The 57,671-nt window shown below is 40.7% G+C and carries 53 protein-coding genes (2 of these 53 cut by a window edge); 41 read left to right on the top strand and 12 right to left on the bottom strand.

Annotated features, from left to right (window positions below; translation table 11 throughout):
• Nucleotides 1-313, top strand: the end of a protein-coding gene (locus IPM95_04735) for a hypothetical protein (GenBank protein ID MBK9328621.1). The gene continues 1,097 nt to the left of window position 1, outside the view; 313 of the gene's 1,410 nt are visible here — the last part of the coding sequence; its start codon lies beyond the left edge, outside the window; the stop codon is at nucleotides 311-313.
• A 37-nt stretch (nucleotides 314-350) separates the two neighbouring features.
• Here the strand turns inward: IPM95_04735 and IPM95_04730 are convergent, their stop codons facing one another.
• Nucleotides 351-1,571 carry a hypothetical protein gene (locus IPM95_04730; protein MBK9328620.1) on the bottom strand — a complete coding sequence of 407 codons (1,221 nt, stop codon included), beginning with the start codon at nucleotides 1,569-1,571 and terminating at the stop codon, nucleotides 351-353.
• 123 nt (nucleotides 1,572-1,694) lie between these two features.
• On the opposite strand from IPM95_04730, the gene IPM95_04725 reads away from it, so the two are divergent.
• The 6 genes from IPM95_04725 (at nucleotide 1,695) to cysQ (ending at nucleotide 9,174) form a co-directional block, all read left to right on the top strand.
• Nucleotides 1,695-3,002 (top strand): nucleotide sugar dehydrogenase, encoded by a 1,308-nt coding sequence (locus IPM95_04725; GenBank protein MBK9328619.1) that lies wholly within the window; start codon nucleotides 1,695-1,697, stop codon nucleotides 3,000-3,002.
• A gap of 4 nt (nucleotides 3,003-3,006) precedes the next feature.
• Entirely contained in the window at nucleotides 3,007-4,059 is a 1,053-nt protein-coding gene (rfbB, locus tag IPM95_04720) for a dTDP-glucose 4,6-dehydratase (protein MBK9328618.1), read from the top strand.
• Nucleotides 4,060-4,131: 72 nt separating this feature from the next.
• Nucleotides 4,132-6,720 (top strand): SLBB domain-containing protein, encoded by a 2,589-nt coding sequence (locus IPM95_04715; GenBank protein MBK9328617.1) that lies wholly within the window; start codon nucleotides 4,132-4,134, stop codon nucleotides 6,718-6,720.
• Between the two features lie 7 nt (nucleotides 6,721-6,727).
• A complete protein-coding gene (locus IPM95_04710) occupies nucleotides 6,728-7,831 on the top strand; it encodes a hypothetical protein (GenBank protein ID MBK9328616.1) in 1,104 nt (367 codons plus the stop codon).
• Between the two features lie 15 nt (nucleotides 7,832-7,846).
• The gene (gene rfbC / locus IPM95_04705; protein ID MBK9328615.1) at nucleotides 7,847-8,407 is read left to right on the top strand and encodes a dTDP-4-dehydrorhamnose 3,5-epimerase; all 561 of its coding nucleotides are present in this window, start codon (nucleotides 7,847-7,849) and stop codon (nucleotides 8,405-8,407) included.
• On the top strand, nucleotides 8,407-9,174 hold the full coding sequence (gene cysQ, locus IPM95_04700; GenBank protein ID MBK9328614.1) for a 3'(2'),5'-bisphosphate nucleotidase CysQ: 768 nt from the start codon (nucleotides 8,407-8,409) through the stop codon (nucleotides 9,172-9,174). Before rfbC ends, cysQ begins: the two co-directional genes overlap by 1 nt.
• Here the strand turns inward: cysQ and folD are convergent, their stop codons facing one another.
• Nucleotides 9,175-10,086 carry a bifunctional methylenetetrahydrofolate dehydrogenase/methenyltetrahydrofolate cyclohydrolase FolD gene (gene folD, locus IPM95_04695; GenBank protein ID MBK9328613.1) on the bottom strand — a complete coding sequence of 304 codons (912 nt, stop codon included), beginning with the start codon at nucleotides 10,084-10,086 and terminating at the stop codon, nucleotides 9,175-9,177.
• Between the two features lie 73 nt (nucleotides 10,087-10,159).
• Here folD and IPM95_04690 point away from each other — a divergent pair, with 73 nt between their 5' ends.
• A complete protein-coding gene (locus tag IPM95_04690) occupies nucleotides 10,160-10,798 on the top strand; it encodes an AAA family ATPase (GenBank protein MBK9328612.1) in 639 nt (212 codons plus the stop codon).
• Nucleotide 10,799: 1 nt separating this feature from the next.
• Here IPM95_04690 and IPM95_04685 read toward each other — a convergent pair whose 3' ends face one another.
• Both IPM95_04685 and ubiE read right to left on the bottom strand, forming a co-directional pair.
• Nucleotides 10,800-11,528, bottom strand: a complete 729-nt coding sequence (locus IPM95_04685) for a PorT family protein (GenBank protein MBK9328611.1) — start codon at nucleotides 11,526-11,528, stop codon at nucleotides 10,800-10,802.
• Entirely contained in the window at nucleotides 11,477-12,133 is a 657-nt protein-coding gene (ubiE, locus tag IPM95_04680; GenBank protein ID MBK9328610.1) for a bifunctional demethylmenaquinone methyltransferase/2-methoxy-6-polyprenyl-1,4-benzoquinol methylase UbiE, read from the bottom strand. The genes IPM95_04685 and ubiE overlap by 52 nt, the downstream gene beginning before the upstream one ends.
• A gap of 149 nt (nucleotides 12,134-12,282) precedes the next feature.
• On the opposite strand from ubiE, the gene IPM95_04675 reads away from it, so the two are divergent.
• The 10 genes from IPM95_04675 (at nucleotide 12,283) to IPM95_04630 (ending at nucleotide 24,345) form a co-directional block, all read left to right on the top strand.
• Nucleotides 12,283-12,870 (top strand): YihA family ribosome biogenesis GTP-binding protein, encoded by a 588-nt coding sequence (locus tag IPM95_04675; GenBank protein MBK9328609.1) that lies wholly within the window; start codon nucleotides 12,283-12,285, stop codon nucleotides 12,868-12,870.
• Nucleotides 12,871-13,006: 136 nt separating this feature from the next.
• Nucleotides 13,007-14,044: a hypothetical protein gene (locus tag IPM95_04670; protein MBK9328608.1), complete on the top strand. Its 1,038-nt coding sequence runs from the start codon at nucleotides 13,007-13,009 to the stop codon at nucleotides 14,042-14,044.
• Nucleotides 14,045-14,190: 146 nt separating this feature from the next.
• Nucleotides 14,191-14,439 (top strand): type B 50S ribosomal protein L31, encoded by a 249-nt coding sequence (locus tag IPM95_04665; GenBank protein MBK9328607.1) that lies wholly within the window; start codon nucleotides 14,191-14,193, stop codon nucleotides 14,437-14,439.
• Nucleotides 14,440-14,502: 63 nt separating this feature from the next.
• On the top strand, nucleotides 14,503-15,687 hold the full coding sequence (locus IPM95_04660) for a GlmU family protein (GenBank protein ID MBK9328606.1): 1,185 nt from the start codon (nucleotides 14,503-14,505) through the stop codon (nucleotides 15,685-15,687).
• Complete coding sequence (locus IPM95_04655; GenBank protein ID MBK9328605.1) at nucleotides 15,687-16,454, top strand: triose-phosphate isomerase; 768 nt, start codon at nucleotides 15,687-15,689, stop codon at nucleotides 16,452-16,454. The genes IPM95_04660 and IPM95_04655 overlap by 1 nt, the downstream gene beginning before the upstream one ends.
• A 4-nt stretch (nucleotides 16,455-16,458) precedes the next feature.
• Complete coding sequence (prmA, locus tag IPM95_04650) at nucleotides 16,459-17,286, top strand: 50S ribosomal protein L11 methyltransferase (protein ID MBK9328604.1); 828 nt, start codon at nucleotides 16,459-16,461, stop codon at nucleotides 17,284-17,286.
• A gap of 6 nt (nucleotides 17,287-17,292) precedes the next feature.
• Nucleotides 17,293-22,092, top strand: coding sequence for a hypothetical protein (locus tag IPM95_04645; GenBank protein MBK9328603.1), 4,800 nt, complete (start codon nucleotides 17,293-17,295; stop codon nucleotides 22,090-22,092).
• Between the two features lie 5 nt (nucleotides 22,093-22,097).
• Entirely contained in the window at nucleotides 22,098-22,898 is an 801-nt protein-coding gene (locus tag IPM95_04640; GenBank protein MBK9328602.1) for a M48 family metallopeptidase, read from the top strand.
• A gap of 131 nt (nucleotides 22,899-23,029) precedes the next feature.
• A complete protein-coding gene (locus IPM95_04635) occupies nucleotides 23,030-23,602 on the top strand; it encodes a hypothetical protein (protein MBK9328601.1) in 573 nt (190 codons plus the stop codon).
• Between the two features lie 74 nt (nucleotides 23,603-23,676).
• Nucleotides 23,677-24,345: a methyltransferase domain-containing protein gene (locus IPM95_04630; GenBank protein ID MBK9328600.1), complete on the top strand. Its 669-nt coding sequence runs from the start codon at nucleotides 23,677-23,679 to the stop codon at nucleotides 24,343-24,345.
• On the opposite strand, the gene IPM95_04625 is transcribed toward IPM95_04630, so the two are convergent.
• On the bottom strand, nucleotides 24,335-25,081 hold the full coding sequence (locus tag IPM95_04625; protein MBK9328599.1) for a phosphatase PAP2 family protein: 747 nt from the start codon (nucleotides 25,079-25,081) through the stop codon (nucleotides 24,335-24,337). The genes IPM95_04630 and IPM95_04625 overlap by 11 nt on opposite strands.
• 80 nt (nucleotides 25,082-25,161) lie before the next feature.
• On the opposite strand from IPM95_04625, the gene IPM95_04620 reads away from it, so the two are divergent.
• Complete coding sequence (locus IPM95_04620; GenBank protein ID MBK9328598.1) at nucleotides 25,162-26,061, top strand: VWA domain-containing protein; 900 nt, start codon at nucleotides 25,162-25,164, stop codon at nucleotides 26,059-26,061.
• 24 nt (nucleotides 26,062-26,085) lie between these two features.
• Here IPM95_04620 and rsmG read toward each other — a convergent pair whose 3' ends face one another.
• Together rsmG and IPM95_04610 are read right to left on the bottom strand one after the other, a co-directional pair.
• Nucleotides 26,086-26,679 (bottom strand): 16S rRNA (guanine(527)-N(7))-methyltransferase RsmG, encoded by a 594-nt coding sequence (gene rsmG / locus IPM95_04615; protein MBK9328597.1) that lies wholly within the window; start codon nucleotides 26,677-26,679, stop codon nucleotides 26,086-26,088.
• A gap of 56 nt (nucleotides 26,680-26,735) precedes the next feature.
• A complete protein-coding gene (locus IPM95_04610; GenBank protein ID MBK9328596.1) occupies nucleotides 26,736-27,920 on the bottom strand; it encodes a hypothetical protein in 1,185 nt (394 codons plus the stop codon).
• A 152-nt stretch (nucleotides 27,921-28,072) separates the two neighbouring features.
• Here IPM95_04610 and IPM95_04605 point away from each other — a divergent pair, with 152 nt between their 5' ends.
• From IPM95_04605 to IPM95_04520, 18 genes are all read left to right on the top strand, one after another.
• Nucleotides 28,073-29,323: a DUF445 family protein gene (locus IPM95_04605; protein MBK9328595.1), complete on the top strand. Its 1,251-nt coding sequence runs from the start codon at nucleotides 28,073-28,075 to the stop codon at nucleotides 29,321-29,323.
• Nucleotides 29,324-29,726: 403 nt separating this feature from the next.
• Nucleotides 29,727-30,650, top strand: coding sequence for a c-type cytochrome (locus IPM95_04600; GenBank protein ID MBK9328594.1), 924 nt, complete (start codon nucleotides 29,727-29,729; stop codon nucleotides 30,648-30,650).
• Between the two features lie 37 nt (nucleotides 30,651-30,687).
• Nucleotides 30,688-30,972: a hypothetical protein gene (locus IPM95_04595; GenBank protein ID MBK9328593.1), complete on the top strand. Its 285-nt coding sequence runs from the start codon at nucleotides 30,688-30,690 to the stop codon at nucleotides 30,970-30,972.
• Nucleotides 30,973-31,002: 30 nt separating this feature from the next.
• A complete protein-coding gene (locus tag IPM95_04590; protein ID MBK9328592.1) occupies nucleotides 31,003-34,101 on the top strand; it encodes a TAT-variant-translocated molybdopterin oxidoreductase in 3,099 nt (1,032 codons plus the stop codon).
• Between the two features lie 28 nt (nucleotides 34,102-34,129).
• Complete coding sequence (nrfD, locus tag IPM95_04585; GenBank protein ID MBK9328591.1) at nucleotides 34,130-35,569, top strand: polysulfide reductase NrfD; 1,440 nt, start codon at nucleotides 34,130-34,132, stop codon at nucleotides 35,567-35,569.
• Nucleotides 35,570-35,596: 27 nt separating this feature from the next.
• Nucleotides 35,597-36,127 carry a DUF3341 domain-containing protein gene (locus tag IPM95_04580; protein MBK9328590.1) on the top strand — a complete coding sequence of 177 codons (531 nt, stop codon included), beginning with the start codon at nucleotides 35,597-35,599 and terminating at the stop codon, nucleotides 36,125-36,127.
• A gap of 3 nt (nucleotides 36,128-36,130) precedes the next feature.
• Nucleotides 36,131-36,727: a cytochrome c gene (locus IPM95_04575; GenBank protein ID MBK9328589.1), complete on the top strand. Its 597-nt coding sequence runs from the start codon at nucleotides 36,131-36,133 to the stop codon at nucleotides 36,725-36,727.
• A gap of 21 nt (nucleotides 36,728-36,748) precedes the next feature.
• Nucleotides 36,749-38,053, top strand: coding sequence for a hypothetical protein (locus tag IPM95_04570; GenBank protein ID MBK9328588.1), 1,305 nt, complete (start codon nucleotides 36,749-36,751; stop codon nucleotides 38,051-38,053).
• A gap of 12 nt (nucleotides 38,054-38,065) precedes the next feature.
• On the top strand, nucleotides 38,066-39,100 hold the full coding sequence (locus IPM95_04565) for a cytochrome c oxidase subunit II (GenBank protein MBK9328587.1): 1,035 nt from the start codon (nucleotides 38,066-38,068) through the stop codon (nucleotides 39,098-39,100).
• 35 nt (nucleotides 39,101-39,135) lie between these two features.
• A complete protein-coding gene (locus tag IPM95_04560; protein ID MBK9328586.1) occupies nucleotides 39,136-40,962 on the top strand; it encodes a cbb3-type cytochrome c oxidase subunit I in 1,827 nt (608 codons plus the stop codon).
• 93 nt (nucleotides 40,963-41,055) lie between these two features.
• Nucleotides 41,056-41,892, top strand: coding sequence for a protoheme IX farnesyltransferase (cyoE, locus tag IPM95_04555; protein MBK9328585.1), 837 nt, complete (start codon nucleotides 41,056-41,058; stop codon nucleotides 41,890-41,892).
• A 2-nt stretch (nucleotides 41,893-41,894) separates the two neighbouring features.
• On the top strand, nucleotides 41,895-42,518 hold the full coding sequence (locus IPM95_04550; protein ID MBK9328584.1) for a hypothetical protein: 624 nt from the start codon (nucleotides 41,895-41,897) through the stop codon (nucleotides 42,516-42,518).
• Nucleotides 42,519-42,648: 130 nt separating this feature from the next.
• Nucleotides 42,649-43,278 carry a cytochrome c oxidase subunit 3 gene (locus IPM95_04545; GenBank protein MBK9328583.1) on the top strand — a complete coding sequence of 210 codons (630 nt, stop codon included), beginning with the start codon at nucleotides 42,649-42,651 and terminating at the stop codon, nucleotides 43,276-43,278.
• A 25-nt stretch (nucleotides 43,279-43,303) separates the two neighbouring features.
• A complete protein-coding gene (locus tag IPM95_04540) occupies nucleotides 43,304-43,630 on the top strand; it encodes a cytochrome C oxidase subunit IV family protein (GenBank protein ID MBK9328582.1) in 327 nt (108 codons plus the stop codon).
• A 7-nt stretch (nucleotides 43,631-43,637) separates the two neighbouring features.
• The gene (locus tag IPM95_04535; GenBank protein ID MBK9328581.1) at nucleotides 43,638-44,381 is read left to right on the top strand and encodes an SCO family protein; all 744 of its coding nucleotides are present in this window, start codon (nucleotides 43,638-43,640) and stop codon (nucleotides 44,379-44,381) included.
• Nucleotides 44,382-44,558: 177 nt separating this feature from the next.
• Nucleotides 44,559-45,116, top strand: a complete 558-nt coding sequence (locus IPM95_04530; protein MBK9328580.1) for a DUF420 domain-containing protein — start codon at nucleotides 44,559-44,561, stop codon at nucleotides 45,114-45,116.
• Between the two features lie 551 nt (nucleotides 45,117-45,667).
• Nucleotides 45,668-46,042: a fibrobacter succinogenes major paralogous domain-containing protein gene (locus tag IPM95_04525; GenBank protein MBK9328579.1), complete on the top strand. Its 375-nt coding sequence runs from the start codon at nucleotides 45,668-45,670 to the stop codon at nucleotides 46,040-46,042.
• 833 nt (nucleotides 46,043-46,875) lie between these two features.
• Complete coding sequence (locus IPM95_04520; protein ID MBK9328578.1) at nucleotides 46,876-48,129, top strand: 3-phosphoshikimate 1-carboxyvinyltransferase; 1,254 nt, start codon at nucleotides 46,876-46,878, stop codon at nucleotides 48,127-48,129.
• Here the strand turns inward: IPM95_04520 and IPM95_04515 are convergent.
• From IPM95_04515 to IPM95_04500, 4 genes are all read right to left on the bottom strand, one after another.
• Nucleotides 48,123-48,731 carry a hypothetical protein gene (locus tag IPM95_04515; protein ID MBK9328577.1) on the bottom strand — a complete coding sequence of 203 codons (609 nt, stop codon included), beginning with the start codon at nucleotides 48,729-48,731 and terminating at the stop codon, nucleotides 48,123-48,125. The two genes, IPM95_04520 and IPM95_04515, sit on opposite strands and share 7 nt — an antisense overlap.
• A gap of 150 nt (nucleotides 48,732-48,881) precedes the next feature.
• The gene (locus IPM95_04510) at nucleotides 48,882-49,274 is read right to left on the bottom strand and encodes a hypothetical protein (GenBank protein ID MBK9328576.1); all 393 of its coding nucleotides are present in this window, start codon (nucleotides 49,272-49,274) and stop codon (nucleotides 48,882-48,884) included.
• A 66-nt stretch (nucleotides 49,275-49,340) separates the two neighbouring features.
• Nucleotides 49,341-49,997 carry an outer membrane lipoprotein carrier protein LolA gene (locus tag IPM95_04505; protein MBK9328575.1) on the bottom strand — a complete coding sequence of 219 codons (657 nt, stop codon included), beginning with the start codon at nucleotides 49,995-49,997 and terminating at the stop codon, nucleotides 49,341-49,343.
• Between the two features lie 94 nt (nucleotides 49,998-50,091).
• Nucleotides 50,092-52,626 (bottom strand): DNA translocase FtsK 4TM domain-containing protein, encoded by a 2,535-nt coding sequence (locus IPM95_04500; protein ID MBK9328574.1) that lies wholly within the window; start codon nucleotides 52,624-52,626, stop codon nucleotides 50,092-50,094.
• Between the two features lie 126 nt (nucleotides 52,627-52,752).
• On the opposite strand from IPM95_04500, the gene IPM95_04495 reads away from it, so the two are divergent.
• Complete coding sequence (locus IPM95_04495) at nucleotides 52,753-54,258, top strand: hypothetical protein (GenBank protein MBK9328573.1); 1,506 nt, start codon at nucleotides 52,753-52,755, stop codon at nucleotides 54,256-54,258.
• Nucleotides 54,259-54,264: 6 nt separating this feature from the next.
• On the opposite strand, the gene IPM95_04490 is transcribed toward IPM95_04495, so the two are convergent.
• Nucleotides 54,265-55,452 (bottom strand): hypothetical protein, encoded by a 1,188-nt coding sequence (locus IPM95_04490; GenBank protein MBK9328572.1) that lies wholly within the window; start codon nucleotides 55,450-55,452, stop codon nucleotides 54,265-54,267.
• Between the two features lie 150 nt (nucleotides 55,453-55,602).
• Between IPM95_04490 and IPM95_04485 the strand changes: the two genes are divergently transcribed.
• The 3 genes from IPM95_04485 to IPM95_04475 form a co-directional block, all read left to right on the top strand.
• The gene (locus IPM95_04485; protein MBK9328571.1) at nucleotides 55,603-56,778 is read left to right on the top strand and encodes an acetyl-CoA C-acyltransferase; all 1,176 of its coding nucleotides are present in this window, start codon (nucleotides 55,603-55,605) and stop codon (nucleotides 56,776-56,778) included.
• Between the two features lie 89 nt (nucleotides 56,779-56,867).
• Entirely contained in the window at nucleotides 56,868-57,539 is a 672-nt protein-coding gene (locus IPM95_04480) for a hypothetical protein (protein ID MBK9328570.1), read from the top strand.
• Between the two features lie 105 nt (nucleotides 57,540-57,644).
• On the top strand, nucleotides 57,645-57,671 hold the 5' end (the start) of the coding sequence (locus IPM95_04475) for a hypothetical protein (GenBank protein ID MBK9328569.1). The gene runs 585 nt beyond the window's last position; only the first 27 of its 612 coding nucleotides appear in the window; the start codon lies at nucleotides 57,645-57,647; its stop codon lies beyond the right edge, outside the window.

Here is a 57,671-nt window from a genome sequence, read left to right as displayed (position 1 = left end):
CGTGGAAGAATTGACTCCGTCCTCTTTAAATGAGATTTTTAAACCTCAAACGGTTTTAGAAAATGTACATACCGCCATCAGCAAGACATTGAGTGAATCCATCGCATTGAACGATAAGTTTATTTTTGTGCGGGAACTGTTCGGAAACCAGTTTGCAGAATATGAAAAAGGATTAAAGCAGATTGATGCCTTGAATTCTTTCAGTGCGGCGGAAAATTTCTGTAAAGATAATCTGTGGAATAAATTCAATTGGGATACTAAAACAACTGCGGTGGATCGTTTTATGGATTTATTGCAGAAAAGATTCAATTAGAAGTCGGAATCTTATAAAAACACGCTCTATTCCCGCCCTACCGGCGGGAATTTTTTTGTGCTAAAATTTCGGCAATAATACGTCCGGAGGTCATTAATTGTTGCTCAAAATAGATACTCAGCCCGCTGTTTATTTCGGTCAGTTTTTTATGATCTAAAAGCCATTCAAGCAAAGTATCTTCCAATGTCTCGTAATTGCTGACCGGAAAAGCAATGTGCTGGTTTGTTAAACTGACAATTTCTTCGAACTTTATGAAGTTAGGGCCAAATGTTGTCGGAATACCGTATACGGCAGCCTCTGCAACATTATGAACCGTTTTGTCAAAACCGCCACCAATAAAAGCGATTGCCGCAAACCGGTAGGCATATTTTAGAATCCCTTTTTTATCCAGAAACAGAATTCGCGGATTGTTGTTTTTATGGATAAATGAACTGTATAGAGCCACATCATCCATGTCAGCTGCCTGACCGGCAGAAAATAATTTCCTTAATTCCACCGCTTTGTATTCGTCATAGTCATGCGGAGCAAGAATGATTTTTAGATTTGGAAATTCAGTGCGGTGTGACTGATAGAAGGAAGCGATATAGGACTCTTCCGTTTGCCAGCTGCTTCCAACAAGTATGACTTCCGCATCTTTGCAAAAATCCTCTAAAACAGAATCAGCAAAAGCTTCATTTCTGTTTGCCAATACCTGCTCCAGTTTGGTATCCCCATAAGTGGAAGTGTCGAATATTTTTGTAAAAAGCGGATAGGACCTGTCCAGGTATTTTTGGTAGATAAGTGACCGTTTCTGCCAATTCGGCGCATTAACTAAAAAAGCAGGAATCTCTTTTGTTTTGAGTTGTGAGAGTGTATTCCACCAGATTTCATTGCGGATAAATAATACAAAAACAGGACGAAGAAGCTGAATCAACCTGCACGCATTTTCTTTGGTGTCAATGGGGAAATGAAAAAACAGGTCGGCTTTACCGGAGTTTTTATAAAGTTCAAATCCGGAAGCAGAAAAAAAACTGACAGCTGTTTTTAGAGAATTATCCGTTGATTTTAATGATTGAAGGAGAGGGATGGCCTGTTCAAATTCACCGGCAGAGGCACAATGGACCCAACAATAGCTGCTGTGTGGGGTCGTTTTTTCGAATAATTCTTCCTGCCAATTCTTTCTTACATCCAGCCAATTTCGGGCTTTTTTGCTAAAAAGCGCTGCAAAACGGATGGCCAAATGGTAACATTGAATTAGAATCGAGTAACAGAATCCCATATTTCACAAAATTAGGCTTATAGGCGGACTATCGGAAATTAAGGCAAACTTATTATTTGTTAACCGTTTATACTGAAATATTTAACTGAAAAATTCGTATTTTTGCCATTTCGTACTCGTAAAATGTCACACGAACAGCAATATTTAGATTTATTTACCCGAAAAGAGAAGATAATAGGCGTATTGGGCCTGGGGTATGTCGAGTTGCCCATTGCCCTCGAATTAGCTAAAAAATTCAAAGTCATTGGCTTTGATATCAATGAAAAAAGGGTGGAAATGATGTCCAATCATATGGATCCCAGCAACGAACTGCCTGCTTCTGCCTTTGAAGGTTGTGATATTGTTTTTACCGCCGATAATGATGTTCTGAAAAAAGCAACTTTCTTCATCGTAGCGGTTCCAACGCCGGTGGATGAACATAATGTGCCGGATTTAAAGCCGTTGACCGGTGCTTCCAGAACGATCGGAAAAGTTATCAAGAAAGGAGATTATGTGGTCTTTGAGTCAACGGTATACCCCGGCTGTACGGAAGAAGATTGTGTCCCTGTTATTGAAGAGCTTTCCGGATTAAAATATAAAGAAGATTTCAAAGTGGGCTATTCCCCCGAGCGAATCAATCCGGGTGATACACTGCATACTTTAACAAAGATCACCAAGATCGTTTCCGGTTGTGATGGAGAATCGCTGGAAAATATTGCGGCGGTTTATGGTTCCATTATCGAGCCGGGTGTCTATAAAGCAGCTTCCATCAAAGTGGCGGAGGCTGCTAAAGTGATTGAAAATACACAAAGGGATTTGAATATCGCCCTGATGAATGAGCTCTCCCAGATTTTCAATTTAATGGATATCAATACCTACGACGTATTGGAAGCGGCAGGAACTAAATGGAATTTCCTGAAGTTTCAGCCTGGTTTGGTGGGCGGACATTGCATAGGAGTGGACCCATATTATTTAACTTATAAATCCAACGAACTGGGATATAAACCTCAAATCATCCTTAGCGGCAGAAACATCAATGATGGTATGCCGAATTATATAGCGAAGAAAGTGGTGCAGTTTTTGCTGGGAAAAGGAAAAAACCCATCTCAGTGCAGAGCCTTGATCATGGGGGCTACTTTTAAGGAGAATGTGACGGATATCCGAAATTCCAAGGTGTTTAATCTCTACAATGAATTGAAGGAATTCCATATGGATGTTGAAATGGTAGATGTGATGGCCGATGCCTGGGAAGTGCATGAAGAATATGGCGTTGAACTGAAAAAAGACACATCAGGGAAATACGATGTCATCATAGTGGCCGTTTCTCATGATGCTTATAAACAACTGGATGAAAATTATTTTAGTAACTTAGCAAATAAAGATGCTATTTTAGTCGATATAAAGAATATGTACACATCAAAAATATCCAATTTACAGCATTGGACATTATAAGGATATGAAGACAATTTTGATTACCGGAGGAGCAGGATTTATCGGGTCACACGTTGTGAGGCTGTTTGTCAATAAATATCCGGATTACAACATTGTGAATCTGGATAAGCTGACTTATGCAGGGAATCTTGAAAACCTGAGGGATATCGAGGACAAACCCAATTATACGTTTGAGAAAATTGATATCGTGGATGCGGAGCACGTCAGGAATCTGTTCTGTAAATATGCATTTGACGGCGTTATCCATCTGGCAGCAGAATCGCATGTAGACAGGTCTATCCTGAATCCGCTTGAATTTATCATGACGAACGTGGTGGGGACGGTTAATTTGCTGAATGCAGCCAGGGAAAGCTGGAAAGGAAATTTTGAAGGAAAAATATTTTACCATGTTTCCACGGATGAAGTTTATGGCAGTTTGGGTGAAACAGGATTATTTACAGAAGAAACATCCTATGACCCACGTTCGCCGTATTCTGCGTCAAAAGCCAGTTCCGACCATTTTGTAAGAGCGTATAACAATACTTATGATTTGCCTGTGGTTATTTCCAATTGTTCCAATAATTACGGCTCCTATCAGTTTCCGGAAAAATTGATACCGCTATTCATCAATAATATCAGTAACAACCAATCTCTTCCGGTATATGGCAAAGGTGATTATACCAGAGACTGGTTGTTTGTAGAGGATCATGCTGTCGCGATTGATGTTATCTACCACAAAGGAAAGGTAGGGGAGACCTACAATATCGGCGGATTTAACGAATGGCAGAATATCGACCTGATAAGGTTGCTGTGTAGGATAATGGATCATAAGCTGAACCGTCCGGAGGGTACTTCTGAGCAGTTGATAACTTATGTAAAAGACAGACCAGGACACGATAAGCGATATGCCATAGATGCATCCAAACTGGAGAACGAACTCGGCTGGAAGCCGTCATTGGTCTTTGAAGATGGGCTGAAAAAAACGGTCGACTGGTATTTGGCAAATGAAGAATGGCTGAAGCATGTTACATCCGGCGAGTATCTGAATTATTATAAAAAACAATACGAATTGGCTTGATATGACTTAAAGAATGACCTGTTTTCATGACGAATGGCTTTAAATGTATCCAAATAAAAGAAATAACATACAATGAAAATGATAAAAAAGATAGTGATTTTAAGTGGATTGCTTTTTTGCTTTTCGATAGGCAATGCACAGCTGATCATACCGTTTATCCCGCCAGCCAATCCTGAGCCGTCTATAAAGGATATTTTCAAGAAGATTGAAGATACCCTTCAGATAAAACAAGGGGAAATCAAGGTGGAGGAAACAAAAAAATCGCAGGATATTGCAAAAGGGTTTAATCCAAGATCGAAAGATGCGGATGAACAGGCCGGATCATTGGGTAATGCAACCAATGCCAATGAGGTAAAAGGTAATATCAATACGCCGGATAAATTATTAAAGGAAGCCCAAAAGGCTTCCGAAACGGTGGAGAAGATTACGGCAACAGCGACAAGGGAATTAAGAGCCAGGTTAGATACGGTGGATATTTACGGGTTTACCTATTTCCGCCAAAAAGATGTGAAGATATTTAATAATGCCGTGGATATTAAACCACCCTCCAATTATATACTGGGTGTCGGTGACCAGATCGTTGTTTCCATTTGGGGTTATGCGGACTATAACCGCCTATTTTATATTGATAAGGACGGGTATATCCAACAGGAAAATATCGGACGTGTTTACTTAAAAGGTTTGACGTTACTACAGGCTAAAGAATTATTAAAGACCCGTTTTGCAAATGCCTATATGATTGATAAATCAGATTTTGATGTATCCATCAACTATTCACGCGTTATAACCATCAATGTTGTCGGTGATGTAGAAAACCCGGGTTCGTATACCTTTCCCGCCATCAATACGGCTTACAACATTCTGGCTTATGTAGGCGGCCCTTCGAAATCAGGCTCCGTCAGAGATATACAAATCAAACGCGACGGAAAAATTATCCGGAAATTCGACTTGTACAAATTCTTGTTTACACCCGAAAAGCAAGATGATATCTTCCTGGACAACAACGACTATATATACGTGCCGGCACAAAAGAATATTGTGAAGGTGGAAGGTGCCGTAAACCGCGAAGGGAAATATGAAATGCTGCCCGGAGAAACATTCGAAGACCTCCTGAAGTTTTGCGGGAATTACAAACCGGATGCATTTACAAAAGTGGTTCAGATAAGGCGTTTCGAAGAAAACAAACAAATTCTGATAGATTATAATCTTGACAGTATCCGAATTGTGGGCGGCAAGATTGAATTAAAGAATGGAGATGTCATCGGCGTTCGTTCTATTCCAGAAAAGATTAAGAACTACAATGAGATTTTAGGGTCTGTATTGCTGCCGGGAAGATATCAATGGCAGGAAGGCGACAGGGTTTGGGATTTAATTACAAAAGCACAAGGATTAAAAGAAGATGCCTATTTGGAGGAAGCTTACTTGATCAGAACGAATTTTGATGATTTCAGAAAGCACTCCTTCAAAATTGATTTAAACAGAGTGATCGAAGATAAAACTTCTGAAGACAACATGTTGCTGACATTCAGGGATGTATTGGAGATAGTCATCATCTATCGGGTCAATGATGACTTAACGGAAAAACTGATATCCTTTAAGATAGATACCACAGATAATTACCTGTCGATGGATACGTTTAAACTCAAGAAACGGGACAAGATTTATGTACTGAAAGATTTAAGAAGAATTGACAGATATTATGTGGAAGTCAACGGAATGGTGCGCAAAACGGACACATTCCCATACATGGAAAGTATGACACTGGCAGATGCGTTGATTCTGGCACAAGGCTTTAAAATGGAAGCGGCATCAAACAGAATTGAGATTGCACGGATAGCAAACTACGATAAGGCCATTTCCCAGTCGGTACCTACTCAGGTGACCATACTCAATTACAGTATCAGTAAAAATATCGGAAAAGACCCGGTTGCAAATTCCATCAAACTGCAACCTTATGACCAGATTTACGTTCGGCCAACTCCGGAGTTTGAATATCAGATGAAGGTAACGATTAAAGGAGAGGTGCTTTACCCCGGTGATTACGTGCTGACAACAAAAGACGAACGATTGTCTTCTGTCATTGAACGTGCAGGTGGTCTCACACGCTTTGCTTATGCAGACGGCGCCCGGTTGTATCGGACAGAAGACGGGATAGGCGATATCCTGACGGATGTTTCAAAGGCTATCAAATACAAAACATCCAAGTTTAACTATGTGCTTAAGAAGGGGGATGTAATAGATGTGCCCGCAATCAAGGACTTAGTGGCTTTAAAAGGACAATTTAATTACCCTACGGAGAAAAAACCGGAACACTTGTATGTGCCCTTTACGGAAGGAAAAGACGCCAAATATTATATCTATAAATATGGCGCTGGCTTTAGTGATAGCGCATACAGATTGAAAACCTATGTTATCCGTCCAAACGGACAAATACTGGGAACGCGCCGTTCCATGTTTGGAAAAAATTACCCTAAGGTAGAAAAAGGATCTACGATAGTGATACCTTCCAAGGAGGCTAAAATTAAAAAGGATAGGACAAGGGTATCTAGCGGAGAAGCGGGACAAAAGCTTCAGAAGATTTTAACGGCTACCATTTCAGCCATATCTTCTGTCCTGACGCTTTATTTACTTTTCTTAACTGTGAGAAATACCAATAAATAGGCAAGAGATGGAAAACAACGAAGAAACGGACGTCATAACTCCTCCTGCTGAGAAAAGAGAAAATGAAACGGTACCTGAAACCAAAGATCAGGGGCTGATTTTATTTATTGCATTCTTGAAGGAGTTCTTTTCCATCGTTGGTAAGTTAGCGTTTCTTCTTGTTATTCCCATTATTCTGATGTCCTTGTATGGCTATTACAAAGGGAAGCAGGTAAAACCTACTTATACAGCCAAGATTACCTTTTTCCTCTCGGAAGAACGACCGCAGGTGCCCGGTGGAGGGGGGTCATTTTCTAACCTGCTTCAAACCACCAACTCCAGTTTTGCCAATCCTAAGAAATTGAAAGAATATGCCTTTACCGAAAAAGTAGGTTCCAAGATGGTCTTTAAAAAGATTGTCTTTAAAGGAAGAGAAGATTTTCTGGCGAATCATTACCTGCGCCTCTATTCCGGATACAAGACAAGCTATTTTAAGGAATTAATCACCGTAAAAGATATGAGTATCCAGGATTATCTGGTGTTTAAGGGTATTTTAGGAGGTATCAGGGGTATGGTATCCGTTGATTATAACGAAGCGGAAATATATTCCATTACTGTTACTACAGGCGATGAGGAATTTTCAAAATTATTGTGTGAGTGTTTCTATGATAACCTAACGGACTATTATATCGAACGGGCAACCAGAAAAGCTAAAATAACGGTGGACTTCCTGGAAGAGAAACTGGCGTATGTGAAGGCGCAGCTGGAAAATTCGGAATATAACCTGGCGGACTATAAAGACAAAGCCAATAACCTTGTTACATACAAGGCTGACCTGAATGAAACAAGGTATATCAGAAATAAAGGATTGTTAGAAGGGCTTTATGCTCAAACCGCAACTGCACTGGAAGGTTCAAAAACAAACCTGCAGTCAATCATGCCGTTATTCCAGACTATTGATGAACCGCATTTGCCGTTGGCAGTAAATATGGTCTCTACCAGAAGTCAGCTGATCACTTACATGATGTTCGGGATTATAATCGATATTATGATTGTGCTTGCTGTGTATTTCAAGAGACATTACTGGAAAAATATCAAAAATCTGATCAAAAGCGTAAGTACAAAACAATAAAGCGGATTCCTTAAGATGAAAGTATTACCCACCCCCTTACCTGATTTATTTATTATTGAACCTGCTGTTTTTGCTGATAACAGAGGTTTCTTTTATGAAAGCTATAATGCAAAAAAAATGCAGGAAGCCGGACTGAACTATGACTTTATCCAGGATAATCATTCCAAGTCATCCTATGGTGTTTTAAGAGGGTTGCACTATCAGAATAATCCTGCAGCTCAAACAAAATTAGTGCGGGTAACACAAGGGAAAGTGCTGGATGTGGTGGTGGATATCCGAAGAGGTTCACCTACATTTTTACAACACTTCGCCCTGGAATTGTCAGCGGAGAATAAATTGCAACTGCTGATTCCAAAAGGGTTTGCCCATGGATTTGCAGTACTGTCCGAAACATGTGAGTTCTTATATAAATGCGATAATTATTACGATAAGGCCTCCGAAGGAGGTATTGCATACAACGATCCGGCCTTGAATATTGACTGGATGATTCCGCAACAGGATATTATCCTGAGTGAGAAAGACATGCAAAACCCGTTTGCTGAAACTGCCAGTTTTAATTTTACTTATTCTGTCTGATGATTCAATCTGTTATTTCTATTGCCCTTCAGGCCGGTGATGCCATACTGGATATTTATAAGGATGATTTTTCTGTCGAACTGAAAAGCGACAATTCACCGTTAACAATTGCCGACAAAAATGCGAATGATATTATTGTAAACGGCTTGTCGGCCTTAGATGTCACTATTCCGATTATTTCAGAAGAAAATAAACTGATTGATTATGCTGTCCGCAAAAACTGGATAAGATGCTGGATAGTAGATCCGTTGGATGGAACAAAGGAATTTATCAAAAAGAACGGAGAGTTTACCGTTAATATCGCATTGGTGGAAAATGGTGAGCCGATACTGGGCGTGGTGCATGTTCCGGCTCAGAATATCACTTACTTTGCAGAAAAAGATAAGGGCAGTTTCAAAATAGAAAATGGGGTAACTGCCCCCTTGAAAATACGAACCTTGGCGGAAGGCGGTGTGCTTAAAATAGTGGGCAGTCGTTCTCATCAAACACCGGAATTACTGGAGTATGTTGACCAACAGAAATTAAAATTTACGAATGTAGATTTTGTGGCAGCCGGGAGTTCGCTTAAGTTTTGTTTGCTGGCGGAAGGAAAAGCGGATGTCTACCCGCGCCTGGGACCAACGATGGAATGGGATACCTGCGCCGGGCAAATCGTAGCGACCGAAGCAGGTGCAGAGGTTTTAAGGTTTGATAACCATCAACCGCTGCTATATAATCGTGAAAATTTATTGAATCCGTATTTTATAGTAAAGCATCCTGCTTTATAATCAGATATCATCCACACTGAAATTCAAAGCTTTCCGGTAATATTCTTCTTTTGCCGCACTTAATGTATTTTGCAGCAGGGAGACTACTGTCATTAAACCCACACCACCCGGTACCGGTGTGATATAACTGCACTTTTTGCTGACTTCTTCAAAAGCCACGTCGCCCAGCAGCTTGTAGCCGGATTTTTTGGTTTTATCTTCTATCCGCGTAATGCCGACATCAATCACCACAGCGCCCTCTTTGACCATGTCCGCTTTTAAAAACTCAGGTTTACCCAAAGCGGCGATGATGATATCCGCCCTTCGTGTCTCTTCTTTCAGGTTTTGAGTCTTCGAATGGCAAAGGGTAACGGTACAATTGCCGGTTTTACCTTTTCTGGCCATTAAAATACTCATGGGTAAGCCAACAATATTGCTTCTGCCAATGATGACACAATGCTTTCCTTCTGTTTCGATATCATAGCGTTTCAGCAGTTCTAATATACCTTTCGGTGTTGCGGAGACATAACAAGGAAGGTTCAATGTCATTCTGCCCACATTCATGGGATGGAATCCGTCCACATCTTTCTCCGGTGCAATGCTTAATATGATTTTTTCTTCGCTGATATGTTTTGGTAAAGGTAATTGCACAATGAAACCATCCACCGAATCGTCGTTGTTCAGTAAATTGATTTGCGTAATCAATTCATTTTCGGTGATATCATTTTTCAATTTTACCAGTGTTGACTTGAAACCCACTTCCTCACAGGATTTTACCTTGCTGTTCACATAGGTCTGACTGGCACCGTCGTCCCCTACCAAGACAGCCGCCAGGTGGGGCGTTTTTTTACCGCTTAGTTTCAACTGTTTCACTTCCGCCGCAATTTCCGTTCTGATGTCTTTTGCTGTTTTTTTGCCGTCTAATAGTTGCATGGTGAAATTTTGCCCTAAAAATAGGTAAGATAATTTCCTTTCATTAGTTTTGGGAAACATTTTTTTGAACACCATGAACCAAAAACCATTCGTTATTGGAATATCCGGAGGCAGCGGCAGCGGCAAGACCACTTTTGTCAAAGAATTAGCCCGCAGTTTCTCACCGGATCAGGTATGTATTCTCAGTCAGGACAATTATTATAAGCCGAGGGAAGAACAGGTGACGGATGCCAATAACGAGAAGAATTTCGATTTGCCGGAATCCTTCAGGGAGCGGGAGTACCATAAGGATGTCCTCCGGTTATTGAACGGTGAAGAGGTAGTTTTAAAAGAATATACCTACAACAATCCGGATGCAGAACCCGGCCTGGTGACCTATAAGGCCGCTCCTGTAATTGTTATTGAAGGTATTTTTGTTTTCCATTTTGCGGATGTGTCCAGCCTGATGGATTTAAAGATTTTCATCGATGCGGATGAACATATCAAACTTATCCGACGCATACAACGTGATAAGATTGAACGCAATTACCCGCTTGAAGATGTCTTATACCGTTATCAGCACCATGTTTTTCCGTCTTACCAGAAATATATCCTGCCTTACAAATCCGAATGTGATATTGTCGTCAATAACAATATCAGCTTTGAAGATGCCATGAATGCTTTGAGGCTGTCTATTAATGAGAAACTGGATGAAACCGTTTCGGGAATATGAATTACCCTTCAAAATTCAGTGAAAATGTAAAGGAACGGTTGTACAACCCTCTCATGTATTTGGAATAGACCAGGTCGTTGTTTTGTTTGTGTATATTCAGCACAGAATTGAATACTTTAAATTCAGGCGATAAAATGAATAGGGGGAAATGAATTTCCATCCCTACGCCATAATTTACGCCGAAATCATGTGCAGACTGTTTGGGCATATCCGGGTCTCTCCTGGATTTGAAATTACCTCCTAGGTCGTATGCATATTTTAAACCGGCTACCAGATACAGTTTGATATCTTTAAGCGGTTCAGTCTTGAATTTCATTTCAAAAGGAATTTCAAAGAAAATTTGCGGAATGGTCTTTTGTTTGGTGGTGCCGTCGGCAAAATCGTAGGTGATGTTTTTATTGGAAAACACAAAACTCGGCAGTGTCCTGAATTCGACATACTTATTGATGTGAAAACTGCCCAGTGCACCGATTTCAAAGCCCATTCCGAATCTTGATTTGACGGAAAGGATGCTGTCGCTGAGGGCAAACGCTTCGTTGTGCTTGACCATGAAATCTGAAAATCCTCCGCCAAGATGAATGCCGAAGTGGTAGCGTCTTCTGGAAAATTTCAAATCGTTTTCCATCGCATTGCGCTGGCCGAACACCAACGCAGGGATGCACAATAATAACAACAGTATTATTTTTCTGCAATGTATATGGTGCTTATGCCAAAGGTCAGTGGTGTACATGTAATGTTTTTATAGCCGGCATCCTGTAAAAGTGCCGCAAATTCTTCTCCATCCGCGAATAGTCTGACACTTTCCGGCAAATAGCTGTATGCGCTGGCATCTTTCGAGACCAACTTGCCGATAAAAGGTAAAACGTTGCAAAAATAAAAATAGTATAGCTTTTTAAAAAACCAATTGGTAGGTTTTGAAAATTCCAGGATAAACACTTTGCCGCCGGGCTTCAGCACTCTGCGCATTTCTGCGAGCCCTTTGGGTACATTTTCAAAATTGCGAACGCCAAACGATACACTCACCGCATCAAATGTGCCCTCTTTAAACTGCAGGTTTTCGCTGTCACCTAACTGAAGGGATATGTTCGGATATGGCTTAATCTTTTTTTTCCCTACTTCCAGCATCTTTTCTGAAATATCTATTCCAATAATCTGCTCCGGATGAAGTTGGGTTTCGGCTATCGCTAAGTCAGCGGTACCGGTAGCTACGTCCAGGATTTTCTTAGGCTGTGTGGTGCCGATTAATTTTACCAGTTTTCGTCTCCACAGCTTGTCTATGCCCATGGAAAAAAAATGGTTCAGGAAGTCATAAGTGCCAGCCACGTTATTAAACATCGTCGCCACTTGCTCCTTTTTGCTTTCGCCGGTATTATATGGTGTTAATGGTGTTCCCACTGATTTTTTGAAATACAACACAAAAGTACAATATTAGTTATCAATCTATCAAAAATAGTATTCATCTTTGCATTAAATAAATCAGAAACTTGATACAAACGGCAAAATTTATCGGCTCTTTTCCCAAATCAGATGATTGTCCGGATACGGACTATCCTGAATTTGCTTTCATCGGCAGAAGTAATGTAGGTAAATCTTCCCTGATAAATTTGCTCACCAATCGCAGAGAACTGGCAAAGGTGTCACAGACACCCGGAAAGACGCAGGCTATCAATCTCTTTTTGATTGATGAAAGCTGGCAGCTGGTGGATTTACCCGGTTATGGATATGCTCGGGTGTCAAAAACAACCCGAGAGGTGTTCAGCAAGATGATTAAATATTATCTGCAGAACCGCCGTCAGCTGATAAACGTTTTTGTGCTGGTGGATGCCAGCATTTCTCCGCAAAAAATAGATTTGGATTTTATTAACTGGTTAGGCGAACAGGGTATACCCTTTTCTGTTGTTTTTACGAAATCGGATAAGGAGAAAGCGTTGCAGGTGCAAAAGAATATCAAGGCATTTAAAGCGAAACTTGCTGAACAATGGGAAACACTGCCGAAGCAATTTTTGACCTCTGCAGAAAAAAACAGGGGAGGCAAAGAGGTCGTTGAATATATTAAATCGTTGTTGTTGTAGCATTCGGTCAGTTGGTTTTACGGATATCTTTTCATCTCTCCTTCACTTATCCACAATAGTTTGGCAATAATTTTGATAGTTGAATATCGATTCATCTAATTTTGTTGTTGTGATAAAACGATTGTTATACTTTTTTTTGTTTTTCATACTCACTTCGTACTATAATCCTTCTTCTTTACTAAAGGCGCAAGATATTGACGGAGTCTGGGTGGGTAATTTCATTGAATATGTACATAATACGTACGATGTTCAGCTATCCGTTCAGAAGCTGCCTCCCGGAGATATCTTTTCTGCCCGTTTGAAAATCACCAATGGGTTTTATTTCGGTGAATACAATGTGAGCGGTTATATCTGCAGTAAAAAATTTCTGGAAATCACGACAATTGTTTTAATCAGAGAAACAGAATCCTCCAATTGGATAGACTGCCTCAACGGTACATTTGACCTGAATGAAGATGATACGGAGATGACGTTTACGGATACCTGGCTGCTGAAAGATCAGAAGAATAATGCCTGTAAGGTAAAATACATCCAGAAAGACATGTTTCAGTGCCTTCGATCTGCCTATTTACGCAAACCAAAATACAGCGATGCCATCACAGACTTTAACAAAGTATGGGATCAGTATGGTAATAAGCCTAAACCTCTGGCTGTAATGACTACTCAGCCAAAATCACCGGAAAAGGAAATAGCGTCGGTAAGGCTGGTTGTGGCTGCTGATACTGTTGTCGCGCAACCGGAACCGGAGACAGCTGATAGGCCAAAATCAGAAACTAAGATAGTCGCAAAGAAAGAGGATCGTGCTCCGGTGATTGATACTTTTGAAAATGTCAAGATGCGTCCGGTTGTGGTGAAAGATGAAATTGAGGTCAGCAGCCCGGATATCACCATAGAATATTGGGACAGGTATAATGAAGATGGTGACTCTGTGAATGTGTATCTGAATAAGGTACCGGTTTTGGAAAATGTCTTGCTCACCAAGGCCAAAAAAAGCATAAAGTTCCATTTGGACAAAACTCAAAATTACCTGGTTCTACACGCCCTGAATGTGGGAACGGAACCGCCTAATACCGCCTCTGTAACAGTATACGACGGTAAAAAAATACAGAATGTTTCGCTGACCTCAGACATGAAAAAGAGTGGTGCACTGAAGATTAACGTGAAGAAAAAGTAAGGAGTAATTTCTGTGTACCAAATATGTAGTTGATTGTCAGTAATTTGTATAATCCTCTCAGTTTGGTGCAAAATTAATAATTATCTCATTTTCAATCTTTCAAATTTTAAGAAAATTCTGTATCTTTGCACTCTCAAAATAATTTTATGAAACCAGATATCCATCCGAAAGAATACAGATTAGTCGTTTTTAAAGACTTTTCCTGTGACCATTTGTTTTTAGCTAAATCTTGCGCAACATCCCGCGAAACCATCAAATGGGAAGACGGCAATGATTATCCTTTGGTGAAATTAGAGGTATCTAATGTATCTCACCCTTACTATACCGGAAAAGTTAAATTATTGGATACTGCAGGACGTATCGATAAATTCAACAAAAAATACGCTAAGAAATAACATTTCTCAAAGATATTTCATCAAAGTCGCAACTTTACGTTGCGACTTTTTTATTTTTACGGTATGTCTATCCCGCATATCGTACTTTTTGACAGCCGAGAAAGAAATCACTTACTGCCACTGACTGCAACAAGGGCGGTAGCCGATATTCGGGTTGGTATTTTAACCATCAGGGAGAAATGGGAAAAATACCTGAAAACTTCAACGGATGTATTAACCCAGGACTATTTGCAGGCAAAATATCCATTACTGCAAAAACAAGCTACCCTTTATATCAATGCAGGCATACTTCCAAATCCGGAACTTTGTCGTGAAATTCTGCAAATGGGCAATAATACCCTGCTGCAAAATGAAGACTGCATTATCGCAGTCAGAACCAATCGGGTAACCCTGTCATTGGAAACGATAGGGAAAAACCGGGAGGAATATATAATTGCATTTTCTGCTTATCCTTTGCAAAAACTGAACTTCAGCTGGGATATTTTTAAATGGAACGGAGAGGAGATCCGCAAGGATATACATCTGCTTGGATTAATTCCGAACCCTGAAAAATTATCAGACACCAATCAATTGCTGGGAAAGGAAATCTATGTGGAGGAAGGGGTAAGATGTGAATGTTCCATTTTAAATGCCCAGCATGGGCCGAGTTATTTGGGCAAAGACAGTGAGGTGATGGAAGGCTGTACAATCAGGGGGCCTTTCGCATTAGGGGAATATTCCACATTAAAAATGCAAACCAAAGTGTATGGTGACACTTCAATCGGCCCGCATTGTAAGATAGGCGGTGAAATCAGCAATTCGGTAATTTTTGGATATTCCAATAAAGCACACGACGGATTTTTAGGAAATTCCGTCATAGGGGAGTGGTGTAACCTGGGAGCAGATACGAATAACTCCAACCTGAAAAACAACTATGGAAAAGTTAAGGTGTGGGATTATGCTGCGAAGGATTATGTGAATTCTGATTTGCAGTTCTGCGGATTGATTATGGGCGACCATTCCAAAAGCAGCATCAATACCATGTTTAACACCGGCACGGTGGCCGGCGTTTGTGCCAATGTGTTTGGAGCAGGCTTTCATCCAAAATTTATACGCGATTTTGCCTGGGGTGAGAATGGCATTTTTCAATTAGAGATTGCCTGCGAAGTGGCACAACGGGTGATGGAACGACGGGGTATAGAAATTACGGAAACCGATAAAAAAATATTGAAACACATTTTTGAACAGACAGCAGAATTCAGAAAATAATGCGCAGAAAGATTATAGCAGGAAACTGGAAAATGAATGCCGTTAAAAGTGAGGCGGTGGTGCTGATTAACGGGTTACTGGATAATTATGATTCTTATAAATTGTCTGCAGCGAAAGAAGTCGTCATTGCAACACCGTTCCCCTACATTCATTACTGTTCCTCCATGTTTGTAAAATATCCGCATCTCTATGCCGCCGCTCAGAATTGCAGCGAGTATGCACAGGGGGCATACACGGGAGAAGTATCCGCTAAAATCATTGCTTCACTGGATGTTCGATATGTTATCATAGGACATTCAGAAAGAAGACAATATTTCAATGAAACGGATGAGCAGCTGCTGCTCAAAATACAACAGGCTCACAAAGAAAATCTGAACCCGATTTTTTGCTGTGGCGAACCGCTCGAAGTCAGAGAACAGGATGGTTATTTCGCATACATCAAAACACAACTGGATAACTGCATTTTCCAGCTTCCTGAAAATGACATCAGGAGTATGGTAATCGCCTATGAACCGGTTTGGGCTATTGGTACAGGGAAAACAGCCACACCTGAGCAGGCGCAAGAGGTCCATGCATTTATCCGTAAAGAGATTTCAAAGAAATATAATAAGGAAACTGCGGAACAGCTAACCATCCTCTACGGTGGCAGCGTGAATGCGAAGAATGCGGAAGAACTGTTTGCCAGCCCTGATATCGACGGCGGACTGGTCGGAGGTGCTTCCCTGAAAGTACAGGAGTTTTCGGATATTATAAAAGCAATGCACTGATCAAATGATTCACGTATATACCATATCGTATCCGGTAAATTTTGATAGAGAAGATTTCGCCGGATTATTTTTTGAAGTTGATTCGGAAGGCTTTGAGGAAAAAGATGATTGCATCGAACTTTATCTGAATGACATACAGCAAACGGATGGCGAAAAATTTATTAAGGAGATAGCCGAAACCTATCAGCTTACAGTCCAAAAAAATGCACTGGAAAACAAAAACTGGAATGAACAATGGGAACGCAGTTTTCATCCGTTGTTAATAGATGGGTTTGTTTACGTACATGCCACCTTCCACCCTGTCAATCAGCAGGTGCCTTATGATATTGTGATTGAACCTAAGATGTCATTTGGTACCGGGCATCATCCGACTACGCTGCAGATGATGCGGCGCATGCGGCTGATAGATTTTAAACATACATCAGTATTAGACTGCGGTTCAGGTACAGGCATATTGGCCATACTGGCTGAAAAGCTTGGCGCAGACAACTGCACCGCGCTGGATAATGACGAATGGTGTTATAAAAACTGTCTGGAAAATATAGAATTGAATCAATCCAAAAGCATAACGGCTCTTATAGGTGATTTGGATACGTTAGGACAACGAACATTTAACCGCATCCTTGCGAACATCCATCGGAATTTCTTACTGGAAAATATGGGCAAATTAGCATCGTTGTTGGTTAATAACGGTCATTTATTCATTTCAGGGTTTTACACCCAGGACGCAAAATGTATTTTGGACAAAGCATTGGAATGTAATTTGATAGCTAACTATCATAGTAACCTGGAAAACTGGGAGTGTTTGGTATTTCAGAAAAAAGAAAATTAACGAGCGATGAAAAAACTGTTGAACTTAATTGTATTTCTTTTTGCTACGACTCATTTACTGCATGCACAATACCCGAAAGAATTTCCTGCAGATAATGCGGGTTTTGCTAAAGCATATACCGATTTTATAAGAACCTGCACAAGAGATGACTGCAAAGAGATTGCGGATAAATTTCCGTCATCCGTAACGACGGGAAAGGCTGCAGCTTATCTTTTTAAGATTAAAGGCATTTCACAAACCATGTTGGTCAAAAAGGCACCCGCATACCCGGTGTTCATGCAGTTTGCGGCCATGTTAATGACATTGGATGCCACAAAAGCCAACGCAGCAGCTATTGATAAAAACTTCGATATTCTTCAAACCTTGATAGATAAAGGGAAGATCGGGAATGTTAAGGAGTTTTCCAGTTATATAGAATATCTCTCCAATCTATATAAGAAGAATGCATTGTATTTCACCAATACCAACACCTGGCAGGCTACCGGAGATTATACCGTTGACCTTATAGGGGATAAGCCTGTATTTACATTTGCAGCCACAGAGCTGATTGGTACTTCCAATTCGGATACCCTTACCATCAGAAATGAAAAAGGAAAATATTACCCCCTGGAAAATTTATGGATTGGCACAACCGGCAGCATGACCTTACAGAGGGCAGGTTTTGATCCAGCCAATAATTTTGTACAGTTTGGTAACCATCAGATTAATTTCAGCAAATCGGATATCCAGATAGATTCTGCAAAGTTTACATTTAAACCCGTCCTGAGTGAGGTTCTGTTGGGTGCCTACACGGATAAATTATTGCAGGCAAAATCACAGGAAAGATTATATCCAAAATTCCGTTCTTACAGCAATAACGTCAATTTTAATACACTCGGAAAAGAAGTGAAATTCAGCGGCGGTTTTCAATTGGAAGGTACCAGTATCTACGGCGTTGGCTCGGATACCGTACTTCCCAAGATTTCACTGACCGGCAAAGACGGCAAAGAACTGGTTCGTGTTACAGCTAACAGGATTCAAATCAAGGAATTCAAGGATATTACCGTAGAGGATGCATCCATGACCATCTTTTTAAAAGACAATACGATTATTCATCCGTTTGTCAATTTTTCCTACTTCTCCAAAAATAAGGATGTTAAGGCATATCGGGATATGAAACCTTTATCCAAACAGCCGTTTACAAGTGAATACCATAAAATGTTTTTTTTTGTCGACGAGCTGAAATGGAATCTGGACAGTACCATCATGAAATTCAGTATGATTACGTTGTCAGGAGAGAAGCCTGCAATTTTTGAATCATTTAATTATTACCAGCCAAATCTGGAAAATAAATACAAAGGACCTTCCGAACAGGGGCCAATTGACAAAATTTTCAGATATTATGAAAGTAGCGCGGATCGTTTTGTGGATGCTCAGGCACTGGCGCTGGATATCAATCCGGGTGCGCCGTTTTTCGCATCACAACATATTTTCTTTAAGCTGGTGGAAGACGGATACATCAATTATAATCCGTCAACAAGAATGATTGAAGTAAAAGAAAAATTAGTTAATCAGGCATTATCCGCCCGTGGTAAACAGGATTATGATTTCATCAAGTTCGCGTCCTTCAAAAGAAATCTGAACGCCCGGTTAAATATCAATACGAATGTACTTGAAATCTACGGTGTGGAGGAAATTAATATGAGTACAAAATCAGGTGTCAAATTCATTCCTAATAACGATACCGTTTTATTATCGAAAAACAGGGTGATGACTCTCTCCGGAAAGATACAGGCAGGTAAGTTTGATTTTGTTGCCAAAAAAGTGGATTTCGATTATGATAACTATGCGTTCAATATGAAAAACGTGGATTCTATGGTAGTCTATGTTCCGGATGGGGATGGAAAACCCAATGAACGAGGAGAAATTAAGTTAATACGCTCCAAAACACCCATACAGAATATCACCGGTTCTTTGCATATAGCCGCTCCCGATAACAAGTCAGGGACGAATAATGACAGAAAATATCCGTATTTCGTCAGTGGCGACACGGCAAAAACGTTTTATGACAAAGGTCCGAACGGGACTAAATATGATAAGGATAAATTCTTTTATCAGGTATTCCCTTTCAAATTGGATAGTTTAAATGAAATTGCAACGGAAAACCTGAGTTTAGACGGACAACTAATTTCAGGCGGTATTTTCGAACCCATCAAATCCGGTTTAAAATTACAGGATGATAAATCCTATGGAATCGACGTGCAAACCGGCGAAAAAGGATATAGCTTATTTGGAAATAAAGGGAAATACACGGCAGACCTGAAACTTAACAGCAGCGGACTATCTGGAAAAGGGTTGTTTGAATTTGGACCAGCAAGAATGTATGCGGATACGGCTTTCTTTTTTATGGACAGTGTTTATGCCGAAATTGACAGCGTTCGGATAACGGAAGATAAAAATGCGGATTTGCCGCAAACCAGGGTCAATCAGTCTTCCTTTATTTGGAACGTAAAAACAGATTCTTTAGTCGTTTCACCGGAAAAAGAGGAGAAATTCAGTATGTATAATGCCATCACCGAATTGGACGGTAAAATCATATTGTATAAAAAGAAGCTGAAAGGAGTCGGAGTGCTTTCGTGGAACAAAACTAAACTCCAGTCTGATGATATCACTTTTAAGGCAAGACAGTTTGAGGCCAGAAACGGAAAATTGAATCTGTCAAATAATGACGGGGTATCACTTCTCGCATCGAATGATGTGAATGCTAAATTTGATTTGGATAACAAGGTGGCAGATATTGAATTGAATAAGAACGATACAATACCGCTGGAATCGTTTAGGTATGTTGCCAATCCGAAGTTCTTAAAATTTGATTTGGCGAATAATAAACTCACACTGAATTCCGTTTCCAAGTATGCCACTTTCTTTTTGTTGTCGACTGATCCGACAAAGGATTCACTCAAATTTATTACGACTACGGCCGATTTGAATTTAAATGATAACTCTATCTTTTTTGGGGGTATCAACGAATTATTGCTGGCCGATTCAAAAGTTATTCCGGATAAGGGACAAATCTTTATAGAGCAGGATGGAACCGTCAGAACCCTTAAAAACGCCAGTATCGTCTTTAACGCCGACAGTTCCTTCCATACGGTAAAAGATGCGGAAGTTAACATTGTCGGTAGAAATGATTTTACCGGAACCGGTAATTATTTTATGAAAATGAACAACGGTTCTACATCAAAAATTGCAATAACGGAAATTAATGTAAACAATCCTTACAGAGGTAAGGTATATACATTGGATAAAAAGGGAAGAAGAACAGGGGATCAGAGAGATATGTCAAAAATATTTACATTTGGCAAGGCCCTTATTGATGAGGCAGAGAATTTTAAACTGGATAATAAGATTTACTATAAAGGGAAATTCGAATTCGATTCCAGGCATAAGGATGTATTTTTGGACGGAGCTGTAAAGATTGATATTGCCAACAACACCAGTGACTGGATAACAAATATACAGGCACTCGATCCTAAAAAACCGGCTGTCAGTATGGATAGTGTCTTAAGTCAGGCAAATAACAGCCTCTTTGTAGGCTTGATGCTGGATAAAAGCATACCGGAGTTTTACAGCGCTATCTTACAGGATAAACGCGACAGAAATGATGCGAGCATCATGACGGTGAAGGGATCCATGATATTCAGTAAGACAGAGCCTAATACAATCATATTTGGTGATGAGAATGCCTTTAAATCAAGCTATTCCAAGTCGTCATGCATGAAGTACAATGAGAATTCGAAAGCGATTGATGCGATTGGAGAGATAGGATTCGGACTTAATTTAGCGCCGTGTAAAGTTGCTGCGGTTGGAGTCTTTAAGTTTACGCCGCCATCCCAGAATTTACAGGTTACAGCTGATCTGGCGGTGAAATTTTTCATGCAGCCTGCTATTGCAAGCACTATAATCCAACAATTTGTAGAGTCCAGCAGTTCACCCAATTTTGTCCTCTATAAAAGGAACAAGACTTTCCAGAAGACGATAGCAACATTAACAAAGGATACATTGGAGGCTAATACGCTGATTGCGAATCTGTTTATGACAGATTCCATGTTTATTCCAAATTCGCTGGATTATTCCATGCTTTTAAGCGGTTCCAAATTTTACTGGGATGAACAGGATGCCACTTTCAAGAGTGTGGAGAAAGTGAGTCTTGCCTTCTTTGGGCAGGATATCATCAAGCGCCAGTATGATGCGTATATTGAAATCGGATATGCTTATGAAAGCGACTTTGTCAATATTTATTTGCAGAATAAAGATGGCGGCTGGATTTACTTTAAAATAAAACGTGGGCAGATGGGGATAGCGTCTTCCGTTACAGATGTTTACAACACGCTCGTCTTGCTGAAAGATTATGAGCGAATGCAGCGGGACGGTAAAAATGTTATCTTCGAATTCATGTCTGCTGACTTAAGCATGAGGGACAATTTTGTCGCCCGTATGGAAGACTTTAAAGAACGTAAGAGTATTCAGACAGTAAAGCCTGTGGCACCCGCACCTGTTAATGCAACTCCGGTTACTCCCCCAAAAGAAGAGGTGACACCGGCAGAAACACCCGCTGCACCCCCTTCCGTACCAAAAGATGATTTTAAGCAGAAGCCTAAAAAACCGTTTTCGCTGGATGTCCCTCCTCCTAAAAAAGTGACCCATCCGGAAGAGACTCCGGCAGAAGGAACGGGTCCGGCAAAGAATGATTCGGGTTTAAATCATACCGTTTCTCCGGATGAAGTTCCGGCAAAATCAACAGGTAAAACCACAAAACCAAAATAAAAATTATGAATAAAGTACTGATCATAACGCTGACATTTATGCTGGTGGCTTGCAGCCAGAATCCGATAACGGGCAGAAAACAATTGACACTGCTGTCTGATGCACAATTGAACGAAATGGGGTTTCAGGAATATCAGCAGTTTCTGACGGAAAACAAAATAAAAGTGATTGCCACCGGTACTGATGTGGATATGGTCAAAAAGGTAGGTGCAAAGATTGCCGATGCGGTCACCAGTTATATGAACCAGATTGGACTTTCAGAGCGTATGCAATCCTACAAATGGGAGTATAATGTGGTACGTGATTCAATGGCAAATGCCTGGTGTATGCCGGGTGGAAAGGTAGTCGTCTATACCGGTATACTTCCCATTACAAAAACGGAAACAGGATTAGCGGTGGTAATGGGTCATGAGATTTCACACGCCATTGCCAGTCACGGGAATGAACGGATGAGTGCTGCGATGCTGGAACAGCTGGGCTTCAGTGCGCTGGATGCTGCGCTTGCCAGTAAGCCCAAAGAAACGCGCAATATCTTTATGAATGCCGTTGGTATCGGTGCCCAAATCGGTGCCATGCTGCCGTTCAGCAGAAAACAGGAAAGTGAAGCGGACAGAATGGGATTGATTTTTATGGCAATGGCAGGATACGACCCAAATGAAGCGATTGGGTTCTGGACAAGGATGTCACAGGTGAAAAATGGACAAAGCGTACCGGAATTTTTAAGCACTCACCCGAGTGACGAAACACGCATTAATGACATTCAAACCAAATATTTACCGGAAGCGATGAGATACTACAGGAAATGAGAAGCTGAAAATTGAATACTTTGGGATGATTTCAACTATCGGATACGAATAATAAGTAGAAGACATCAGCTGCTCAGTTTAATTGAAACAGATCGGATTCTGCCGTATATTGGAAAGTAAACCAGATTATTATGAAAAGGCATAAAATAACAGTAACGATTATCTTTGCTTTATTGGCAGCTGCCTGTAAAAAAAATAGTCTAATCAATGACCCTGACATAATGGAGTTTGAGGTAAACAAGACGATACTCTTTGTTCCGGGATCTCCTGGCCTGCATATGAAAGCAGATTCCATTGATATTAACAGTGACGGGAAATTTGATTATTGGATACAAATGTATAATTTTTGTTGTTCGCCGGCGTGTGACCTTGTGTTTAAAAACAGCCCGGCTTCAATAAACGAAGTAGTAACCGGCACAGTTGTATTTAAAACACCTGTGACTGAATTGCCCGCCGGCAGCTTCATCAACAATGGGAAAACCTTTTCTAAAACAGGCTATATTACAACAGTTAATCCCGGTGTAGATTCGACAAGGAATGTAGCCGCCGGAGACAGGTATATCGGTCTGAGGCTTTATTTAGAAGGGCAAAAACATTACGGTTGGATAAAGGTTAACTTATCCGCTGATTACAGAACATTCCGAATATTGAAGGGTGCATATCATAAAGTTTCTGAAACAACCATAAAGGCCGGTGAGATATAAAGCGTCAGGCAGTTCAGGTTGCTTTAATAGGTTAGTTATTAAACCCATAATTAAATCATAGCCATACAGATTGAATGCATCCTTTTTATAGAAACATACTCAGTTATATTTATGACTTTCCCGTAGAGAAAAGAGAAAGCCGGCTCAGCGGGGAAGTAATCGTTTCTTATCATAAAGGACAATATAAACTCAGCACCCATAAGGCTATCTATTCTTTTGGGAAAAACTACACTTCTTTTGCAAAAGCCTTTAAAGCCGTTGATATCCCGAACAGGGACATTAGCTCCGTACTTGCACTCGGATTTGGATTGGGCAGCGTGGTGGATTTACTGGACAATCATCCGCATATAAATTCAATAACCGCTGTTGATGCGGATGAAGTGATAGTGGAATTGGCAAAGAAATACCTGTCTTCAGATGCAGGGAAAAGGGTGGAATATGTGGTGGCTGATGCTTCACAATATATCCGGCAGCATAAATCTTTCGATTTGGTTGTGTTTGATGTTTTTATTGAGGATGAAACACCCATGCCGTTTTTGACAGAATCCTTTTTGTCAGAGTTGAAAAATACGGTTCTTCCGGGCGGAATGCTGCTGTATTCAAAAATTGAATCCTCTTATGCGAATAAAATTGAAAATGCGGGATTCGAAAATGTATTTTCTTCGGTCTATCCCCGTTCATTTTCCATAGATACGGATGGCAACAGAGTCTATGTCTGGATAAATAATTCTATCAACGCTTAAAAGATCTTCTGTGCAGGAAAGGCGTGAGAGTGCCAACTAATGCGCCTACAGCATAACCTGTAATTACATCTGTCCAGTAATGTTTTCCTGCCTTTACGCGTGTCAGGGCGGTAAGTGCCGGAAATAGGGCAGCTCCCGTCCACATAAGCGGTATCCATCTTGAATCGCGGTGGTAATCGGTATAAACCATCGCAATAAAAAAGGTGCTGGCAGCTGTGATGCTGGTGTGTCCGGAGAAAAAGGATGATCGCGCACTTTTGCTGTATTTGTTGCCGTTGCCGTAATCCGAATAAACATACGGTCGGTTCCTGTTCGCCAGTTCTTTGGTAAACATTGTAATGGCGGATGTAAATGCAAATGTTTCGACCCAAATCGGAAAAACGGTTTTCCAGTCCTTCCGGATTTTTTTGTCAATGAATAAAAAGGCCGGAGCCACCATGGCAGTATATTGAAAGACATCACTGGAAATGGCTGCCGCTCTGGAGTGCTGGTAAATGGCATACCGGTCAAATTTATTGACATCCGTAGGCGATAAGGCACTGATTTCATCAAAAGTGAGCGGTTTCTTCTTTGCGTGCAGAATTAAACTCGTACCGCCTGTTCCTAATGTAATCAGCCCCAATGGAATCTCAACGGAAAGCCTCATTTTGTAGAAACTTTTATGCGCGGAAGAATCCTGTGCGAAACTGCCGGAAAACAATATAAATGAAAGCAGAATTGAAATGTACTTTTTCATCCGGTTAAAAATAGCATAAAATTTACAGTTGTAGATACAAAAACGAAAGTATAACTTTACATTGTGAAATATTTTAAAGCATGAAGCTGCTCTACACCCTTATCTTTTCTTTCTTCTCTTTGCTGGCTTTTGCGGATGGTATGCACATCACAGGCATCATCAGGGATATGGACACAAAAGAACCCGTCAAGAGCGCAAATATTACACTGTCTATCAGTGACGGGTATGAATTTTCCGTTGTAACCGATTCTTCCGGGGCATATAATATCTTAACGACTGCTGTTGTACCGGATGGGTATTATACCATTAAGGTGGCATCAAAGAATTATTATGAACTGAATGGATTTATTTTTGTCAAAAAGGAGTGTCAGCGGGATTTCTCTATAAAAGCGAAAGAGATGCCAAAACCTGTTTTAGAAGGTTATGCCACCAATAACCTGGTGTTTCTGATTGATGTTTCCGCTTCCATGAATGCAGACGATAAGATGCCGCTGCTGAAAGATGCATTGACCTATCTGGTGGGTGAATTGCGTCCGACTGACCGGATTGCCATTCTAACTTTCTCCAGTACGGTGAAAGAAATTTTGCCGTCAACCGCGGCATCCGATAATGAAAAAATCAGAAAGACGATTGAAGCGTTGACATTCGGTAGTACGACGGAGGGAAGTGCCGCTTTGGATAAGGCTTATAAAACAGCACTCAGTAACTTCGTATCCAATGGCAATAACCGTATCATTCTGGCAAGTGACGGTTTGTTTACATCCGGGGATAAAGAGTATAAAAGAATGTTGCAGTCCATCGCTGCCGGCCGCTCCAAGAATATCAGTCTGTCCATCTTCTGCTTTGGAAAAAATACGGAATACGTTTTCACTAAATTGAGAGCGCTGTCGCAAACGGGAAACGGAAACTTTGCAAGCATACTCAATACGGATGAAGGGAAACAACTGATGATAGAAGAAGCAAAGGCTGTCAAGAATTGATACACAGCTGAATCGTTATTCGGGTTAATTTATAACCACCACCTTCTTCGTTTCAAAAAATGGCTCCGTAAAAAAATCAGGAATATCAACGATGCGGATATTTTTCTGTATGCCCTGTAATTCTTCCTTCAGGTCGCCGCCTTTCAGTGCGATTATTTTTTTTGGATGTTTGTTTTTGCTCCAATGTAACAGGTCATTCACCTTCGCTACCGCTCTGGTGACCACATAGTCTGCCGGTTCTTTTATCATCTCGGCGCGTATGGCCCTTGCTTCAACATTCTTCAGACCTAAGGCATTTATTACGGCTCCTGCCACGGAAATCTTTTTGGTAATCGAATCAGCGAGGATGAATCTGCTTTCCGGAAAAAGTATCGCAAGCGGAATTCCCGGAAATCCCCCCCCGGTGCCGATGTCAAGAATAACATCTCCTTTCTCAAACGACAGCACTTTTGCTATAGCCAGTGAATGCAGAACATGTCTTTCATAAAAATTATCCATGTCTTTTCGGGAAATGACATTTATCTTTTCATTCCATTCTTTATATAACGGCAATAACTGTTCAAACTTTTGTAGTTGTTCAGCAGATAAACCTGGAAAATAATGTCTGATAGCTTTCAAATGATTGGCTTTTATTTTTATAACGTTACTGATTGTACTCCGTTCACGATACGCTGCTATTTTGTAAAGGCAAATAGGTTGTAGTTTGCGCTAACAAAATCCTGGTAACAACGGATGAGTTCCTCCTTGGAGCGTTCTGCCATCTCAAACGAACCCGGGAAAACCATCGGCGGATTATTCAGTTTCTGCAACGTTGTATTGCTCAGTGCATTTTTGTCGCCGAATAGCTGAACAAAAGTATAATCAAAAACGGCGTTTCCTGTGCATTTGCTTGTTTTTATAAAATTTTTAGTTTGCGCTTCAAATATCGTAACATCGCCCAGCACCTGAGCGGCTTTATTCATCCTGGTTTCTTTTACCATACAGGAGATTTTGGAATATTTAGGCGTTTTTATATCATTGCCGAGTGAGTCTTTCTTCACATTACCTTTGTTGTCCAGCACATACTGCCATCCGTCTTCTACCGTCTTTTCTTCAGTGGTATTGGTTTCTTTGACTGCATCAGGAGTTATAACCACATCAAACAGGTTTAGTTTGACGACATGATCGTATGTTATGCGTTCATCCCGCCGATAGTCGATTCGTACCCACTGATCATTAGGCGACAGACGTACTTTATCCAGTATGCTCTGTTCGAATGAAGCCGGCAGCAACAGCGATGGATTCTTTTCGACCATAAGCAGGATGTAGTTCTTTCCTTTGGTCAGTGCTTCTTCCATCAGCTCATTCACATCTTTATAGTTGATGTAAAATTTTTTTGAAGCGTCAAAGTAATCGAGTGACTGACGGATAGAACTCTTTGCACCGGAATTCAATAGTTTTACCCCCTGGTCATAATAGGACTGCGCACTGTTTTGCCTGGATTCCTCCAATGCCGAATTCAGGTCAAATACCTCTACATTGGCTTTTGAGCCATCGCTGTAAAAAACGGGAAGCACCCGCATAACGGCATTTTGTCTGTCATTAATTTGAGAATACAAATCGAAGATTTGTTCCCAGCGGTCACCGTTGTTTAATCTTTTAAGCGTGGTGATTTTTTCTTTATCCCTGTCCAATGCTGCATTATAAGACTTGATGAACATGGAAATTTCTTCGTCGCTGACTTTTTTCTTTTGTGTGAATTGCAGAATGACGCTGTCATAATTCCTGCTTTCATAGCTTTTTTTAATACTCTGGCAGGAGCCGAGTATAAAAATAAAGACAGGGATATAGAGAGATGGTTGTATGTAAATTCTTTTCATAATTACTATTTTAATGGTGATTCATAGTCAGAGTACAGAAAAATCCGTACCAAAATACTTAAAATGATAGTAAACTTGACTTTTTTGTCAATGTATAGTGAAAATTGAATATTTTTATTCAGATTTTTTCTTTTAAATACCTTTTTAATATTATGGATGCTATACTACAGTATTTTAGTGAACATATTTATTGGTTAAAATTACTTACCATTCCGATAATAGCCGGTTTTATAGGTTGGTTTACCAACTGGCAGGCTGTAAAAATGACCTTTTATCCGATTAATTTTTGGGGGCTGAAAATTGGAAAAATCCCATTGGGGTGGCAGGGTATCATTCCTGCCAACGGTCCCAAGATGGCTTCCATTTCAGTAGACCTGATGACGAGCAAGCTGATTTCTCTGGAAGAAATTTTTGAAAAACTTAACCCGGATGAGGTGGCAAAGGAAATGGCTCCACATATGAAAGAACTGTCTGAAAAAGTGGTGAATGATGCCATGATGAAACATCAGCCTGTTTTATGGAAAAATACACCTAAGATGGTAAAGAGTACCATTTACAACAGGACAGCCGCTGATATTCCGAATGCCATAAAGGGTATGATACTGGATGTGAAAACAAACATCCACGAATTGATGGATTTGAAAAAATTATGTACCGATGAATTATTGAAAGACAAGACTCTGATAAATGAAATATTTCTCCGATGCGGCAAAGCCGAATTTAAATTTATTGAAATGTCCGGGTGGTGGTTCGGTTTGATTTTCGGAATTCCGCAGATGCTCCTTTGGCATTTTTATCCCTGGTCATGGACATTGCCCGTAGCCGGAATTATAGTTGGATATGCAACTAACTACCTCGCGCTGAAATTGATCTTTGCACCTAAGTATCCCGTAAAGATACTGTTCTGGGAATTTCTCGGACTTTTTATCAAACGCCAAAAGGAAGTTTCGGCAGAATATGGTAAGATTATGTCGGAACGGGTACTGAATGCTGAAAATTTTTGGGAACATATGCTGAATGAAAAGGGGGGCGACCGGATGTATCACCTGATTGAAAAGAATGTAAACAGCAGTGTTCAAAAAGCAACCGGTTCTGTTCCGGCTCCTATATTGAATGCATTGGAAGGTACCAGGGCCTATCAGGATATACGAAATCTGATTGTAAAAGATATGGTCAGGCAGCTTCCCGGAAAGCTTAAAAAACTGTATCCGTCTACCGATAAAGCATTTGATATTGAAACCACCATACGGGAGAAACTGCAGGCACTTGCTCCCGATGATTTCATTGGCGTATTGCGTCCGGCTTTTGAAGAAGAAGAATTCAAACTGATACTTGTCGGTGCGGTATTGGGTGGTATAGCCGGTTTTTTGCAGTGGGCATTTGTATTTGGAGGTCTAGGGTAGTTTGGAGGTTTTAAGCGTACTGCAATATTTTGAAAATCGGCATTATTTTCATCAGGCCCTTTTCTGTTTCGTTTAATGTGGAAAATGGCACTTCTTTTTCTTTTGGCAACTGTCAAAATCAGGAATTTTTATAAAACTTTCCAAAAAGTTCCCCAAAATTTTAACAAATTCTAAAGAAATGTTAAGCATACATTAAATTCTTTTTTTATTTAGATAGAACTTACCCTATCTCTATTGAAAATCAATGCAATGTAAATTATTTAAAATCATTCTAAATAGCAGAATTATCCACAAAAACTATTAATTAATTAAGTGAATACTATATTTGCAACCGAGAAAAATTAGACGCATAATGTATTCTTGTAAACCAATCCAAAAAATCCTTCCTTTAATAGTCCTAATCTTGTCTTTATCGCTGACTTCCAATGTTTTTGGAGCAGTTGCTGTTCCGGATGTAAATCCGACAGATGCTGCAGCGGTAGATAAGGCTAAACAAGGTATGGAACTGTACAAAGCTAACTGTACCGCCTGTCATGCCATTGACAGAAAACTAGTAGGACCAGCCTTAACGGGGGTTTGGGACAGATGGGAAAGTGAAGCTAAAATTGTTGCCTGGGTTCAAAATTCATCCAAACTGATTGCCAGCGGAGACCCGTATTCTAACAAAATTTTTTCCGAATATAACAAATCGGTGATGCAGGCATTTCCGCAGTTGTCTGCCGAGCAAATCATGAACATATTAGTATATGTTAAAGCAAAATCTGCCGGTGTTGCATTACCTTTTGAAGCTCCGCCTGCCGGGCCATCATCGTCCGCTGGAAATACTGCAACAGCTGCCAACGAAGGTACAGCAACATGGTATATTTGGGCATTACTGGCATTTTTAATAGTTCTATCCGCACTGTTATGGAGTGTTTCTGCAAAATTGGATAAGGTAGTCAGAGAGAAAAAAGGGGAGGTGGTGGAAGATGTTCCGTTTAGTAAAAAACTGTTCAGCAGGAAAACATTCAAGGTGCTGCTGCTGATAGCATCTATCCTTCTGGTCTTCAATATCTTTAACGGAGCGATTGATTTGGGCCGTTCTCAGGGGTACGCGCCTGATCAGCCGATTAAGTTTTCTCACGCACTGCACGTAGGCCAGAATAAAATTGATTGCCAGTATTGCCATACCGGAGTGGAAAAAAGCAGACACGCCAGCATTCCGGGTACGCAAATTTGTATGAACTGCCACAAATACGTTCAGCAGGGACCCAAATACGGCAAAGATGAAATAGCTAAGATTTACGATTTTGCAGGTTGGGACGCAGACAAACAAAAAATTTGTTAACGCGCCTAAAAATATTGAGTGGGTGAAAATCCACAATTTGCCGGATCACGTTTATTTCAATCACTCCCAGCACGTGAAAGCAGGAAAGGTCGCTTGTCAGACATGTCATGGAAAAGTGGAAGAATATGAGGTGATGAAACAGTTTGCACCACTGTCCATGGGCTGGTGTATCAACTGCCACAGACAAACCGAAGTGAAATTCGCAGACAATAAATATTATTCCATATTTCAGAAATATCAGGATGAGTTGAAGAAAGGTACCAGAGCTAAAGTTACAGTTGAAGATATCGGCGGTACGGAATGTCAAAAATGTCATTATTAATATTCAAGAACTCAATTAACGCATATATAAATGAGTAACAAAAAATATTGGACGAGCTTAGAGGAGTTAAATGAAACTCCTCAATACAAAGAACAGGCGGCTAAGGAATTTAATTTTGAAATTGGGGCGAATGATGCCGAAGAAACAGGCGGCACCAACCGCCGTGATTTTCTGAAAGCTATGGGTTTCAGCGTTTCTGTAGCAGCATTGGCATCTGCCTGTAAGATTCCGACAAATAAGGCGATCCCTTACACACTTGATACAAGAAAGGCAGTACCTGAAGTTGTGCCGGGCGTTGCGGATTACTTTGCATCAACCTATACTGATGGTAATGATTTTGTCAGTATCCTTGTTAAAACGCGCGAAGGTCGACCGATAAAGATAGAAGGCAATAACGATTCTCCAATAACTTCAGGCGGCACAAATGCCCGAACACAGGCAACGGTATTAAATTTGTACGACGTTACCCGTTTGGCGGCACCAACCTATAATAACAGCAAGGCAAATTGGAAAGCGGTGGATGCTGAAATTACCCAAAAGCTGAATTCCATCGTTCAAAGCGGTGGTAAGGTAGCTTTGGTAACAGGTTCTGTAGTTTCCACCATTACCAAAAAAGCGATTGATAAATTTGTTGCTGCCTATCCGGGAACTACGGTGGTTAGCTATGATGCCATCTCCAGCTATGCCACCAGAAAAGCGAATCAGATAAGTATTGGAAGTGCAATCATCCCTACTGTCAATTACGATAAGGCGGATGTAATTGTAGGCTTCAATGCTGACTTCTTAGGTACAGGAATATCTTCTGTTGAAAATACCAAAAAGTATATTGCAAACAGGGTACCGACTAAAGAAAATCCCAAAATGTCCCGTCATCACCAGTTTCAGTCTACCATGACTATTACCGGTGCAAGTGCGGATTACAGATATCCCGTCAAACCGTCAGAAGAGAAACAGGCATTGATGAACCTACTGGCAGCAGTAGGCGGTGGTGTTTCTTCTAAAGCTTTGAGCGGAAAGGATGCCAATGATGGTATTGCTAAGGTTGCCAAAGAATTATTGGCAGCAAAAGGTAAATCAGTTGTTATATCCGGTACCAATGATGTGGATATTCAGTTGCTGGTAAATGCCATCAATGCTACCTTAGGAAATTATGGTAGCGTAATTGACACTGCGAACACCTATAATTTAAAGTCAGGAAATGATGAAGCACTGGCAGCATTGGCGAATGATTTGAAGAGCGGCGTGTACAAAGGAATCATATTATTGGATACTAATCCCGTTTACAATACTCCGTACGCTGAAATATTTAAAAATGCCATACAAAAAGCGGAATTATCGGTTTCTACAGCAGACAGACCGGATGAATCGGCTCAATATTGCAAATATGTATGTCCAAACTCGCATTATCTGGAATCTTGGGATATCATTTCTCCAAAAACAGGATTTTACGGATTCGTTCAGCCAGCCATCCGAAATTTATTCGATACAAGACAAGCGGCAGAATCATTGATGACATGGGCCGGAGATGCTACACCTATTGCTCAAATCGCAGAAAACGAAATTGCCGCTTTAACGGGCGGTAATTATCAGACAGCAGTTCAGGCAGGTTTTTACGGTACTGTTTCAGCAGGCAGCGGTGCCGGTGCAAATGCAGCAGCTGCTATCGCAGCGGTAAAACAAGATGCAGTTTCTCCAAAGGGCATGGAAGTTTTATTCTATGAAAAAGTGGGTATCGGGGATGGTTTATATGCCAACAACCCGTTCTTACAGGAAATGCCGGATCCTGTTGCAAAGGTAACCTGGGATAATTATGTTTGTATCCCATATTCATACGCTAAGGAAAAAGGAATCGATGCGATGCCATCCGATAAGAATGTTCCAATTGCGAAAGTGACCATCAATGGTAAATCATTGGAACTTCCAGTAGTGGTTCAGTTTGGTCAGGCAGCCAACACCTTGGCAATTGCCTTGGGGTATGGCCGCGTAAGAGCAGGCCGAGCAGGGGATGCCGTAGGTAAGGATGTATATCCGTTCTTAAAAGCAGTAAATGGAGCTACCGGCTACAGCATAGATGGAGCCACTATTGAACTGACAGGTAAAAATTATGAATTGGGTATTAATCAAACCTACCATTCATTAATGGAAGATAATAACCTTCCGAACCGCCCGATGCGTTACAGGGGGGAGATTGTGAAAGAAACGACTCTTGCTGCTTACAAGGAAAATGACCACTCCGGAAACGAAGACAGAGAGCACATCAAAAAACATTTCAGCAATTCATTATACGACGGCTATAAACCAAATGACTACAAACAAGGTCATCACTGGGGTATGGTTGTTGACCTGAATGCGTGTATCGGCTGCGGTTCATGCGTTGTGTCCTGCAGTATTGAAAATAATGTTCCGGTTGTTGGAAGACGTCAGGTATATCGTTCACAGGAAATGCACTGGATGCGTATCGACCGTTATTATAACGGTAATCCTGACAATCCGGATGTTTCTTTCCAGCCAATGATGTGCCAGCATTGCAACAACGCACCTTGTGAAAACGTATGTCCGGTAAATGCGACCAACCACAGTTCGGAAGGTTTGAATCAAATGGCTTATAACAGATGTATCGGTACAAGATATTGTGCAAACAACTGTCCTTATAAAGTTCGTCGTTTCAACTGGCTGGATTACCAGGGATCTGACAGCTTCGGTAAATTCAATGACGGCAAACGCTCTTTCACCGATACGGAAGCTCAATCTTACATGTTTGAAGATTTAACGAGGATGGTATTGAATCCGGATGTGGTGACGCGTACCAGAGGGGTGATTGAAAAATGTTCTTTCTGCGTACAACGTATTCAGGAAGGTAAATTGAATGCGAAAAATGAAGGTCGTCCTTTAAAAGACGGCGATATTAAGACAGCCTGTCAGACAGCCTGTCCTACCAATGCAATTACCTTCGGAGACCAGAATAATAAAGAAAGTGTTGTTGCTAAAACATTTGATACCAACGGAAGAAATTATTTTGTACTGGAAGAGCAACATTTCTTACCTGCCGTGGGATATCAGGTAAAAATTAGAAATAAAGACGAAAAGCCGGCTGATTTCTTTATTCATCAACCGGGAGTACCAAAATAAATTATAAAAAGTAGTAAAGTTACATATAATGGCAAGTCATTTTGAATCACCACTACGAGAACCGTTAATACACGGCAACAAGACGTATAAGGATATTACCAATGATATCGTTAGACCGACGACAGGAAAGTTGCAGCCCAAATGGATATTTTGGACATCAATTTCTGCTATTGTTGCAGCATTTGGTGTGTTTTGTCTGGTATGGGAGGTTACTTTCGGTATCGGAACATGGGGTGCAAATAAAACGGTAGGCTGGGCATGGGATATCACCAACTTCGTTTGGTGGATCGGTATTGGTCACGCAGGCACTCTGATTTCAGCGATTTTGTTATTATTTCGTCAGAAATGGCGTACCGGTGTAAACCGTGCAGCGGAAGCGATGACGATTTTTGCTGTAATATGTGCGGGCTTATTTCCGGTATTCCATATGGGACGCGTATGGGATGCATTCTTTATTTTCCCTTATCCAAATACAAGAGGCCCGCTCTGGGTAAACTTTACTTCCCCGTTATTGTGGGACGTATTTGCTATATCCACTTATTTTACTGTTTCCTTATTGTTCTGGTATACAGGTTTGGTGCCTGACTTCGGTACCGTGAGAGACCAGTCTAAAACTCCGGGAAGATGGAAGTTTTATAACTTCTTAAGTTTCGGTTGGGTGGGAAGCGCCAAACACTGGGAACGCTGGGAATCACTCTCTTTAATTTTAGCGGGTTTATCGACTCCATTGGTACTTTCCGTACATACAATAGTATCTTTTGACTTTGCCACATCGATAGTTCCCGGCTGGCATACCACGATTATGCCGCCATACTTCGTTGCTGGTGCGATATTCTCAGGGTTTGCGATGGTATTAACCTTGATGCTCGTTGCAAGACACGTCATGGATTTGAAAGAATACATCACACTGGCTCACATAGAGTCTATGAATAAAATATTACTGCTAACCGGTACGATGGTGGGTATTGCCTATCTTACAGAGATTTTCGTAGCCTGGTATTCCGGAAATATGTATGAACAGTACGCTTTTGCCAATAGGGCAATGGGTCCGTACTGGTGGTCTTACTTCGGAATGATGTTTTGTAACCTGGTATCTCCTCAGGTATTCTGGTTCAGAAAAGCGAGACGCAGCGTTACCATTACTTTTATCATGTCTATTTTTGTGAATATAGGTATGTGGTTTGAGCGTTTCGTAATTATCGTTACCTCCTTACACAGAGACTATCTGCCATCCAGCTGGCTGTACTATTCGCCAACATGGGTAGAGATTGGTATCTATGTGGGCACGATGGGAATCTTCATGACTTTCTTCCTGTTGTTCTGCCGGTTCTTCCCGGCAATCGCTATAGCAGAGGTGAAATCTATCCTCAAAATATCCGGTAATCAATTCAGGGAAAAACAATTGTCAGAAGTGAAAGAACAGGAAGTCTATAAAGATGTGACTGTTAAGGCAGGAACTTGGGATTAATATTTTAAATTCATTATCAGCAATAATATGAGCGATACAAAAAAATATCTGGTAGGAATGTTTGACGACGATGATACGCTGCTGCATGCAGTAAAAGACGTTCGCAAAGCAGGTTATGAAATTACGGATGCGTTTACACCTTTCCCGGTGCATGGTTTAGAACATGCCATGGGATTAGAACCTACCCGTATACACACGGCGGGGTTTTTATTCGGTGCAACCGGTCTGACGGTAGCATTAAGTATGATAACCTTTATCAATAAATTTAACTATCCGACGGATTTCGGTGGTAAGCCTTATTGGGGTTTATTGGCATACGTGCCGATTGTTTTTGAGCATACGGTACTATTTTCAGCCATTGGCATGACGGTTTCTTTTTACTATCTGTGCAAATTATGGCCGGGCAAGAAACCAAGGATTGTTGATGAAAGAACTACCGATCATTTATTTGCATTGACATTTGAATTAGACAATACTAAGGGGGCTGATTATATCAGTGCTGTTTCCGAGTTATTGAAAAAAGAAGGTGCCATTGAAGTTTATCAAAAAGAAGTATAAATCATGTTCAAGAAGTATCAAATCATATTAATCGTTTTAGTGCTTGGATTGTCATCCTGCATACGTAATTCGAAGAAACCGGGAAGAGAATATTTATGGGATATGGCTCATCCGATAGCATATGAAGCTGGTTCGGTCAATCCGATATACAAAGACGGAAAAACCAATCAACTGGCACCGGAAGGAAGTATTGCCAGAGGTAAATATATTTATCCCCTTTCGGATACTGAATATGTAAAAGCCGCTACGGCCATCACCAACCCATTCATCTTTACAAATGACGAGATTCAGGAATCCGGGAAACATCTTTATACCGTTAATTGCGCTGTTTGCCATGGCGATAAAGGTGACGGACAGGGGCATTTGGTTCAGATAAATAAATTTCCGCCACCGCCGTCCTACCTGATGGAACCGTTGCTGTCCAAACCGGATGGACAGAGATATCATTCCTTGATATATGGACGTAATTTAATGGGTTCTTATGCATCCCAGTTAAACCACAGAGAAAGGTGGCTGGTACTGGCATATGTAAAAAGTTTACAGGGTACTGCACAGCCGACAGCATCAGTTACTCAAACGGATTCAACCATAACTAAATAATAAATTAAACAGAAACTCGCAATGAATACATACGTTTTTGATTCGAGCACAAAGAAAAAACTATTCCTCTCCTTCGGCATTGGCGCTTTACTGTTGTTGCTGGGGATATTGTTTTTTGAGGGTAACAGTTCAACTGTCAGCCATGAGGCGGCAAAGCATGAGACAGCTGCCGTATCGCATGAAACTGCAAAGGCTGCGGCAGGTGCTGAAGCACACCACGGTGAAGCTGTAACACTCAGCAAAACCATTCTGATGAATACATACAATGTTTTCTACTTTGGGTTTTATATTGCATTGGCGGCCATGTTTTTCTTAGCCGGCACCAATCTGGCCTGGGGCGGATGGCAGATACAGATACAAAAGATTCCTTTAGCCATTGCAATGAATGTCATCCTTTTTTTAGGTCTGCTGCTGGTCATGTTTGCCTTTTTTAATCATGATATTTTTGAATGGTCTCACGACTATTTATTTAACCCGAAAGATGCCCGTTATGACGAACTGCTGGCTTCCAAACAGGATTTCTTAAACATGAAAACTTTTTGGATATTCTTTGTTATTATTGCAGGAAGCTGTATAGGGATGGTATTATACTGGTGGAAAACGCTCACCAAACTGGATACCGCTCCCTCTCTGAAATTATTTTCCAACAGCCGGATGATTGCCGCTGTCACTATTGTTATCATCGCATTTGTTATTAACACATTTGCCACCTGGTTCTGGTCAATGTCCATTCAGCCGCACTGGTACAGTACCATGTTCACCTGGAATACAATGGCAGGAGCTGCCGTTTCCATGTTCTCCGTTTTAATACTGCTGATTCATTACCTGAAAGGACAGGGCTATTTACCGAATGTAAATGAAAACCATTTGCATGACGTCGCTAAACTCATGTTTGCTATCAGCGTATTCTGGATGTATACGTTCTTTTCACAGTATATGCTGATCTGGTATGCGAATATTCCGGAAGAAACAGAATTTTTCAGACTTAGAAGAAATGCAGATAACTACGGTATCCTGTTTCACCTTGCCATTGTCTTTAACTTTGTGTTGCCGTTCTTTATCTTAATGACACGTAATTCAAAAAGAAGCAAGAACATAACGATTGTGACTGCTTTTATCATCATTTTGGGTCAGTTTGCATGGTTCTTCCTGATGAATTGCCCTATGATACTGCCCAAAGGCGGGTTCGGTTTAATTAGTTTAGGATTATTATTTATGATCGGGAGTGTATTTATATTTGTTACCTTAACTTTTCTGTCTAAAGTAAAAGATTTGGCATCTACCACACACCCTTATGTAAATGAAAGTTATCACCATCATATTTAAATTTAGCAAGACATGTCAATTATATTAGGCTTATTAACGTTAGTGTTGTTGTACATCGTAATTGTACAAATAAGCAAGGCTTCCGATTTAATCAAATCATTGCGTTCGGGTGATGAACAAGAGGAATCTTTTGGAAACGGAGCCTTGTTTACATCTGTAATCGGATTTGGCGTTCTCCTTTACTCTTTAGTAACCTGTTTCGTTTATGCCCCCACTTTGTTACCCAAGCCTGCATCCGAGCAGGGTGTTTGGATAAACGACTTGATGAATGTGACATTGCTTTTAACCGGTATTGTTTTTGTTATTACACAGGCGCTTTTATTTTGGTTTGTATATAAATATCATTACAGAAAAGGAAGGAAAGCTTTCTTCTTTGCAGATAATAATAAACTGGAAGTGGCATGGACAATTGTTCCTGCCATCGTGCTGACATTTTTAATCGGATTTGGTATTCAGAAATGGTTTAAGATTTTCTCTCCGGCTCCTAAAGATGCAGTGTTGATTGAAGCAACCGGTAAACAATATGCTTGGTCGATTCGGTATTCCGGGGCAGATCATACTTTAGGTAAAAGGGATTTTACGTTGGTTAATCCCGACAACGAGCTGGGCATTAACTGGAATGATGCTGCCAGCCATGATGATTTTTTAGCAGATGAAATCGTTTTACCGGTGAATAAACCTGTGTCAATAAATATCGGTGCCCTGGATGTAATTCATAATTTTTGGTTACCTCACTTCCGGTTAATGATGTCTGCCGTTCCGGGAGTTCCTACCCATTTGTGGTTCAGGCCTACGGTCACTACTGAAGAAATGAAAAAAGAAACAAAAAATCCGAATTTTGAATATGTTCTTGCTTGTAACAAGTTATGCGGTTCAGGTCATTATAACATGAAGAAAACGGTCAGGGTGGTTACTCAGGAAGAATTTGACAAATGGTTCAGAGAACAAAAATCATATTATACCACTGTCGTGAAACCTGCAATGGAAAGTGCTGCTCAGGGGAATAAAGAGGCGGCTCCTGTCACTGCTGAAATCATTAAAAAATAATAATAAACACAATACTCTTAACTAAAGCCAAGAATATGGAAGCGACATCAGTTATACATCCGGAATCAAATGTTCATGCGCATAATCAGGGACATGGAGGCGGACATCACCATACGGAAACATTTATATCAAAATATATTTTCAGCTTAGACCATAAAACCATCGGGAAACAGTTTCTGACCTTAGGCATGTTATGGGCAATAATAGGCGGTGGAATGTCAGTGCTGTTTCGTGTACAGTTAGGCTGGCCCGATGAAACATTTCCTATTCTGGAAAAAGTTTTTGCTGCCTGGTTTACAGATGGAAAATTAAACCCGGAAGCCTATTATGCGCTGATAACCATGCATGGCACCATTATGGTGTTTTTTGTGTTAACGGCAAGTTTGAGCGGTACATTTGCGAATGTGTTAATTCCATTGCAAATCGGTGCCAGGGATATGGCCTCTCCTTTAATGAATGCTTTATCATTCTGGTTTTTCTTTATAGCAGGAGTTATCATGTTTGCTTCCCTTTTCCTTCCAACCGGGGCCGCATCTGCCGGATGGACGATCTATCCGCCGTTGAGTGCATTACCGCAAACATCACCCGGATCCGGTAATGGTATGACATTCTGGTTGATTTCCATGGTCTTATTTGTTGTCTCCACTTTACTGGGAGGATTAAATTATATTTCAACCGTATTGAACATGCGTACCAAGGGTATGACCATGTTCCGGTTGCCATTGACGGTATGGGCATTGTTTTTTACAGCAATCATAGGTGTATTGTCTTTCCCGGTATTGGTTTCGTGTGTGGTCTTGTTGATTTTTGACAGAGGATTAGGTACGAGTTTTTACTTATCTAACATCGTCATAGGTGGAAAAGCATTGCCCTATGCCGGCGGTTCTCCCATTCTATTCCAGCATTTATTCTGGTTCCTCGGACACCCCGAAGTTTATATAATCATATTGCCTGCCATGGGGATGGTTTCTGAAATCCTGGCAGTTCATTCCCGTAAACCGATATTTGGCTATAAAGCGATGATTTTCTCTATTTTAGGAATTACCGTCTTAGGGTTCATCGTATGGGCGCATCATATGTATCTTTCCGGCATGAATCCTTTTTTAGGGTCTGTTTTTACCCTCTTTACGCTGTTGATTGCTATTCCTTCTGCGGTTAAAGTTTTTAACTGGCTTACTACTTTATGGCGGGGTAATATCAGAATCACACCACCATCCATGTTCGCCGTTGGTTTTATATCTATGTTCATATCAGGTGGTTTGACAGGTATATGGTTAGGTAATTCTACCATTGATATTCAGTTACACGATACATATTTTGTAGTGGCTCACTTCCACATCGTAATGGGTATAGCGGCATTCTTCGGTATGTTTGCCGGTGTTTACCACTGGTTCCCAAGAATGTTCGGCAGAATGATGAATGAAACCCTGGCTTACATTCACTTTGCAATAACATTCATAGGATCGTACCTTATTTTTTGGCCTATGCACTTTATCGGCCTTGCAGGAGTTCCAAGAAGGTATTATTCATTTAACGAGATTGAAGCATTCGCTCAGTATGGCGACTTGAATAAGATCATCAGCGTTGTCTCCGTGATTGTATTTTTAGGACAGTTTATTTTTCTCATAAATTTTGTGTGGAGTATTTACAGAGGCAGAAAATCTACACAAAATCCATGGCAGGCAAATACATTGGAGTGGACTTCGCCTATTGAAGGGATTCATGGAAACTGGGAGGGAGAACTGCCAACCGTATATCGATGGCCTTATGATTACAGCAGAAATCCGGACAGCGATGTTGATTTTATACCTCAGACAGTACCATTGACTGAAGAAGAAAAGAAGGATATTATTCATCATTAATCAAAAATTGGCTGCTCGAAAGTGAAAACGGAAAGAATATATACAGATGTGCCGTCAATTGGTAAGATACTTTCTTTAAAGGTGAAAGATGTTATGGAGTTGACAAAATTCCGCTTATCTTTTTTAGTGGTGTTTTCTGCTGTTATGGCGTATGTTCTGGCGCTGCAAACATTTTCTATAGACTGGTTGAATATTCTATTCCTCTCGATGGGTGGTTTTTTAGTGACCGCTTCTTCCAACACAATCAATCAAATCATTGAAAAAGATATCGATAAACTGATGGACAGGACCCATAACCGTCCGTTACCCGCCGGAAGAATGAAAGTAATGGAGGCTTGTTTAATAGCGGGTATATGTGGTGTAACAGGAATAGGTTTGTTAGGTGTTGTGTTTAATCCTATCAGCGGGTTGCTGGGTGCATTAGCTTTAATATCGTATGCATTTATCTATACCCCTTTCAAAAAAATAAGTCCGGCAGCCGTATTCATCGGGGCTATACCGGGTTCTATGCCCTTACTCATTGGTTGGACGGCAGCAACCGGAAATATTGGCTCAGGCGGAATTGCATTGTTTGCCATCCAGTTTTTTTGGCAGATTCCACATTTCTGGTCGATTGCATGGCTGTTAAATGATGATTATGCCAAAGGGGGATATCAGTTACTGCCCAGTACAGAAGGAAAGACCAGAACCACTGCATTGCAGAATATACCTTACCTGTTTTGTTTAATTGCTGTAGGTTTGCTTCCCTACTTTTTAGGATTGACCGGTAAAATTTCAATGGCGGTAAGTTTGATAGCAGGGTTATACTTTTTGGTAAACGGCATACAACTGGCTACCGATTTGTCCGACAAAAGTGCAAAAAAGCTGATGTTTGCATCATTCATTTATATTCCGGTCGTATTTATTGCGTTCGTCTTAGATAAAATCTGATTATGGCATCAACGGTAAAATATAATACGAACAATCAGGGTGCACACCGCTTCACGATGTGGTTGTTCATCATTACCACCTCGATGATTTTTGCAGGTTTTACAAGCGCTTTTTTAGTTCGTAAAGGAGGGGGAGGTGCCTGGACATCATTCAGTATTCCTGAAATATTTAAGGTGTCAACCGTATTAATTTTATTAAGCAGTGTGTTTTTGCAGGCTGCCCATATGGCTAATAAGAAGCAGCATAAATTAATGACCGCTACCGGGTTGTTTTTTACGTTGATATTGGGTGGTTTTTTTTGCTATTTTCAGGTACAAGGTTGGCAGCAGTTAAACGATGCAGGTGTTTATTTATCGTTCAATCCCAATCCTGCAGGCCCCTATTTTCTGGTGATAACATTTATTCATGCATTACATGTGGCGGTGGGATTGTTATTCTTGATTATTGCATTTTTTCACGCTGTAATTTCACTCAGGAGAACAAATAGTAATGAAATATTAAGTAAGATTGAAACATCCGAAAAAGGAATACTCAAAATACGTACCGATTTGCTAACTTTATTCTGGCATTTCATGGGGATACTTTGGGTGTATTTATACTTCTTTTTAACCTTGAATTTAAAGTAGATAAAATAATACTGTAATGGCAGAAGTTTTAGAAATATCAGAAGAACATCACACCGATTTGTTGCCGACGCCTGATAATGGGGAAGGTGGTGAAAAAACAGCTATGAATATCAGTTATGGCAAGACCATGATGTGGTATTTTCTGCTGTCAGATGCATTTACTTTTTCAGCATTCCTGATTGCTTATGCATCTATCCGGCTGGCTCAGCCCTGGTGGCCGAATCCGAATCTAGTTTTTAAATCTTTCCCGGGATTAGGACATGCCAATGCGCCGTTGGCATTCGTCAGTGTTATGACATTTGTACTGATTCTGAGTTCTGTGGCGGTGGTACGTGCAGTGCAGGAAGGGCATAGAATGAATCAAAAAGGTGTAATGCTCTGGATGCTTGGTGGAATTTTAGGAGGAGCCATTTTCTTGGGTTGTCAGGCCTGGGAATGGACACACTTAATCGGAGAAGGGCTGCGTCCGTATTATAATCCATTCGGACCGGATGCTAATGGTATAACACATTTGGTGGAAGAACACATGGCTGTTTCCCCCGGGCCGATTGCTTTCGGGGCGTTATTTTTCGGCATTACAGGATTTCACGGATTTCACGTGTTTACAGGGGTGTGTATTAATTGCTGGGCATTTTTTGCTACTGCAAACGGTACGTTTCAGAGAAGAGGCCATTATGAAATGATTGAAAAAGTTGGCTTGTACTGGCACTTTGTAGACTTGGTCTGGGTGTTCGTATTCTTAGCATTCTATTTAATGTAATATTGTAAAAGTTTAAAATTAAGATATGTCTAGTCATTTAACAGAAGAACAGTATCAGTCGGGTGTAAAAGCCGTATGGAGAGCTACAGCAATATTAAGTATAGTAACTGTGGTGGAAGTGGCTGTCGCATTGATTTTAGGCCCACATTTACCTAAGATTATAATGAATACATTCTATGTATTGGCCAGTTTGGCAAAAGCTTTCTTCATTGTAGGTGAATTCATGCACCTGAAATATGAGAAACGCGCATTTATGCTGTCTTTGGGAGTTCCGTTGGTGTTCCTGGTTTGGGCAATTATTGCTTTTGCAACAGAAGGGCATTATTGGAATGTCTTGAATTATCCTAAATAAATTTCATTTGAAAAACAACAGGAGGATTGGATTTATTACGGCTATAATTGTAATTGCGTTATTTCCAATCGTATTTTTTCTGTTTTTTAATTACCTGAATCATCACAGGCCTACGCTGGAAACAGATAAGTGTTTGCCTATTTATGGTCCGAAAGAGGCGTTTAAATCTAAAAATTATAAAGGAAAGGATATCATTGATACTGCCTACTTCAGGGTGCCTCCTTTCTCCTTCTTGGACCAAAACGGTGACACCATCACAGAAGCCTTTATGGATGGTAAAGTTACTGTGGTCGATTTCTTTTTTACTACCTGTAAGAGTATTTGTATTGATATGACAGGAAACCTGCAACTTGTTCAGGATAAATTTATAACGGATAAGGATGTACTGATACTTTCCCATACAGTTGACCCTGAAACAGACTCCGTTAAACAAATATTTAATTATGCTGTTGAAAATGAGGTCAATTCAAGGATGTGGCGTTTGCTTACCGGTGACAAAAAAGAACTTTACAAACAAGCGAGAAACGGATATTTTGTCACTGCCTTGCAGGGCGACGGCGGTCCGGCAGACTTTATACATGAACAAAAATTTGTGCTGATAGATAAAGAACGCAGGATTCGCGGTTATTACGACGGAACGGATAAAGCAGCCGTTGAACAGATGATTAAGGACATTCAGATGTTGCTGGTCAGTTATATCGTCCCGATGAAAAAGGATGACCCCAAGTGGAAGAAGACTAAAAGTCAATAGTATTGTCATTGCGAGGCGAAGCGATGGTATCTTGAATTAAGAGATTGCTTCACTGCGTTCTCAATGATGGTTCTTCGCTTTACGTCATTGCGAGGAACGAAGCAATCTTTTGATTTTACGAACATGCAAAACCATGTTTCGTGTCTCACGAAACACTTTTACATCTTAATTAAAACAATGGATAATAAAGATATTTTCAAACCGGTGCTTGTCAAAAATGATAAAAAAGCAATTTGGATTATCGGTGTATTTTCTTTTGTAATCTTTTTAGCCATCACAGCATTGTCCAGAATAAAAGTAGATATTGATTTAGGCTTCAATCCGCACCTTTTTGCAAAGTTAAACGCATGCATTAATTTTACGGTAGCCGTTTTATTGCCATTGGGTATTTATTTTGCAAAAAACAAAAAATATGTTTCTCACAAGCGCGTGATGTTCGCCGCGATTGTTTTATCATCACTTTTTTTAGTAAGTTATATATTACATCATTTACTTACTTCATCCACATCATTTCCAAAAGATGCAGGCAGCATAAAATATTTTTATTACTTCATTTTAATCACTCATATTTTTTTAGCAGGAATTATTTTGCCATTCATATTACTTACCGCTTATCGTGCGTTGACAGCAGAATTTTATACACATAAAAAGATAGCACGCATTACATTTCCAATCTGGTGGTATGTGAGTATTACAGGTGTAATCGTGTATCTGATGATATCACCTTATTATTAACACATAATAATACGGTATTCTAAAACTAATGTTTATTGCCATTATTTTGAAATAAAATATCTTGAAAATTTGGTACCCTATCCATTTTTTTGTATATTGGTTTTGTGATTGTTCAGATTCATGCGTACAACTAACAATAAGCGAATTTCCTTACAAGTCAGCCTCTTTCCGATTTTTTATAGCTTTTTTTGTATTCATATAAAAAAGTAATCGATAAACATTTTATTAGTTAACCATAAAAACAAACACTATAAAAACGAAAGTTAAATTCCTCATCATTTTTGCACTTGCAATAATTATTTTTTCCTGTAAAAAAACCACCACACCCCAATTTGAGTGTGGAGATACCATTACAGATATTGATGGAAATGTATATAATACAATAAGTATAGGAGGACAATGCTGGATGCAAGAAAACTTAAAAACCAGCAAGTACAATGATGGACAGCCATACCAACAGGTTTAAGTGATGCAGCATGGGAAGCCACTACCAGCGGAGCATATGCCATTTATGATAACAATGCAGCAAACAACACGACTTACGGCAAGCTATACGGTATGCAGTAAACACGGGGAAATTAGCCCCTGCGGGCTGGCATGTACCTACCGATGCAGAATGGACAACACTAACCACTCATTTAGGAGGTGAATCTGTAGCAGGGGATAAGATGAAAAGCACCACTTTATGGACACCTCATGCAGGTATAACCAATACCAACACCAGCGGCTTTGCAGGTCTTCCTGCGGGTTACCGGTACTACAATGGTACATTCGACGTCATTGGGTACTACGGTATCTTTTGGTCTTCTACGGAGAACTTTACGAACAATGCATGGTACCGCAGTCTGAGTTACAGTAGTTCAGATGCTTACAGAAACAACTACAATAAGGCGTATGGCTATTCCGTCCGTTGTGTCAGGGATTAATTATTTTAATATTTGATTTATTTACCCCTAAATCCCCTAAAGGGGACTTATATAACATCGCGTCACGGTAACCGTGGCACGATTCGTTTCACGTCATTTCGAACCGCCAGCCGACGGAGAGAAATCACGAACAAGCAAAACACTTGCTAATCCGGTCTTTCTAAATACAATTCGGGATTCCTATCTCCATTCGGAATGACGGTGCTCATTTTCTCCCTTCCCACCAGAGTCTCACATTGTGGACTCTGCGTAAAACTTAATTCGGTATTAAGATTTAAATAAAATAATAACTTAACCATGTATCTGTAGTTTCTTATTAACTTTGTATAATGCAAATCAGGAAATATATACCATTCTTCTTTACAACAATACTTGTGTGGGTTTCGCTTCTTTCCCAAGCTCAATGTGCCATGTGTAAAGGATCTGTGCAGACATCCCAATATGCAAAGAGCATTAATGACGGTATAGAATATATGCTTTGTATCCCAATAGTATTAGTTGCAGCCATTGCCCTGCTGTGGATAAAGAACAAAGATAAATTTCATGTCAAAGAGAATTAATCTGTAGACTCTAAAGTCTAAATTGATTTGCATTGTTTCCAACTACCGGGTTTGTTTTTATTGTACGAAGCAATGCTGTAAAATTAGCGAAGCATGGCTTTCAGCATTTGTGCTGATTTTATCTGCGCTTGATTTCGATTGAAAGGAGAATCAAATTGCCTTAGTACAATGAAAATGGTTTTTGGTTACTTTTTGCCATCAAAAAGTGACAAAAGATAAAATATACAACATGGTTGTTTTTAGTATTTTCATTATTCTTCGTACTATTGCATCATGTCTTTGTTGTATAGTATAAAAAAGCCTGCCACCGGTTTTATTAAGGGTTCCATTCGGTTAAATGGCTCTAAAAGTATCAGTAACCGTTTGCTGATTATTAATGCGTTGTGCAATCATCCGATAAAAATGGATAATTTGTCCAATGCGGATGATACCGTTTTTTTACAGCGAATACTGGAATCGAAAGATACCGTGCTGGATGCAGGTGCCGGCGGTACCACTTTCCGGTTTCTGACAGCTTTGCTGGCAACACAGCAAAGCAGAGAGGTCGTGCTGACTGGCAGCGAACGTATGCGACAGCGTCCCGTAAAAATCCTGGTGGATGTTTTGCGGCAATTAGGAGCCGATATTACATATGAAACCAACGAAGGACTTCCGCCATTACGCATTAAAGGGCAAAAATTAAAAGGGGGCAGGATTACCTTACCGGCGGATACCTCGTCCCAATATATAACCGCTTTACTGTTAATTGCTCCGACGCTGGAAGAAGGCCTGGAATTGGAATTAACCGGTACGATTGTTTCCGTTCCATATATCAAAATGACCTTGAGGATGATGGAGTATTTCGGCATACAAACAGTATTTGACGACAAGAGGATTTATGTCAAAAGCGGTATCTATCAGGATAGGCCGTTTTTTGTAGAGGGAGACTGGAGTGCCGCCTCCTATTTCTATTCCTTAGCCATATTGGCTCAGGAGGCTGAGATAATACTGGACGGGCTTACCTCCCAACAGATCCAGGGTGATAGTGTCATCGCTACTATTGCAGCTGATTTTGGAATAGAGACAATCTATACAGAACATCAGGTGCTGCTTAGAAAAGTCTCTAAACCGGCATTGAAGAGCTATTCTTTTGATTTTTTGGAATGCCCGGATTTGGCACAAACAGTGATTACCTTCTGTGCAGGCCTTGGAGTTGAACTGCATTGCAAAGGTTTGCAAACATTGCGAATAAAAGAAACGGACAGGATTGCAGCACTGGATTCGGAATTGCAAAAATCAGGATTAGGTTCATTGGTTGAAGTGGATGATAATAACTGGCAATTAATGATAAGTCAACCATCGGCCGTCAACCGTCAACCATCGACAATTTTAACATACGATGATCACCGAATGGCTATGGCTTTTGCACCACTGGCTCTTGTGTTGGGGGAATTATTCATTGAAGAACCTGAGGTGGTGACAAAATCTTACCCGGTGTTTTGGAATGATTGGAGAAGGCTGGGGTTTGAAATAAAAGAATGTCACTGAATGATTTCCTTTATTCTTGTAAACATATAAAACGGAGCATCCACAGCACCCATGTTTACAAGAAATTCCGGAAGTGTACCTCCCGCAGAACTGAAAGCCTGATGTGTCAGCTGTACTTTTCCATTTTCCAGAGGATCGATTTTAAAATAAGCCTTCATCATGGGAATCCTTACATAGTTTTGGTTCAATGGTATCAGATTGGGTGCCGCCTCAAAGTTAATCATGATATTGCCTTTCGAATCAGGCTCTTTGAAGATCATATGAGAGATGGACTCTCTGCTTTTTATAAGGGGAGCAGAAATGATGAGGTAGGTGTAAAAATCATTATCGTTGATTTTTTTCAGGATTTTTGAACTGCCGGGTACCGCCTTGAACATCCATTTATCGTATTGAGGTACATTTTTGAAGAAAGTAATCAGCTTTTCCGGTGTGGTATTAATAACAGTGGATACTTTATATTCTTTTAACTGGGAGTTGGGTGTCTTTCTGGTCCACACCTTTATGCCATCCTTGTCTTTTTCCAGTTTCCAGCTTTCTTCGGCAGAAGCTATGGACTCGTGGATAAACAGAATGGATACGATTAAAAAGAAAGCTAATCTCATGTCTTTTATTTTTTGTCAGAACAAACCAAATGGCTGAAAGTTTAATGATTAGAAATACAACGAACTAAAAATAAAAAAAATAATTTTGAATCGGGTATTTGAAAAGGGTATTCTTATTTTAGAAGGCTTTGAAATGTTTACTATATGACATCAGACTGCTGTGTCTTCCCACAATTCTATCAGATTGTTTTCCGGGTCAGTCAGTTGTGAAAATTTCCCTTCCGGATACGATTCGATAGCTTTGATTGCAATATTTTTGGATTGGAGGGATGCATGTAATTCCCCCAGGTTATAAACTCTCAGATTCAGGCAAAAGGCATGGAATTCAAGTTGTGGGCGATGTTTGCTTTGTAAAATAGAGAATGCCGTGTAATGTTTTTTACCTGTTTCATTATCCGGATAATGATAAGAAGTGTAATAGGCCTGGCAGGTATCTGTTGATTCAAATGGTATTCCCAACTGTTCAGTATACCACTCTGCCAATGCTTTTGCATTTTCAGAGTAGATAAAAATTCCGCCTAAGTGAGCTACGTTTTTTTTCATGCAGTTTATTTGTAAATGCTGTTAGAAAGTTTCATAAGTTAGTACAAGCAGATAAGAGAATCAGTACTACATTCTTAAGTCTTCAATATGAACTCCCGGGTGTTTGCCTGCGTCAAATTTAAAGATACTGTCTTCTAAATTCGCTTTAGAGTTAAAAGAGGTGACCTGATATATGTAATGTGTCCCGTTCTTATCGAACACTTTCATCCGCTTTATGTATTTTGCATTTTTGTCAATCCAGATGCGAACTTTAAAAAACGGCTTGCTTTTATCTTTAGGCATAAGGTCAACAACGGAACAGTTTGTTTTGTCAATGACTTCCTCTCCATTCATCATATAATTGAAGTCATTCTGATAAATGGTAAACATATTGGAAGGGGTGATATCTTCTTTGTTTGCCTCATAATCATTGATCTGAACTTCATTGATATCTTTCAGATAGGTCCAGACGCTCTGTTTGTCGCAAAACACTTCCTGTTTTCCCATGACCATTTTGTATTTTTCACCTTTCAGGTAAACATATCCGTTTTGTGTGGTTGTTTTATTCTGAGCTGGGTTGGTCGTCGTTAATGCTATTTCCGCTTCAATGGATGAAAAACTTCTGTAGGTTTTACTGACGGCATCCAGCAATACTTTTGCTTTCGGGTCATTCAGTTGTTTATCACCCGTCTGAAAACCGAGTAGGGACAATAAAAAAGTAAAAATTGAAAAAAGTTGAATCATGCTGATTTTGTTACGCGCTTTATCAATGTATGAAAACGTTAACAGCCACAAATGTAATAGATTTTTGCTATTTCAATCTGTCCCATTTTAGTTTTCAGGCAATATCCTGCAAAATCCGTTCCAATTCTTCTTCGGTTTTGATATAAACCTCTCTGGCTTTGCTGCCGAGGTTCGGACCAACGATGCCGGCATTTTCCAGCTGGTCCATGAGTCTGCCCGAACGGGCATAACCTAAAGCTAATTTTCGTTGAATCAGGGACGTAGAGCCTATCTGATTTCTGACGATTAGCCTTGCCGCCTCCTCAAACAATTCATCCCGTTCACCCATATCTAATGCACGGTCGCCATTGGCGGCCTCTTTAGGGTCTATGTATTCCGGTAATTCATAAGGCGTTGGAAATCCTTTCTGGTCACCTATGAATTTGGCAATATGCTCCACTTCCGGTGTATCTACGAACGGACACTGCAATCGGGTGATTTCCCCGCTTTGAGATAGCAGCATATCACCGCGGCCAATAAGCTGGTCTGCTCCTCCGGCATCCAGAATGGTCCTGGAATCTACTTTTGCCGTTACCTTAAAGGCTATCCGGCCCGGAAAGTTCGCTTTTATCGTTCCGGTGATGATGTTGACGGAAGGGCGCTGCGTGGCGATCACTAGATGGATGCCGATGGCACGGGCTAACTGTGCCAGACGGGCGATAGGTGCTTCCACCTCTTTGCCGGCGGTCATCATCAAATCGGCAAATTCATCCACTACCAGCACGATGTAGGGCAAAAAGCGGTGGCCATTGTTCGGGTTCAGTTGCCGGTTTAAAAACTTCTGATTGTATTCTTTGATATGACGGACGTGCGCCGTCTTTAACAGCTCATAACGGGTATCCATTTCTATGCACAAGGCATTCAGGGTATAGATTACTTTTTTATTATCGGTAATGATGGCATCCGTCTCATTCGGCAGTTTGGCAAGATAATGGTTTTCAATTAATTTGTACAGCGTGAGTTCCACCTTTTTAGGGTCCACCAATACGAATTTTAATTCTGCTGGATGTTTCTTATACAGTAATGAGACAAGAATGGCATTTAATCCGACAGATTTCCCCTGGCCGGTTGCGCCAGCCATCAGCAAGTGCGGCATTTTTGCCAGATCAATGACAAAATCCTCGTTGGAAATGGTTTTACCCAATGCTATGGGAAGTTCTGCGTCTGATTTTTTAAACTTTTCACCGGCTATGAGTGAACGCATGGAAACGACGCTTTTCTTTACGTTGGGTACTTCAATGCCAATGGTGCCTCTGCCGGGTATCGGAGCAATGATACGGATGCCTAATGCCGCCAGACTCAGCGCGATATCGTCTTCCAGATTTTTAATTTTAGAAATCCGGACACCTTTTTCAGGTACAATTTCATATAGGGTGACGGTAGGGCCAACCGTCGCTTTTATTTTTTCGATGCCGATGTTATAATTCAATAAGGTTTGAACGATTTGATTTTTATTTTGCTCTAATTCTTCCTTGTTGATTTCTATCTGTCCGCTGCCATGCTCTTCCAGTAAATCGATGGATGGGAATTTGTATTTGGATAATTCCAGTCTAGGGTCAAAATTTGTATCCAGGCCAAAATGTTCTTTATCCTTTGGTACACCGAGGTTTTCATCAATAGTGCCGAAAGCCTGTACTTCTTCAATTTCAAAGTCGGGGTCCAGTGTGAATTTTTCTTTTTTTGGTGTTGGCTGCATTACCGGCTGCTCCAATTCAACTTCCTCCGTTTCTTTTTCTATCAGTTCCATCTTTATGCCTTCCGGCTCATGCACCGGCTGCTCTTCACTCAGGATTTCAAAGGTCTCATCTTCAAAATGCGGAGTCGGATTTTCGGTTGCTTCCGGAAGGATACTTTCCATTTCATATCCATCTTCATTTATCAAATCATCTTCCTTGTAAAATTCATCGACCGAATCATCAGCGTTTCTATGTAAGGCCATTTCTTTTCTGCGTTCTTCCCATTGCTGTTTCCAGGAATTGAATTTCTGATATGCGTCTTTTAAATTGAAGCCTAAAAACGTAAAACCGATGATACCAAGTAAAATTCCTAACCCCAGCCTGCCCATTAAGGTGGAAAGCCATTCGTAATTATTGACACCTAATCCGCCGCCGAAAGGGAAAGACGCATTCGGGAAAATAAATGATGCCAGCGTAGATATAAAGACGATCCAGAAAAGAGAGGTGAAAAATATTTTGACAGGTTTAAATATTTTCTCTTTAAAGGTAAGATTAACACCTATGGTAAAAAACAGATAAGGCAAAAAGAAGGATGCAATTCCGAATAAATCGAAGTAAAATATATGGGCTAATAAAGCACCGATTCTGCCCATGCTGTTCTGTACCAGGACCTCCTTGCTGAAAATAATTTTCCAGGAGAAGTTCAACACTTTATCCTGGTCATCTTTCCAGGTGAACAGATAGGAACAGAATGCTACAAACAATAATACGGCAATAAACAGAAAAAACAAACCGACTCCGGTTTGCACAGTTTCCGCATCAATCAATGGTGCGGGCACACCTTCGTCTGCGGATTCTTCCACTGTCTTTTTTTTTGCACGTTTTGCTTTCTCTTTTACAACGTCTTCAGCCATAAAACAAAGATAAGCGGATAGGGGTATGTCAGGTAAAAAGTATAATGCACAAATATTGATAACTTAAGATGCTGATTTAATGGACAAGTTAAAAAAATCGCATTTAAATTTTTCTTAGCTTTGAGTATGGTAAAAGCACGGGTTGTAATGGTGTTTCTTTTTTTTTGTGCAGCAGCCTGCAGAAAGGATGTCATTCAAAATACAGCTAACCCGTTTGTGGACGAACCGCCTGAAAATAATTTTTTGGCGGACTCGCCCTGGCCCATTACGCATTGCAATCCTTATGCGCAGGCTTCATCTCCATATAATGGCCCATCAACCGCTGAAGGTGAAATTTATAAAAAATACCAGTCCGGAACACCCGGTATGATTACCATTGCCATTTCGGGTATTTATCCGAGTGGCAACAGAGTACTGTGGGGTGGAAATGCCTCACATGTGGTGAAAGCGATTGATACCGGGAACGGTTTTGATATCATCGCATATAAAGAAAAAGAAGATGTATCGGTCGGCTCTGTTTTTTCTGTTGATGCATCTACCAGCGGCGCTTATACGTTGATTGATAAGGATAATATCTTTTATACGCCAAGAGGAACCAGGCTGTATGCATACGGCGATGCTATCCCGGGTGATGCGTTTTCGCCCATTCAGTTACTCCGTTCGTTTGAAATCCCATCGGCCTTAACGGCAGCGGATGAACGCATTGTAGGTATGACAATGACCTATGACGGGCATATTGCATTTGCAACGAATAACGGATTGGTTGGATTGGTCAGCAGAAATTTTTCGGAATTTCATTATTATCAGTTTGCCGGAGAAGAGATATCCAATTCCATCGCCTGCGATGAAAACAATGGAATCTATGTCGTCACTTCTAAAAAAATGTACAGGGTACAATGGACTGGAATGGAGCTGTCTGTTGCGGAAGCCAAAGGGGGATGGTCGGCGGATTATGAAACCGGCAGCGGTGGTTCAGGCATACGGCTGGGAGCTGGTTCCGGGTCTACGCCAACGTTAATGGGTATTCAGAATCAGGATAAATTTGTAGTGATTACGGACGGGCAGGATTTGATGCATCTCGTTTTATTCTGGAGAGATAAAATTCCGGTTGACTGGCGCCAGATTCCGGTCACCAAAGACAGGAGAATTGCGGCACAGGTACCCGTTACATTTGGTAACCCCGCTGCAACCCGTTCACTCTCCGAACAGTCGGTATGTGTGCGAGGCTACGGTGCATTCGTTGTGAATAATGAACTGAAAAATGCGGGCAGCAACAAGACAGCCAATATTTTGCTGTCCGGTTTGCCGGGGAATGCTCCGTATGGTGCGGAGAAATTTATCTGGAACCCATCTTCACGCCAGTTAAGAAGTGCATGGGTGAATAAGAGTGTCAGCCTTCCCAGTGGTATCCCATGTATGAGTTCGGGAACGAATCTGGCCTATTGCATGGGACAAAAAAATGGAATCTGGAATTTTACCGCTCTGGACTGGAACACCGGAAATACAGTCTTTGAGATTCCGTTTGGAAACCAGCTGCAATATAATTCAGCGTATGCCGCGACTGAAATTGGGTTGAATAATGGTTTATACAGCGGAACATTATTCGGCGCGGTAGGAGCATGGCAAAAATAGGTAAGGTTAATAAACTACTTCAAATCCGCCGAAATTGGTCAGGTATGCTGTTTTACTCATTTTAACCCCTTTGGGTGCTCGGTCTCCAATATAAGTGTCGGCATGAAGATAGTTGATGTTAAATACCTGGTTCAGGTTTTTCAATACATCCGGAACCTGGTTCATGTTATAGGTATAGTCTGCAGCTGTCAGTAAATTCCTGTAAATAACTAATCCTTCATTTTTTAACTCCGGTACCCATTCTATGAAATTCAGTCCGGAAGCCCTGGCAATGATGTCGGATTCTTTCCTTCCTATTACGACATAAATATTCCCGTCTGATGCGATTTTAAAATTATAATCTGCCAGTGTCTTATAGTTATAGGTTTTGCTGTCGCCCAGGCACAGCGAAAAATAACGCACATCAGCCGCCGGTATGGCAGAAAGCTGACCCGCAAAGGCAGGTGGATGGAATTTTAATATGGCCACTTCGTTGGGATATAATTTAAGTGGGGCGAAAATATATTGGTTGTCAAGGTTCGGAAATAAACCTAGTCCTGCAAATCGAAAGAAGTTAATCTTATTGCCTTGCTGTAAAAGCTGTGTCAGGTTGATAATCCGGCTTAAATCATCCACAATATTATTAAAATCAGCAAAAGTGATGGAAAGTGGTTCAGGTGTCGGGACCGTTTTACCGGTTGCCAGATCAAACGCTTCAATATCAGGTAATGGAACACCGCCATACACATCCTTTTCTGCCAGGTAATTGCGCAGCAATACGTTGACATCCGTGATGGAATCAGGGAACAGGAGTTTGTTGGGGTACGATTGTGCTTCCGGAATATCCGGCAGCATATATACCGTGTAATTTCTGTTGCTGTTCTGAGAGAGTGTAATGAACGGATTTTCATTGCCCGCATCCGGCATTAGCTGAATATCCGCCAGGCTGGAAATACTGCTGCGTGTATTCAGGTTATAGACATTATAGCTTTGGTATCTTGCATACATGAATTTTGCCTTCAGTCGCAAACCGGTTTTATCTCCTGTAGCTCTGTAAAAAGAATAGCTGAAATAGTTGGCGCTGGAATCCGGCAGGAAGGGTAAATCCGTCCGGCTGCCGATATTGTCCAGCCAATAGTGAACGGATGTAATGTTTTCCTTCCTGCAGCCTATAAAGAAACCAACTGAAAGCAGTACTGCAAACCATTTCTTCATACCATCTAATTTAATCAAAAAAGTTAAATCATACTATAGCCTGACGCAAAAATCAGCTACCTTTTTGAAAGAAGTTAATCTTTATTTTATCTGATATTGATATCATGGGGCCTGATTTTAATTAATTTTACCTGTATAAAACAGATCAACATGCAGGAAGTATTTATTGTATCGATGGCGAGAACGCCAGTAGGAAGTTTAAGCGGCGCGTTAGCGGGTGTTAACGTGATTGAACTTGGAAAGACAGTGGTGAAAGCTGCCATGGAGCGTGCTGGCGTGAACGGCGATCAGATAGACGAAGTATATCTGGGGAATGTGTTGCAGGCTAATGTCGGACAGGCACCGGCACAACAGGTTTCGATAGCGGCCGGAATCAACACCAAGACACCCTGCACTACCATCAACAAAGTGTGTGCTTCCGGTATGAAAGCGATTATGCTGGGGGCTCAATCGATTATGCTGGGTGACAACCACGTAGTGGTCGTCGGGGGCATGGAGAGTATGAGCAATGCTCCGCATTATCTGCCCAGCGGACGGACAGGTATCCGATATGGAAATGGAGAAATACTCGATGCCATCGTACGGGATGGTTTGCAGGATCCTTACAAAAAATATATGATGGGCAATGCCGGTGAGGTGTGTGCCAAACATTATTCTTTTACAAGAGAAGATCAGGATAATTATGCCATCGCATCTTATAAACGTGCCCAGGAAGCGTATGCAAACGGTTATTTCAAGGATGAAATAGTACCCGTAGTGATTGCTTCCAGAAAAGGGGATGTCTCCGTCACAGAAGATGAAGAATACCAGAAATTTGACGAAGGAAAAGTAGGCGCTTTAAAGCCTGCTTTTGATAAAGAAGGAACCATTACCGCCATTAATGCTTCTAAAATAAACGACGGAGCCAGTGCTATGGTGCTGATGAGCGGAGATAAAGTGAAGGAATTGGGTATTCAACCATTGGCGAAAATAGTTTCTTTCGCGGATGCATCTCAGGAACCGGAGTGGTTTACAACGACACCCTCTAAAGCGATTCCAAAAGCATTAAGCAAAGCAGGTTTAAAGATCGAAGACGTTGATTTCTTCGAAATCAACGAAGCCTTTTCCGTGGTGGCACTGGCCAATATGAAAGAGATGAACATTGCGCACGAGAAAGTGAATGTCTTTGGCGGTGCGGTGGCATTGGGACACCCGATAGGAAATTCAGGATGCAGGATAGTCGGAACCTTGATTTCCGTATTGAAACAAAAGAATGGAAAAATAGGCGCAGCCGGTATATGCAACGGTGGTGGCGGTGCGAGTGCCATTGTTGTGGAAAAGGTGTGAGTAACTTAATTTGTGTTAATTTTTACTTGTTATTAGGTATATACACTTTGGTTTTTTAGTTATACATTTGCTCAACAAAATTAACCATTATGAAAAAACTTATTAAATCAATGATCGTATTGGCTGCTCTGATCTTAACCAGCAATACATTCGCAAGCGAACTGGGCATTAACATGGCAAAAATGAACATGTATGCCGCCTCCAAACCAGCTAAATCTTCCGGTGGCGGAAAAGCCTTTGAGGGAAAAGGGTCAAAAATAATAACTATCGGTTTAGGCTTATCCTCCTACATCGGTGAATTTGGTAAAGGCGGATTTGCCAGTTACGTTGGACACAGCTTTGGATACGGATGGGGATACGGCGCATTCGCTTATTCAGGAACATTATCCGTTCAAGCTGAATTTGGTGTCCATGATTATGTAGGTGTTGGCCTCGTTACGGGTATTGGTGGCAGACATTTTGGCGGTAGCAGCGGAAATTTATACGTACCGATAGGGATTTTAGCTAATTTCCACTTTTTTCAGTTGATTGCGGATAAGAAAAATGTTGCCGTTGGCGATAAATTAGATTTATTTGTTGGTTTGAATTTTGGTTCTGGTTTAGTTGCCCATTTTCCATCAGGTTCTGGTAGTGTGGGAGGTATTATCTTTGCAGGCCCACAATTTGGTGTCAGATACTTCTTTACTGATAAAATCGGTGTTAACTTTGAAGTTGGATATGGTAAGAGTATAGTTGAAGGTGGTGTTTCCATCAAACTGTAATTACTAGTTCAATATAATTTTATATAAATCCTCCGTACATCGGAGGATTTTTTTATTTCAGAACTGAATGAATAAGTGATACATTTGCAGCATAATATTAACGGGATGAAATTTTTTATATTCTTTTTGGGT

Source organism: Sphingobacteriales bacterium (assembly GCA_016719635.1).
Classification (GTDB): Bacteria; Bacteroidota; Bacteroidia; order Chitinophagales; family JADIYW01; genus JADJSS01.
This window is presented reverse-complemented; position numbering and strand designations above follow the sequence as displayed.

What these genes read in the sequence shown, in the direction of transcription:
- IPM95_04605 (MBK9328595.1), top strand. Translation starts at nt 28,073, where the DNA reads ATGGATGCTATACTACAGTATTTTAGTGAACATATTTATTGGTTAAAA.
- nrfD (MBK9328591.1), top strand. Translation starts at nt 34,130, where the DNA reads ATGGCAAGTCATTTTGAATCACCACTACGAGAACCGTTAATACACGGC.
- IPM95_04550 (MBK9328584.1), top strand. Translation starts at nt 41,895, where the DNA reads ATGGCATCAACGGTAAAATATAATACGAACAATCAGGGTGCACACCGC.
- IPM95_04480 (MBK9328570.1), top strand. Translation starts at nt 56,868, where the DNA reads ATGAAAAAACTTATTAAATCAATGATCGTATTGGCTGCTCTGATCTTA.
- IPM95_04610 (MBK9328596.1), bottom strand. Translation starts at nt 27,920, where the DNA reads ATGAAAAGAATTTACATACAACCATCTCTCTATATCCCTGTCTTTATT.
- IPM95_04685 (MBK9328611.1), bottom strand. Translation starts at nt 11,528, where the DNA reads ATGTACACCACTGACCTTTGGCATAAGCACCATATACATTGCAGAAAA.
- IPM95_04640 (MBK9328602.1), top strand. Translation starts at nt 22,098, where the DNA reads ATGAATAAAGTACTGATCATAACGCTGACATTTATGCTGGTGGCTTGC.
- IPM95_04570 (MBK9328588.1), top strand. Translation starts at nt 36,749, where the DNA reads ATGAATACATACGTTTTTGATTCGAGCACAAAGAAAAAACTATTCCTC.
- IPM95_04725 (MBK9328619.1), top strand. Translation starts at nt 1,695, where the DNA reads ATGTCACACGAACAGCAATATTTAGATTTATTTACCCGAAAAGAGAAG.
- IPM95_04575 (MBK9328589.1), top strand. Translation starts at nt 36,131, where the DNA reads ATGTTCAAGAAGTATCAAATCATATTAATCGTTTTAGTGCTTGGATTG.
- IPM95_04690 (MBK9328612.1), top strand. Translation starts at nt 10,160, where the DNA reads ATGAACCAAAAACCATTCGTTATTGGAATATCCGGAGGCAGCGGCAGC.
- folD (MBK9328613.1), bottom strand. Translation starts at nt 10,086, where the DNA reads ATGCAACTATTAGACGGCAAAAAAACAGCAAAAGACATCAGAACGGAA.
- prmA (MBK9328604.1), top strand. Translation starts at nt 16,459, where the DNA reads ATGATTCACGTATATACCATATCGTATCCGGTAAATTTTGATAGAGAA.
- IPM95_04515 (MBK9328577.1), bottom strand. Translation starts at nt 48,731, where the DNA reads ATGAGATTAGCTTTCTTTTTAATCGTATCCATTCTGTTTATCCACGAG.
- IPM95_04620 (MBK9328598.1), top strand. Translation starts at nt 25,162, where the DNA reads ATGAAGCTGCTCTACACCCTTATCTTTTCTTTCTTCTCTTTGCTGGCT.
- IPM95_04635 (MBK9328601.1), top strand. Translation starts at nt 23,030, where the DNA reads ATGAAAAGGCATAAAATAACAGTAACGATTATCTTTGCTTTATTGGCA.
- IPM95_04730 (MBK9328620.1), bottom strand. Translation starts at nt 1,571, where the DNA reads ATGGGATTCTGTTACTCGATTCTAATTCAATGTTACCATTTGGCCATC.
- IPM95_04710 (MBK9328616.1), top strand. Translation starts at nt 6,728, where the DNA reads ATGGAAAACAACGAAGAAACGGACGTCATAACTCCTCCTGCTGAGAAA.
- cysQ (MBK9328614.1), top strand. Translation starts at nt 8,407, where the DNA reads ATGATTCAATCTGTTATTTCTATTGCCCTTCAGGCCGGTGATGCCATA.
- IPM95_04590 (MBK9328592.1), top strand. Translation starts at nt 31,003, where the DNA reads ATGAGTAACAAAAAATATTGGACGAGCTTAGAGGAGTTAAATGAAACT.
- IPM95_04485 (MBK9328571.1), top strand. Translation starts at nt 55,603, where the DNA reads ATGCAGGAAGTATTTATTGTATCGATGGCGAGAACGCCAGTAGGAAGT.
- IPM95_04580 (MBK9328590.1), top strand. Translation starts at nt 35,597, where the DNA reads ATGAGCGATACAAAAAAATATCTGGTAGGAATGTTTGACGACGATGAT.
- IPM95_04520 (MBK9328578.1), top strand. Translation starts at nt 46,876, where the DNA reads ATGTCTTTGTTGTATAGTATAAAAAAGCCTGCCACCGGTTTTATTAAG.
- IPM95_04490 (MBK9328572.1), bottom strand. Translation starts at nt 55,452, where the DNA reads ATGAAGAAATGGTTTGCAGTACTGCTTTCAGTTGGTTTCTTTATAGGC.
- IPM95_04625 (MBK9328599.1), bottom strand. Translation starts at nt 25,081, where the DNA reads ATGAAAAAGTACATTTCAATTCTGCTTTCATTTATATTGTTTTCCGGC.
- IPM95_04540 (MBK9328582.1), top strand. Translation starts at nt 43,304, where the DNA reads ATGTCTAGTCATTTAACAGAAGAACAGTATCAGTCGGGTGTAAAAGCC.
- IPM95_04660 (MBK9328606.1), top strand. Translation starts at nt 14,503, where the DNA reads ATGTCTATCCCGCATATCGTACTTTTTGACAGCCGAGAAAGAAATCAC.
- cyoE (MBK9328585.1), top strand. Translation starts at nt 41,056, where the DNA reads ATGGAGTTGACAAAATTCCGCTTATCTTTTTTAGTGGTGTTTTCTGCT.
- IPM95_04500 (MBK9328574.1), bottom strand. Translation starts at nt 52,626, where the DNA reads ATGGCTGAAGACGTTGTAAAAGAGAAAGCAAAACGTGCAAAAAAAAAG.
- IPM95_04495 (MBK9328573.1), top strand. Translation starts at nt 52,753, where the DNA reads ATGGTAAAAGCACGGGTTGTAATGGTGTTTCTTTTTTTTTGTGCAGCA.
- IPM95_04655 (MBK9328605.1), top strand. Translation starts at nt 15,687, where the DNA reads ATGCGCAGAAAGATTATAGCAGGAAACTGGAAAATGAATGCCGTTAAA.
- rfbB (MBK9328618.1), top strand. Translation starts at nt 3,007, where the DNA reads ATGAAGACAATTTTGATTACCGGAGGAGCAGGATTTATCGGGTCACAC.
- IPM95_04645 (MBK9328603.1), top strand. Translation starts at nt 17,293, where the DNA reads ATGAAAAAACTGTTGAACTTAATTGTATTTCTTTTTGCTACGACTCAT.
- IPM95_04565 (MBK9328587.1), top strand. Translation starts at nt 38,066, where the DNA reads ATGTCAATTATATTAGGCTTATTAACGTTAGTGTTGTTGTACATCGTA.
- IPM95_04545 (MBK9328583.1), top strand. Translation starts at nt 42,649, where the DNA reads ATGTGGTATTTTCTGCTGTCAGATGCATTTACTTTTTCAGCATTCCTG.
- rfbC (MBK9328615.1), top strand. Translation starts at nt 7,847, where the DNA reads ATGAAAGTATTACCCACCCCCTTACCTGATTTATTTATTATTGAACCT.
- IPM95_04505 (MBK9328575.1), bottom strand. Translation starts at nt 49,997, where the DNA reads ATGATTCAACTTTTTTCAATTTTTACTTTTTTATTGTCCCTACTCGGT.
- ubiE (MBK9328610.1), bottom strand. Translation starts at nt 12,133, where the DNA reads ATGTTTAATAACGTGGCTGGCACTTATGACTTCCTGAACCATTTTTTT.
- IPM95_04630 (MBK9328600.1), top strand. Translation starts at nt 23,677, where the DNA reads ATGCATCCTTTTTATAGAAACATACTCAGTTATATTTATGACTTTCCC.
- IPM95_04530 (MBK9328580.1), top strand. Translation starts at nt 44,559, where the DNA reads ATGGATAATAAAGATATTTTCAAACCGGTGCTTGTCAAAAATGATAAA.
- IPM95_04715 (MBK9328617.1), top strand. Translation starts at nt 4,132, where the DNA reads ATGAAAATGATAAAAAAGATAGTGATTTTAAGTGGATTGCTTTTTTGC.
- IPM95_04665 (MBK9328607.1), top strand. Translation starts at nt 14,191, where the DNA reads ATGAAACCAGATATCCATCCGAAAGAATACAGATTAGTCGTTTTTAAA.
- IPM95_04510 (MBK9328576.1), bottom strand. Translation starts at nt 49,274, where the DNA reads ATGAAAAAAAACGTAGCTCACTTAGGCGGAATTTTTATCTACTCTGAA.
- IPM95_04560 (MBK9328586.1), top strand. Translation starts at nt 39,136, where the DNA reads ATGGAAGCGACATCAGTTATACATCCGGAATCAAATGTTCATGCGCAT.